Consider the following 47161-nt stretch of genomic DNA (forward strand, 5'->3'; position numbering starts at 1 on the left):
AAAGAAGGCCTCGCGGGCGCTCGAACCGGAGGAGATGAAGGATCTCCTCAACAAGCTCGATTCCGATGAGGTCGCCAAGAGGCAAGACCTACCGGACCTGGCCCGGTGGTACGCGGGGACCGGCGAACGAACCGGCGAGGCCCTCGCGGTTCACTGGCACCACCTCGACCTAGAAGCAGGGACCGCGGACTGGGCCGGCAACCTCATTCGAGGCAAAGGTACCGGCCTGATGATCAACGAGGGCAAGACGGACGTTTCGGGACGGGCGCTGCACCTGCCCTCCTGGCTGGTGTCGATGCTCCGCGAACGCAGGATCACGCTGGCTGAGAAGTTCGGCGTTGCGCCGGAGGAGCTATCCGGCCCGGTCTTCCCGAACACCAAGGGCGGGCTCCGGGACAAGCACAACACCCTGGCCCGTTGGCGCGAGTTCCGAGAGCGCGCCGGATACCCGTGGGTGACGTTCCGGACGTTCCGGCGCTCGGTGGCGACCGTGCTGGATGGCGCCGGGCTGACTGCACGCGAGATCGCCGACCAGCTGGGGCACTCGAAGGTCTCCACGACCCAGGACGTCTACATGGGGCGCAAGGTCAAGAGCCGCAAGGCCGCCGACGCGCTGAGCGAGGTTGAGTGGTTCGGCGAGTAAAGTGTGGGAAAGGTATGGAGATGATCAATCCGTGCCTTTCCCACAGCTGTTTTAGCAGGTGTTTTGTGGGGCAGGTGGGACTTGAACCCACGACCTGACGGATTATGAGTCCGCTGCTCTGACCTGCTGAGCTACTGCCCCCGTGGCGTTGGCAACACTGGCGATCGTAGCGAGACGCCGGGGCGTTGCGACCTTCGGGTGGACCCGCCGTGCGGCCTACCGGACGATTGGTCGGACTGGTCGAATCGCCTGCGCACGGGGTTGAGCCGACCGGACTAGCCAGCCGTTGCAGGACATGAGAAAGGGCGGCGCACCACTGGCGCGCCGCCCTGTTGATCTCAGCTCGTTCAGCCGATGAAGCTGAAGACGTCGAAGGCGCCGGTGAGCTGGCCGATGACCACCATCGCGGCCGCCAGCGCAGCGATGCCGGCGACGGTGATCACCGCCAGCATGATCAAGTAGACCAACGCCTTGATCGGCTTCGGCAGCTTGGTCACCGAAGCGAAATCGGGCAGCGAGAGCGAGTTCTTGCCGATCCCTGGTGCGGACATCCTGACTTCCCCCGTCCTGTAGTCAGTCCCCTTGGACGAACCACCACTGCTAGAGAGACGGCGTGCAACGGCGCTTCGTTGCACGCAAAAGCATCACGAGTTCGTTTCGGTCAGCAATCGAGCAGATCAACCAGAGTGGTCGGTCAGTGGTCCGCGGTTCGCGCGGCTTGCACAAATCATCAGCGCCAGTGCCGTTGATCGCGAGCCGAGCATGGACGTGATCGCGCGTTGAGCCGGGATTGTTATCCATCCCGATCCCGAGTCGCCCGGACAGGTGAACTGCACTCGCCGCAGCGTCGCGGCGCTCCTCCCCGGGGGCTGCGAAATTCGCGCCAGCGCACCGCTTTCCGCGTTCGCTGCTGATCACCCCGATTGCGGTACCGAAGTACCTCATCACCGATCTTAGCGAACGCCGGAGCGACACCCGCGCAGCGCCACGTGTTACTGCCATCACTCGGCCACCGCGCGGAGGATCAGCTCTCGACGCTCGCCGTCGCGAGCTCTGCCAAGTGGTCGCGCAAGATCTGCTTGAGCTTCTTGGGCGGATGTCGGTCCGGCCAGAGCGCACCTTGGAACGCCAGCCCGTCCAGCAACGCGTACGTGCTGCGCGCCGCGCGGTCGATCGAGCGCCCCTCGCCGAGACCGCCTGCGGCGCGCAGGAACCCCACCACCTGGCGAACCAGGCCCGCCAGCTGCGACTCCACCTCTTCCGCCACCGCGCGCAGTCCCGGATGGGTCTGCGCGCGCACCAGGAAGGCCAGGTAGACGCCCTGCTCCAGACGCCGGTCGGCGTCCAGCGGGATGAGCTCTTCCAGGAGCCGCCGGACGCCGTCGGGGTTTTCGACCTTCTCGAGGCGGGCCCGGACGCGGACCGCCACCCGGTCGGCGACCGCGCGCATGGCGAACTCCATCAGTTCGTCCTGCGTCGTGAAGAAGTAGCGCAGCGCGGTCGGGGACGTCTGCGCCTGCGTCGCCACGGTTCGCACCGACACCGCGTGGATCCCGTCGCGCAGGGCCACCTGCCACAGCGCTTCGGCGATCCGGAGGCGGCGGGCCTGGTGGTCGACGATCTTCGGCACTCATCTTTTATAGCACAGCTGTACTGGATACTATGCGGCACAGGTGTGCCGAATAAGGGGGTCGTCGATGCGAACGCTGTTGCGGATCGTCGGTGTCGTGCTGCTGCTGCAAGGCCTCGCTCCGCTCGCGCAGAGCGCATTCGGCCAAGATCCCGAAGAGAGCTTCTTCCTGGTCAACGCCGTTCCGGCGGCGCAGCCCTGGGCAGGGCTGGCGCTCGCTGCGCTGGGCGCCGGCGCGCTGGTCCTCGCCGAGCGGAAACGCGCACGCCGGAACGGCGCCCGATGACCACGACAGCGATCTACGCCCGCAGGACCTCGCGGAGCCGGGTTTCGAAGGATTCCGGATCCTCGGCGAATCCGATGTGGTCACCGGGGAAGAGCACCGGGTCGACGCCCAGCTCCGCGGCCAGCGCCTTCGAAGTGCGCTCGCACAACTGCCCGCTCGACTCCTCACCGATGCCGACCACGACTCGGGTCGACAACGCGCGCAGGGCCTCGAGGTCAGGCACCCAGTGCGAGGTGCCGCGCAGCATGTGCGCGTTCTGGTAGTGGTCGTCGGCGATCTGCTGCGCGTCGCGCTCGCCGCCGAAGATCTCCCCGACCGCTTCCGGCGGCATGTCGATGTTGGCCATGGCCAGGAACTTCCGCCAACCGCCGAGGTAGTCGCCGGACAGGTGCGTGGCGATGATGTCCTCGGTGCCCGCGCGCAGCTGCTCGCGGTCCGGCAGCAGTTCGCACAGCGGCGGCTCGTGGGCGATCGCGGTGCTGACCAGCTCGGGGCGCGCCTGCACCAGCGCCAGGGTGCTGACCGCTCCCCCGCTGGAACCGAGGACCACGGCCGGTCCCGCGTCGACGTGGGTGATGAGCCGGGCGAGGTCGTCGGCGCGCAGCTCGGGCGTCGAGTCCTGCTCCGGATCGTCCAGCGGGCTGCGGTTGATGCCGCGCGGATCGGTGGTGAGCACGGTGTGGTCGGCGGCGAGCCGGTCGGCGAGTCCCTCGAACGACCTGGCGTCCATCGGGGCTCCGACCAGCACCACGAGCGGCCCGCTTCCGCGCACCTCGAAGTGCAGTCGACCGTCGGGCACCGGGAGCAGGCCGGTGGTGGGTGCGTTCGTCATGGCAATCCTCCTCGCAAGCGATTCACCGGTATGACCGGCGCGGCGAGGGCAGAATCATCGCCGTGAGCGAAATTTCTTCCAGCACGGCGGATGATCTCGCCCTGGCCCGCGGCGGCGACGACGCCGCGTTCGACCGGCTCGTGGCGCCGCTGCGCCGGGACCTGCACGCGCACTGCTACCGCATGCTGGGCTCGGCCCACGATGCCGACGACGCGTTGCAGGACGCGATGGTGCGGGCGTGGCGCGGGCTGGCGCGGTTCGAGGGGCGCAGCTCGGTGCGCACCTGGTTGCACACCATCGCCACCCGGACCTGCCTGAACGTCATCGAGAACCGCGGCAAGCGGGCGCTTCCGGTCGATCTCGGACCGTCCAGCGACCGCGCCGTGGTCGACGACGCCCCGCTCACCGAGGTCGCCTGGCTGGGGCCGTACTCGGACGCCGGGCTCAGCAGCGGTCGAGCCGCCCCGGAAGCGCGCTACGAGCAGCGCGAGGCCGTCGAGCTCGCCTTCGTGGCCGCCCTGCAGCACCTGCCCGGCAACCAGCGGGCGGCATTGCTGCTGTTCGAGGTGCTGGACTTCTCCGCCGCCGAGATCGCCGAGACGATGGGCACCTCGACCGCGTCGGTGAACAGCGCGCTGCAGCGCGCGCGGCGGATCGTCGCCGAGAAGGTCCCGCCGCGCACCCAGCAGCAGACGCTGCGCCAGCTCGAGGACGGGCGGATGCAGGAGATCGTCGCCGAGTTCTCCGCGGCTCTGGAGAACGGCGACGCCGATTCCCTGCTCGCGCTGCTCACCGAGGACGTCACGTGGTCGATGCCGCCGCTGCCGCACTGGTACCACGGCATCGAGGCGGTGACGGACTTCGCCGTTCGGGTTCCGCTGACCTGCGGGTCGTGGCGGCACGTGCCGACCAGCGCGAACGGGCAGCCCGCGGTGGCCTGCTACCTCCGCCGCGACGGCGAGACCACGCACAGCCCCTGGGCGATCAACGTGCTCACGCTGGAGGACGGCCTGATCCGGGAGATCACGGCGTTCATCGGCGCCGAGCACTTCCGGCTCTTCGGGCTGCCCGGGGAGCTTCCGTGAGGACTACGCCCCGTGAGCACTTTGGGCTGCCATAGCAACCCAAAGTGCTCACGGGTCCTGGCGCAGGCACCCGGAACGAATTCGCCCGAGCTTCGCAAGGCTGGGCCGGTCCGGCGAACTCCGGCGCTGTCGTTCGGCGACGATCCGCGATCGCAACAGCGCTGCTGAACCCGTCCGGCCGCCGCCGCAACCCGGGTGCCGCAGTGCTGATCACCCGGCGCGATCTGCTGGTCGGCCGGGCATTTCGACTCAACCGTCAACATGGGGTCGAGCCGGAAACCTGACGCTGGGAGCTCCCGTGATCGCGTTCTCCGACGACGAGCACGAGCTGTACGCGCACGGACATCCCGGGATGTCCGCCCGCTTCCACCGCACCCACCGCTTCGCGCACCGCTCCCGGAACGACTCCCGCTGGCCGCACTTGCCCCGCCGCGGGCCGTCCCAGCCGCACGAGATCCTGCGAGAACGCGCAGCGGCGGCCTTCCACCGAGCCGGGAACGCGCGCCGCACCACCGAATTGCGGTTCGAATGTCCGGACGGCACCGACTTCTCCCTGCTCGTCGAGGTCGAGAGGATCCGCGACGCCCAGCAGGTCCCCAGCGTCCGGCTGATCCGTCCCGCACGCGGTGCCCGCCGAGGTGTCTCCGACATCGACCTGTTCGTCACCGGCGTCGTGCATCCCAGCTGGGAGGACTGCGGGCGGGGCCGGAAGTGCTGGCGCCGGCACCTGCGCCGCACCGACCGCTGCCCCGGTCACCTCCGGTGGCGGACGACGCGCGACGACGAGGAGGTCATCAACGCGACGACGTCCCGCTACGACGGCGCCGCCGTGATGCTCGGCATCGACACCTTCGCCGCGCGCATCACCAGCGGCGGGCTCGTCGTCGTCGACACCCGCCGCGACGACCACCCCGGCACCTTCCCGGTGATCTCCACGCCCCACGGCGCCGAGCAAGCCGCGCTGTACGACGCGGAAGTCGCAGCCTGGTGGGCTTTCCGCCGGATCAACCGCATGAAGTCCAAGGCCTGGGCGATCGCCCTCGAACACTGCACCCACGTCCGCGTCGTCCCGAACGCGTCGCGGTTCCTGGACCAGCTGTCGCTGCCCGGAATCACCGTGTCCCACGACGAAATCCTCCTGGTGCCAACCGAATTCGACCGCGAACGAATCATCGCCGCCGGCGCGGTGTGCGAATGGCCGGGACGAATCCGCGACGTCGTCGCGATGCCGAGCGATCCCGCGCGGAGCAACGGCGAATAGTAGCCAGACGTGAGCGGCTGCCGCAGTTTCAATTGAAACTGCGATCTCCCGCTACGTCGCACCACATTTTCAATTGAGCCTTTTCATCCTGGTCCACGGCCGCAGCCGCGACGCCCGGCCGACACCGGACGGAGATCACCGCATGCGCCGCAGGCGCATAACCCACCCAAGCAACCGGCACCGCCGCGGGTTCTCAGACGTCGCCTGACGAGGACAGCCCGTTTGCCGTGTATTGGCCATACATAAAAACGGGCTCCCGCAGCCAGGCGGCGTCTGAGGCTCCACCACCCGCACCGCCACGCACAACGAGGCTGGAAAAACCTCATTGAAACTGCACCATCCCGGACCACCTGAATGCACTGGTACCAGGCGCATTCACGGATTGATCGCAATGCCGGACCCGCGTCGAGTTGATGTTGTACCTTGGGGTCGATCTTCGGACTCAGCACGAGGGGACAGCCACGATGACGGATTCTCCAGGACCGCTGCAGCGGCTGGTCGGCTCCGAAGCCGGGGCGGACCACGTGCCCGCGGAGGTCAACACCGAGAAGGTCTCCATCGCCCGCATCTACGACTTCGCCCTGGGCGGCAAGGACAACTTCGCCGTCGACCGGGCCGCCGCCGCGGCGATGACCGAGGTCGTCCCGGAGGCCATGCTGCTGGCCAAGGCGAACCGGCACTTCCTGCGGCAGGCCGTGCGCTACCTGGTCGGCGAGGCCGGGATCCGGCAGATCGTCGACATCGGTTCCGGGCTGCCGACCGCGGGCAACGTGCACGAGATCGCGCAGGAGGTCGCGCCCGAGACGCGCGTCGTCTACGTCGACAACGACCCGATCGTGCTGGCCCACGGTCGCGCCCTGCTGGCCTCCAACGACCGGACCGCCTTCCTCAAGGCGGACCTGCGCGAACCGGAAGCCATCTTCGGGCACCCGGACACCGAGCGGCTGATCGACCAGTCGGAGCCGTTCGCCGTGCTGCTGGGTGGAATCCTGATGCACCTCGAGGACGAGGAGGATCCCGAGGGCGTGGCCGCGGGCATCCGCGATCGCCTGCCCTCCGGCGGTTTCCTGCTGGTGTCCAACACCTGCGACAACGGCGAGCCGCGCGCGATGGAGCTCTCGCAGGTGTTCGCCGACAGCGGCATGGGCACCCGGTGCTTCCGCACCTGGGACGAGCAGATCCGCTACTTCGACGGCCTCGAACTGGTCGACCCCGGCCTGGTGCCGCACAACGAGTGGCGCGTCGGCCCGGACATGCCCGAGCCGAACAGCCCAGCGCACGCCATGCACATCGGCGGCGTCGGCCGAAAGCCCTGATCACCTGAACTTCCCACCCCGCTCCGGTGCGGTGCCACGCAAATTCAATGGAAATCGGACGTCTGATTTCCATTGAATTTGCGGGAGTCACCCCACCGGGCGGCTGCGGCGCGCCGAAGTCCGGACTCCGCACGGCAGGGACGCACCCCTTGGCAGCGTGAACTGAATCACGTAGTCTCCAGCGACCAACGAACATGAAATTGGTTCGCATTCACCGAGGAGTGCAGCCCATGCCCGTAGCCAGGAGGCAGGTGCTCGCGGCCGCTGCCGCAGCACCACTGGTCGCATCGGCCCTCGGCGGCACCAGCGCCGCCGCCGGAACCGCCCGGGGATCCGGGGATTACCTGGTCGGCAGGGGCATCGCCGACGTCACCGGCCCGGCCGCCGAGAACGGCATGATGGGCTACTCGATGCCCCAGCAGCAGACCGCGGGCATCCACCTGCGCACCCTCGCGCGCGCGTTCGTCGTGGCCGACGGCGACCAGCGGATCGCGTTCGTCACCGCCGAGCTCGGCGCGCTGTTCCAGTCGGTGCACCAAGGAGTTCTGCGCAAGCTCCGCGAAAAGTACGGCGAGCTCTACACCGAGCAGAACGTGCTGCTCAACGCCACGCACACGCACGCCGCGTGCGGCGGCGACTCGCACTACGCCGCCTACGACCTGTCGATCCTCGGCTTCCAGGAGCAGACCTACAACGCCGTCGTCGACGGGATCGTCGAGGCGATCTCCCTGGCGCACGACGACCTCAAGCCCGGCACCGTGCACCTCGGTCGCGCCGTGCTGACCGATGCCAGCGTGAACCGGTCGCGCAGCGCGTTCGACCTGAACCCCCAGTCCGACAAGGACCACTTCCCGCTGGCCATCGACCCGGCGGTGACGGTGCTGCGCTTCGCGCAGGGCAGCCGGGACGTCGGTGCGATCACCTGGTTCGCCACCCACGGCACCTCGATGACCAACACGAACCAGCTGATCAGCTCGGACAACAAGGGCTACGCCGCGTTCGCCTGGGAGCAGCTCGACGACGAGTTCGTCGCCTGCTTCGCGCAGACGAACTCCGGCGACATGTCGCCGAACCTGAACCTCTCCCCTGGATCCGGGCCCACCGACGACGAGTTCGAGAACACCCGCATCATCGGCGACCGGCAGTTCCGCGCTGCGAGAAGCGCTTTCGACTCGGCGCAGGAGCAGATCACCGGTGCGGTCGACCACCGGATGTGCTTCGTCGACATGTCGAAGGTCGTCGTGGACGGTCGCTTCACCCCGGACGGCCGGCAGCACAAGACGACCACGGCGGCGATCGGCGTGTCCATGCTCGCCGGGAGCCGCGAGGACGGCCCGGGCCTGCCGCTCCCGGAAGGCGTCCGCAACCCGTTCCTGGACTGGCTCGGCGGCGCGGACGAACCGGTCCCGGACTGGCTGGCCGGCGAGCAGGCGCCCAAGCCGGTCGCGGTGCCGTTCGGCGCGATGAAGCCCTACCCGTGGTGCCCGGAAGTGCTGCCGCTGCAACTGATCCGCATCGGCCAGCTGCACCTGGTGGCCGGGCCCGCCGAGTTCACCATCGTGGCCGGTCTGCGGCTCCGCCGCGCGGTCGCCGAGGAGCTGGGCGTTCCGCTGGAGAACGTGCTGGTGCAGGGCTACTCCAACGCCTACAGCCAGTACGTGACCACGCCGGAGGAGTACGACGCGCAGCAGTACGAGGGCGCCTCGACCCTGTTCGGCCGGTACACGCTGCCCGCCTACCAGCAGGAATTCACCCGCCTGGCCGCCGCGATGCGCACCGGCGAATCCGTCCCGCTCGGTCCGACCCCGCGCGACCTGCGCGGCAAGCTGATCAACTTCCAGCCGGGCGTGGTCTTCGACGACAAGCCGCCGGGCCGCGAGTTCGGCGACGTGCTCACCGAACCGGCCACCCGCTACGGCCGCGGCGAGCAGGCCTCCGCGGTGTTCGCGACCGGTCACCCGAAGAACGACCTGCACCGGGGCGGCACCTTCGCCGAGGTCCAACGCCTGGTCGACGGCTCCTGGCAACCCGTGGCCGACGACCGCCACTGGTCGACGAAGTACCGCTGGGCCCGAACCGGACCGGCGACCTCGACGGCCACGATCACCTGGGACATCCCGCCCAGCGCCCCGACCGGCCGCTACCGCATCGTCCACCACGGCGACTGGAAGAACGGCTGGAACGGCGAGATCAAACCCTTCACCGGAACCACCCGGGCCTTCGTCGTCGGCTGACCGGAGCGCGCGCCCGCTACTGGCTGCTCGCCGCGACGCGCAGGCCGAGGGCGATCAGGACGGTTCCGGTGATCGCTTCGAGGCGCCGCCGCACCTTGGACTGGCGGAACCACGCTCCTGCCCGGGCGACGCTCGCCGCCAACACGAGGTACAGCGCGGTCTCCACGATCACCTGGACGAGCGCGAGGACGGCGGTAGTGCTCAGCAGCGGCCAGTCCGCCGGGACGAACTGCGGGTAGAAGGCGAACATGAAGATCAGCGCTTTCGGGTTCGCCAGCTGGACGAGCAGTCCCTCCCCCGCGGAGCGGAAGAAGGATCCGTTCCCGCGCTCCCCACCGGACACCGGTTCTTCGGCGTCGCCGCGATCCCGGAAGACCGCTGCCCACGAACGAATTCCGAGGTAGACGAGGAAAGCAGCACCGGCGAGGCGCATCACGAGGTACGCGGTCTCCGAAGCGGCCACCAGCGCCGTCAAACCGGCACCAGCGGCGATCGCCCAGATGTAGATACCGGCTTCCAGCCCGAGCACCGTGCCGATCGCGGGCCTGAAGCCGCCCAAGGCGGCCCGGCGGAAGATCAACGCCATGGCGGGCCCGGGAGACGCCGAGATGAGCAGAACGGCCAGCAGGAAAGCGGGCAGCGAACCGACCAAGTCCATGGCGCGGATTGTGGCACTTCCACCGACCTGGTCGTCAGAGCCAGTTGGTGCCGGTGCGCTCGATCTGCTGGTGGATCTCGGCCGACCAGTCCACCTGCCCCATCGTCGCGTAGTCGACGTGCAGGACGTTCTTGACGTCCCGGTCGCCGGTGAACAGGCCCTGCCTGCGGTCGGCTTCCAGGACCACGTCCATGCCGTCCGGGCCGGCGAAGAACGACACCCGCAGCTCCCGGATGCGGCGGTACCGCGGGGAGCCGCTGAACTCGATCTCCTGGTGGATCGGCAGCTGCTGGCGCGTTCCGCGGAACCGGCCGTGCTCGACGTCGGCGTGGTGCAGCCGGAACCCCAGCGCCTCCACCGCCTCCAGCAGCACGTGCTGCGCGGGCAGCGCGCCGACCCCGATCGGGTCGGTGTCGGTCGCGTCGAACGCGCCCTTGATCTCCAGCTGGGTGCGCACCGCGACGAGCATGCCCGGCATCGGGCCGTGCTTGTAGTGCGTGATGGGCGTTTCCAGCGGCACCGGCACCTCGAAGGGGATCTCGACGACCTGCCCGGGCTGGAGCACGACGCCGCGCTGGACGTCCACCCGTCCGAAGCCGATCATCGTCTCCCGCGTCCGCTTGTGGCGGTCGTGGTCGTGCCCCTGGTAGTGGTCGCCGTCCGGACCGTGGCTGGGGATCTCGTGCTTGACGCTCGCGACGAACTCGACGAAGACGCCGTCCAAGGGCTGCTGCAGCTCGCCGCCCCGCAGCCGAACGGTGCCGCGCACAGTCCCACCGGGTTGCACCCCGGGCGTGTGCAGCACGGTATCCACCTCAGCGCCACCAAACCCGACGGCGGCCAACAACTTCTTGAACATGCCGCCCAGTGTTCCGCCCAGATCGACCCCGCGCGGACGCAACGGGCGAATCCGTCCGATATGCCGACTATCGACCCGGGTGCCCGAACGCAGATGATCTATTGATTTTCGATCGATACCTATCGATAATCGATGCATGCACACGTTGATCATCACCGCGCTCCGGATCTGCATCGTCGCCGCGCTCCTGCGCAAGGCGGCGGAGATGCAGACCGAGATCGCCGGGGCGATCTGATGGCGATCGTCGTCGAGCTGGACGTCCAGCTGGCCGAGCGCGGGATGTCGGTGGGCGAGTTCGCCGAAGCGGTCGGTATCACCCCCGCCAACATCGCGGTCCTGAAGAACGGCCGGGCCAAAGCGGTCCGCTTCACCACCCTCGACGCGATCTGCCGGACCCTCGACTGCCAGCCGGGCGACGTCCTCCGCTGGGTCCCCGACGCGGAACCCGAAGGAGACTCATAGCGTCGCGGATGTCGAAAAACCCCGCTGCAGAGTGACTTTCACGCCCCGGGTCTCGATCTTCCTGCACCTCCAAGGGAAAAAAGCAAGCCCTTCCGCGGAAAAACCCGGCGCAGTGGTCCGCACGAGTGGCGGGGCATTCCCCATGGTGTGGCCGCGAAGGCGCGTCCTCCGGAACCGGTGCACGGTACGTCTTGCCGCTTGGCGGACCCCCAGGCCCGGAAGACCGGACAACTGCCGCCGACCGGCGAAGTACGGAACACGGATGGGAGTTCGAGCAATGCGCACTTCGCTTCGCCTTCTCGGTGTCACTGCTGCCTGCGCCGCAGCCCTGGCCATCGGCTCACCCGCCTTCGCCAGCGGTTACCACGGCGACGACGACGCGGCGTCCTTCGCCGCCGGCGGCAACGGCGTCGGCGGAAACGGAGGAATCGGCGTCAACGTCCTGAGTGGCATCAACGCCCTGTCCAGCGGCGACGGCGGCAACGCTGCCGCGGGCAACGGCGGCGCGGGCATCGGCGGTGACGCCTTCTCCTTGGCGGGCAACGACTGACGCGGGCACGAACGCCCTGCGCCCTGACCTGACGGGTGCGCCGACCAGCCCCGAGCTGGCCGGCGCACTCGCGCGAGTCCCATTTCGCGATTCGAAAGGGAGTCCGGAAACGAAAGAGCCCCAGATCGTTGATCTGGGGCTTTGCGCTCCTCCGACTGGACTCGAACCAGTAACCCTTCGGTTAACAGCCGAATGCTCTGCCAATTGAGCTACGGAGGAATGTTCTTTTGTTTCGTCAGCTCGTCTCGCTGACAGGAACTACTTTAGCGCATCCCCGCAGGGGGCTTCACAGGCACCCCCCTCTCATTGATCCAAGTGGCGTAATCGCAGGTCAGAGACGGTGGGCTACGACGAAGACGCGACGGAAGGGGAACCACGTCACTCCATCCGGTCGCTGCGGGTAGGCCTCGGTCAGCCGAGGCGCCAGCTGTGCGCGGAACTCCGTCCACTCGGCGTCGCCCAGAGCCGCCCGAACAGGTCGCAGCGCCGTTCCCGTCACCCATTCGAGGATAGGGTCCGGTCCGCGCAAGGCGTGGACGTACGTCGTCTCCCACGCATCCACTGCGACGTCGAGATCCGCGAGGGCGTCGGCGTACCCGACCGGGGCGAGCACCGAGTCCGTGCGCAGGACGTCCGCTCGGTCCCGCCAGCGCGGCTCGGCCATCAGTTCGCGGATCGCCACGTAGGACGGTGATTCGAAGTTCCCCGGGACCTGGAAGGCGAACCACGATCCGGAGGGCAGCTCGGTCAGCCAGCGCTGGAGCAGCTCGACGTGTTCGGGAACCCATTGCAGGACCGCGTTGCACAGCACGACGTCGGTGTCCGGCAACGGTTTCCAGTCGCGGACGTCTTCGACGCGCGCCGGAATCCCGTTGGCCCGCGCCGCTTCGACCATCTCCGGCGACGAATCCGCAGCCTCCACCACCGCGTCCGGCCAGCGGTCGGTGAGCAGGTGCGTCAGATTGCCCGCGCCGCAGCCGAGGTCCACCACGCGGCGCGCTCGGTCAGCTCCGACCCGGGCCATCAGGTCGTGGGCCGGGCGGTCGCGCTGTTCGCTGAAGGTCAGGTACTTCTGCGGGTCCCACATGCCGCGCCTCCTTAGCAGTACGCTCGTACTGTATTCCTGGAGGTGCTCCGCTGTCGAGCGTCAGTTCTGGTGCTTCGCCCGGTTCAGCTGCTCGACGACGGTGGCCGCGAACTCCGCGACCGCGGTCTCGTCCGCCGCGCGATCCGGCCGGACCTGCAGCACGATCCCGTCCTGACCGGGCACCTTGCGCTGCACGAACCACGCTCCCCCGCCGGGGAGATCGCGGTGGTGGCGGGAGCGGATCGACTGGTTCACGCGCTCGTGCACGACGTCCGGCAGGCGCCCGGACTCGGTCAGCTGCAGCCGACGACTCGGCTGGTCGCGCAGCAGCACCGCGCCCCCCGCGTCGCCGGATTCCTCCGCCTCGATCACGGTGAGCACGCCGTTGTTCCAGGTGGCCTTGCTCAGCAGGTGCCAGCCGATGCGGCGCCCCTCGGGCAGCCACAGGCCGAGGTGGGTCGCGACCAGCGCGCCGTCCGAAGTCCGCGACACCGCGAGGACGTGCTCGTCGGCGGCGAGCTCGCCGGTGAAGTCGGCGGGCAGCTCGGCCGTGCCGCTCAACCGCGCGACCAGCCGCCGCAGCCAGGTGATCACATCGTCCCCATCAGCTGTTCGAGCAGGGCCTTCCGGTAGCCCTCGAGCGCGATCATGTCGCCGAAGAGCGCGTTGTACTCCTCGGCGTCCTCCAGCGGGGACATCCGCTGGACCTTCGACTTGATGTCCGCGATCTGCCTGCTGACCAGGCGTTCCTGCAGCCGGACGACCAGCCCGGAGATGTAGCGCGGGCCTTCCTCGGTCCGCGACTCCAGCTTCTCCACCGCCAGCTCGGTGAGCAGGCCCCGCGTGACCTGGTTCTCGCACTGCTGCGACACCGCGTCCACCAGCGCAGCCCCGCTCAAACCGGAGGCCGAACCGCCCGCGGCCAGCACCGCTCGGTGCAGCTCGGCGTAGACGGGCTCGGTGAACGCTTCGTCCGGCAGCGCGTCGTACATCGGTCCGGCCAGCGCGGGTTCCTGCAGCGCCGCCTTCAGCAGCTCGCGCTCCGCCCAGCGCGGGTCGTGCAGCTGCGGCCGCTTGGGCAGGTCGACGTCCATGCCCAGCGACTGCTGCGCCTTGTCGCGCTGCGGTCGGCGCTTGGTGCGCGACGGGGTGCCCGAGCTCTGCCTGACCCGCCGGACCACCTGGTTCTCATCGTTCCAGCCCGCCCACCAGGCGAGCCTGGCCGCGTAACCGTCCCGGCTCGCCGGGTCCTTGATCTGCGCGACCAGCGGCACGGTCCGCTTCAGCGCAGCGACGCGGCCGTCGACAGAATCCAGGTCGTAGTCGGTCAGCAGGCTGCGGATCGCGAACTCGAACAGCGGGCGGCGCCGGGCCACCAGATCGCGCACCGCCGCGTCGCCCTTGGCCTCGCGCAGCTCGCACGGGTCCATGCCGTCCGGGGTGATCGCCACGTAGGTCTGCCCGGCGAACTGCTGCTCGCCCTCGAACGCCTTCATCGCCGCCTTCTGCCCGGCCTCATCACCGTCGAAGGTGAAGATGACCTCGCCGCGGAACGCGTCGTCGTCCATCATCAGCCGGCGCAGCACCGAGATGTGGTCGTCACCGAAAGCCGTGCCGCAGGAGGCCACCGCCGTCGGCACCCCGGCCAGGTGCATCGCCATCACGTCGGTGTAGCCCTCGACCACCACCGCCTGGCGGCGCTTGGCGATCTCCCGCTTGGCCAGGTCGATGCCGAACAGGACCTGGGACTTGTTGAAGATCGGGGTCGCCGAGGTGTTGACGTACTTCGCCTGGATCGGGTCGTCGTCGAAGAGGCGGCGCGCGCCGAACCCGACGACGTCACCGCCGAGGTCCTTCAGCGGCCACAGCAACCGCCGGTGGAACCGGTCGATCGGACCGCGGCGGCCTTCCTTGGACAGACCGCACTTGATCAGCTCGTCGAGCTCGAAGCCCTTCTGCAGCAGGATCTTCGTCAACTTGTCCCAGCCGGCGGGCGCGAAACCGCAGCCGAAGCGCTGCGCCGCTGCCTCGTCGAAACCGCGCTCCGACAAGTACTCGCGGGCCTTGAGCGCCTCCGGCGAACGCAGCTGCTCGGCGTAGAACTCGGCGGCGATGCGGTGCGCCTCGACCATCCGCGCCCTGGTGCCGCGGTCGCGCTTGGGCCCCGGAGCGCCGCCCTCGTACTGCAGCTGGACACCGACCTGGTCGGCCAGCCGCTCGACGGCTTCCACGAAGCCGAGGTGCTCGATCTTCATCACGAAGGCGATGACGTCGCCGCCCTCACCGCAACCGAAGCAGTGGAAGGTGCCGTGGCTCGGGCGCACGTTGAACGACGGGGTCTTCTCGTCGTGGAACGGGCACAGGCCCTTCTGCGCGCCGCCACCGGCGTTCCGCAGGGCGACGTACTCGCCTACGACGACGTCGATCCGGCTGCGATCGCGCACTTCGGCGATGTCGCTCTCCCGGATCCTGCCTACCACGTGGACCAGTCTAGGGGCATTGTGATCGCCGCGGTCCGGGTACCTCTGGTCGGGCCGCACCCGCGGTTCCACCGATTCGGCGCGTCCGCGGTGCCGCTTGCGGCAGAATCGCCGTCGTGGCCGTCAGCAGCACCGCGCTCGCCGCGGAATTCGACCAGCACCGCAGCCGGTTGATCGGTCTCGGCTACCGGCTCACCGGCCGGATCGCCGACGCCGAGGACGCCGTCCAGGACGCCTGGTTCCGGCTCGCCTCGACCGACCGCGCGGACATCCGCGACCTGAGCGCCTGGCTGACGACCGTGGTCAGCCGGCTGTGCCTGGACCGGATGCGTTCGGCGGCGGTGCAGCGCGAGCAGTACGTCGGCCCGTGGCTGCCGGAACCGCTGGTGACCTCGCTCGACGACGACCCCGGCGACATCGTGGCCGATCAGGACGACCTGCGGATGGCCGCGTTGCGCGTGCTGCACGAGCTGACGCCCGACCAGCGGCTGGCGTTCGTCCTGCACGACAGCTTCGACGTGCCGTTCGCCGAGATCGCCGACGTGCTCGGCTGCAGCGTCGTCGCGGCCCGGCAGCACGCCTCGCGAGCGCGTCGCGCGATGGCCGACGCCGACCCGCCGCCGCGGGTGCCGCTGCCCGAGCAGCAACGCGTACTGGAGGAGTTCCTCGCTGCCGTGGCGTCGAAGGACATCGACGCGGTGGCGCGAGCGCTGCACCCGGCGATCGCGGTCTACGGCGACAGCGGTGGCAAGGCCCGCACCGCCCGGCGGCCGGTCGTGGGCGTCGACAAGGTGGCCCGGTTCATCGTCGGACTCATGCAGAAGTACGACGACGGACTGGTCGCGAGCCTCCGCCCGGTCCTGGTCAACGGCGACCTCGGCGTCGTCCTGCCCGGCACCCCCGACATCGCGGGCCGCGTGTTCACCCTTTCGATCATCGACGGCCGGGCGGCGACCCTCTTCGACGTCGTCAACCCCGACAAGCTCACCCGGATCCCCTGGTGAACGGGCGGATCAAGCGGGGTCGGTGATCCGGGCGAGGAAGTAGAGGGCTCCGGTCTCCTGGTGGCGGACCAGGAAGAGGAAGGGGCGGTCCACCTCGACGCGGATCGGGTCCGGCTCCCGGATGATCGCCGACAGGCGCATCATCATCGCCGTCGCCGCCGCGCCTTCGAGGCCCTTCTCGTCCACGTCGAGGACGGCCTGGTGCACCACGGACGAGACCCGCAGCGACTCGTCGGTCAGCGGGGAGAAGTCCGCGGCCGGGGTGAACAGGTCGCGGACGCCGAGCGCGCCCAGCGGACGGGTCAGCTCGGCATCGCCGGTGACCTTGAACTTCGGCAGGAACAGCTCCAGGCGCTCCTGCTTCACCGCCCCCAGAAGCCGGGCCAGGCGCGCCGCGTCGAGCCCAGGCTCGGCCTGCTCCAGACCGTCGTCGGGGAGTAGCACGACGGCCTCGACCCCTCCGGCGGCGGGGAGGCCGACCACTTGCCAGCCCTCTGCCGCGGCATAGTCGAGACGCCGCGTGACGTGCATCGTCGGCACGTCACCGGCACCGCTCGGAGTGTGGAAGGTGCGCGCGGTGGTGGCCTTGTCGTCGAAGGCCTGGCTCCAGGAGACCTTCAGGTAGAGCGCGTTGACCAGCGCAGCGACCGTGTCCGGGAGGACCGAGCCGGTGGGCAGCAGCTCCGGGATCAGATCGCGGGTGGTTTCCGCGACGTCGGCGTTGATCAGCTGCCGGGACTTCTCCGGGTCGGTGCGGAACGGGGCGTTGCGCACCTCGCTGCCGGGCCAGTCCTTTAGCGCGCGCACGTAGGGCTCCTCGATGCGGAGGTCCTCGTGCGCCCACAGCGTGTTCGCCACCGCGAGCACCGGGGGTTCGGGGGCGGAGCCCGCGGTCAGCTCGGCCGCGCCGCCGAGCACGTCGAGCAGCGCGGACGGCTCCTCACGCAGGGCCGTGACCAGCTCTTGCCGGGTCTGGCCACCGGTCGCGGTGGCGGCCAGGCCGAGCGCGCTGGCCACCGAGTACGGCGACCAGCAGAACTGCTCGTCCGGGTTCGGGGCGAGCTGCCGGTGCAGGGACAAGCTGAAGTCGAGGTGTTCGCTCACGGCCGCTGGGCTCCGTTTCCGCGTCGGCTCACTCCGGTCTGATCCCGAGTCTGCCAGCCAACGGACCCCGCCGGCCGCGTCCGAACCGCAGTTTCAACTGAGGATTTTCCATCCTCGTCCTGCGCGGCGGTGCCAGTAGCGGAACCTCAGCCCCGCCTGGACTCCGGGTGCCCGACTTGATGCGTGCCAGATCCCGGGCCCGGCGGATCACAGTTTCAATTGAAACTGCACACCCGGGCATGTCGGGACCCCGGCGTGTCGGAACCTCCGGCCCCCGACACGCCGACACCTGTGGACAAGTCGCCCTGCCTGTGGAGAACTTCCGCAATTTCAATGGAAATTGGACGTCTGATTTCCATTGAATTTGCGGCGGTCACCCGCGCAGGACGGCGGGGGCGAGGGTCAGCGGAGGGATTCCTCGATGTCGGAGAGGCCCATCAGGCGGAGTTCCTGGGCGATGTAGTTGGCCGCTCGCTGGGCTTCGGGGTCCTGCCAGTTCAGGTCGGTGACCCAGTCGGCCAGGTTGTCGGCGTTGATGTACGGCTCGCCACCGACGACGAGCTTCTGGATGTAGTGCCGGTTGCGCATCGGGGTCTCCTCGCGACCCGGCTGCTTCGGGGGACCGGGCCGCTGGGCGGTTTCGGGGGTCGGTGCTACCCGGCGGTCGGGACCCGCCGTCGCGCACTCTGTGTAAGCATCGCGGAGAATCCCAGATCAACTCGCCCCTTTCGGATGAATGTCACACCGATTCAGACACGTTCCGTACATGCTTTCGATGCCAGCGCACCGCCTGCGCATCGGTCAGCGACGCCACCTGGTCCAGCACCACCCGGAGCCGCGCAGCATCGTCGCCGGCCCGCTCCCACACCGCGGACATCGCCGGGTCCAACGACCCCGGGGCGCGCTCGGCCAGCACGTGGACCAGCTCCGCCAGCATCACCCGCTGCCGCTCCTGCATCCGCAACCGCTGCGGATCGCTCATCACGTACCGCAGCGCGACCGCCTTGAGCACCGCCACCTCGGCCACCACCGGCTCGGGAACCACCAGGTCAGCCAGGTACCGGGTGAGCGGCCCGGGACCGAACCGGTCCACCGTGCCGGTCACCGCAGCCGCCACGAACCGCCCCACCAGCTCGCTGGTGAGCCGCTTGAGCGCCACCTGCGCGGTGAACGTGCCGTCGTAGTCCAGCACCGCCGCCACCACCGGCCACCGCACCAGTTCCTCCGCGGCGTGCTCCAGCAGCCCCGAGGTGGCGCCGGAACCATCGCCGCTGAAGTGCTTCGCAGCCATCCGGACGATCTCCGCGCGCTCGTCGCCGCTGGTCAGCGAGCGCAGCGAGATCCGCCCGGAGAGCACCCCGTCCTCGACGTCGTGCACCGAGTAGGCCACGTCGTCGGCCCAGTCCATCACCTGGGCCTCCAGGCATCGGCGCTGCGGCGGGGCGTCCTGCCGCAGCCACTCGAACACCGCCAGGTCGTCCTCGTACACCCCGAACTTGGCCTCGCCGGGCCGCTTCGGCCACGGGTACTTGGTGGCCGCGTCCAGGCACGCCCGGGTCAGGTTCAGCCCGCGGCCGACCTCACCGGATTCGGCCAACTTCGGTTCCAACCGGGTGAGGATCCGCAGCGTCTGCGCATTGCCCTCGAACCCGCCGCAGGGCCCGGCCAGGTCGTTGAGCGCGCGTTCGCCGTTGTGCCCGAAGGGCGGGTGGCCGATGTCGTGCGCGAGACCCGCCGTGTCCACGAGGTCCGGGTCGGCGCCCAACGCCGCAGCGATGCCCCGCCCGATCTGCGCGACCTCCAGCGAGTGCGTCAACCGGGTGCGCGGCACGTCGCCCTCCTCCGGGCCGACCACCTGCGTCTTCCCGGCCAGTCGGCGCAGCGCCGCCGAATGCAGCACGCGCGCGCGGTCTCGAGAGAACGGGGAACGGTCGTCGGAGCGCGCACCTTCGGGCACGGCTAGCTTCGGCGGCTCGGGGAGCAGCCGTTCCAGGTCGTGCGCGTGGTAGCCGGGCGTGGTCTCCATCGCGCTCAGACTACGGCCGGAATCCGACGAATCACCGGAGCCCGCTCGCGTTTCGCCGCAGCGACCACCGGACGTTTGATCCCGCGACGCTCGGCGGAAAACCGTTGGACGCGGTCACTCGTGCGTCCTAACCTCGCCGGGGTTCCAAGCCCGCACGTCCGGATGAGGTGCATTCGATGACGGTCCAGGCAACCGCGGCCAGCGTCAACAGGCCGTTCCCCGCGCACGTCATGACCTCATCGGACGTAAGGAAACCCAGCAGTGGATCTTCCACGTAACTTCACCATCCGCGAGAGCAGCCACCGCATCCACAACCCGTTCACCAGCGAGAAGCTCGCTGCCCTGGGGCAGGCGCTGCACTTGGCCCCCGGGACGCGCGCGCTCGACCTCGCCAGCGGGTCGGGCGAGATGCTGTGCACCTGGGCGCACGCCCACGGCATCACCGGAACCGGAGTGGACATCAGCACCGAGTTCACGACCGGGGCCCGGCTCCGGGCAGCCGAGCTCGGCGTTGCCGATCAGGTGGTCTTCATCCACGGCGATGCGGCCGGCTGGGTCGCGGACGAACCCGTCGACCTCTCCGCGTGCATCGGCGCCACCTGGATCGGCGGCGGAGTGGCCGGCACGATCGATCTGCTGCGCCGCAGCCTCCGCCCCGGTGGCCTCCTGCTGATCGGCGAACCGTACTGGCGCCGGGCTCCCCTGGACCAGCGCATCGCCGAGGCGTGCCACGCCAGCAGCGAGGACGACTTCCGGCTGCTGCCCGAGCTGATCGAGCAGTTCGGCGAACTGGGTTGCGACGTCGTCGAGATGGTGCTCGCCGATCAGGACAGCTGGGATCGCTACCAGGCCGCGCAGTGGCTCAACATCCGGCGCTGGCTCGACCGGAATCCCGATGACGAGTTGGCCGCCGAGTTGCGGGCCGAGCTCTCCGAGGAACCAGCCCGATACGCCAGGTACCAGCGCGAATACCTCGGTTGGGGGGTCTTCGCCCTCATGGACCGCTGACGGTTGGGGTCGGCAGCAACGGCTGCCGACCCCGCTGGGCGGCCCAGGGCGTCAGCCCAGGCCGTCGCCGTTGAGCTCGGCGGGGGCGTGCGTCAGGCGGTAGTACAGCAGACCGCCGGTCTCCCGGACGATGTACTTGAACTGGAACTCGCGGGTCTGCACGACCGGGCCGGAACGGGCCGGCGAGGACCACGACTCCAACCCGAAGTCGCTGGCCATCGTCCGCGCCCGCAGCGAGTGCCACGGGTCGCTCACGATCAGCGCGGTGTCCCAGCCGCGGTCCGCGGCCAGGTTCGCGACCGCCTTCATGCTGCCCAGGGTGTCCTCGCCGACGTCGACCTCGACGATGTGATCGGCGGGAATCCCGTTGCTGCTCAACCACTTCTTGCCCGCCTGGGCTTCGGTGTAGGCATCGCCGGTCTGCCGCCCGCCGACGGTGACGACGTAGTCGGTCACCCCGGCCCGGTACAGCTTCAGCGCCTGGTTGAGCCGCGCCTCCAGCACGTCGGAGGGCTTGCCGTGGTACTGCGCGGCGCCGAGCACGACCACGATGTCCACCGGACGCCGGTCGTCGGCGCGCGCCACCTGCCACACGCGGAACGCGGTGCCGCCGACGACGAGCAGGGCCACCAGCAGCGAACCCACCAGGACCCTGGTCAGAGTCCGACCCGAGCGGGACCGGTGGGCGGCTCGGTGGGGACTCACGCTGGCAAAACCTCGCAGAACCTCGGAACCGGTGTTCCGGGCCCGCCCGAAGGACGAGCCCGGAGCCCGCTCAGCATCTCCGCCCGGGGAACAACCCGAACGGGTGGGAACTCAGCAGCCGATGAGGCGGACCGCCAAGTACTCCTCGAGCTTGTCGATCGCCACCCGCTCCTGGGACATGGTGTCGCGCTCGCGAACCGTGACCGCGTGGTCGGACAGCGTGTCGAAGTCGACCGTCACGCAGAACGGGGTGCCGACCTCGTCCTGGCGGCGGTAGCGGCGGCCGATCGCACCGGCGTCGTCGAAGTCGACGTTCCAGTTGCAGCGCAGCTGCGCGGCGATGTCGCGGGCCTTCGGCGACAGGTCGGAGTTGCGGGACAGCGGCAGCACCGCGACCTTGACCGGCGCCAGGCGGCGGTCGAGCTTCAGCACCACGCGCTTGTCCACCCCGCCCTTGGCGTTGGGCGCCTCGTCCTCGTGGTAGGCGTCGATCAGGAACGCCATCATCGGACGGCCCACACCGGCGGCCGGCTCGATCACGTACGGCCGGAACCGGGAGTTGCTGGCCTGGTCGAAGTAGGACAGGTCCACGCCGGAGTGGTTGGAGTGCGTGGTCAGGTCGAAGTCGGTGCGGTTGGCGATGCCCTCGAGCTCACCCCACTCCTGGCCGCCGAAGCGGAACCGGTACTCGATGTCGACCGTGCGCTTGGAGTAGTGCGACAGCTTGTCCTTCGGGTGCTCGTACTCCCGCAGGTTGTCGCTGTTGATGCCCAGCCCGGTGTACCAGGCCATGCGCTGGTCGATCCAGTACTGGTGCCACTGCTCGTCCTCGCCCGGCTCGACGAAGAACTCCATCTCCATCTGCTCGAACTCGCGGGTCCGGAAGATGAAGTTGCCCGGGGTGATCTCGTTGCGGAACGACTTGCCGATCTGGCCGATGCCGAACGGCGGCTTCTTGCGCGCCGTGGTCATCACGTTCGCGAAGTTGACGAAGATGCCCTGCGCGGTCTCGGGGCGCAGGTAATGCATCCCCTCCTCGCTCTCGACCGGCCCCAGGAAGGTCTTGAGCATCATGTTGAACTCGCGCGGCTCGGTGTACTGGCCGCGGACCCCGCAGTTCGGGCACGGGACGTCGGAGAGGTCGTCCTCGGCGATCTCCTTGCCGCTGCGCTCGGCGTACTCCTCGGCGAGCTGGTCGGCGCGGAAGCGGCGGTGGCACGAGGTGCACTCCACCAGCGGGTCGTGGAACGCGGTGACGTGCCCGGAGGCCTCCCAGACCGGGCGCGGCAGGATCACCGAGGAGTCCAGGCCGACGACGTCGTCGCGGCCCTGCACCATGGACTTCCACCACTGGCGCTTGATGTTGTCCTTGAGCTCGACGCCCAGCGGACCGTAGTCCCAGGCCGACCGGGTACCGCCGTAGATCTCACCCGACGGGTAGACGAAACCACGGCGCTTGCAGAGATTGACGATCGTGTCGATCTGGTCGGCGGGCACGTTAACTCCGGAAATCTTTCGCTGGATGAGTCGAACCAGCTGGTCGGGCTGGAGATTCCCAGCGTACCGATCCGGTCGCGGAGGGGGTGCGCCCGGGCTGCGGTGTCGATGCGATCAGCAGGTCGGGTGCTACCCGTAGGATGGGTGCGTGGAGCGTCACTGCGCGATGGCACCGCAGCTCGACGGCCCCGCGCCCAGACGCCTCGGAGAGGAAGCGATGCCCGCGATCAGCCCGGATGCCGAGCCGGCCCAGCCGAGCGCGCGGCCCGGCCTGGACCGCGCCGAGGACCACGTGCACTCCCCCGACCGGGCCGCGCGCCCGGCGCCGCAGCGGGACCAGCAGGTCCTGGTGGAGGCCGGCGAGCTGCTGCGCGCCCTGGCCGCCCCGGTGCGGATCGCGATCGTCCTGCAGCTGCGGACCGCCGAGCGCTGCGTGCACGAGCTGGTCGACGCGCTCGACGTCGCCCAGCCGCTGATCAGCCAGCACCTGCGGGTGCTGAAGTCGGCCGGGGTCGTGCACGGCGAGCGGCACGGGCGGGAGGTCGTCTACCGGCTCGTCGACGAGCACTTGGCGCACATCGTGGTGGACGCCGTCGCGCACGCGGAGGAGATCTCCGGTGCCCGGTCGCGCGGACCGGCGGCGCGCTCCATCGAACCCGACGGCGGACAGGAGACGGAGACAGCGTGACCACCGGCGAGGGCCCCGCGGTCGGGGTACCGGGACTGCGGGCCACCAAGCAGCGAGCAGCGGTGTCGAAGCTGCTGGACCAGATCGACGACTTCCGGTCGGCGCAGGAGCTGCACGAGGAGCTGCGGCGGCAGGGCCAGGGCATCGGCCTGACCACGGTCTACCGAACCCTGCAGACCCTGGCGGACGCGGGCGAGGTCGACGTGCTGCGCAATCCGTCGGGCGAGGCGGTCTACCGGCGGTGCTCCAGCCATCACCACCACCACCTGGTGTGCCGCCACTGCGGGCGGACCGTCGAGGTCGCCGACCCGCCGGTGGAGAACTGGGCGGAGCGCATCGGCCAGGAGCACGGCTTCACCGAGGTCAGCCACACCGTGGAGATCATCGGGACCTGCCCGAACTGCGCCGGCTGACTCCCCAGCACCGCTTCGCGCTCCGTTTCCGCTGGTCATGCCCCGTGAGTCTTTCCTGTTGCCATGGCAACTCAAAGTGCTCACGGGTTCTGATCAGGCGGAACTCGGATCAGTACTCGTAGGTGTCCGGTGGGGCCGGGATGGTGCGGAGGGTGAGCACCTCCACCGTCGGGACGTAGTCGTTGGCCTCGGTCGCCGTGCCCGGGCGGAGGCGGGCCGCCACCTCGATCCAGGTGTCCGCCGGGAGGCCGACCGCCTGCGGTGCACCCGCGAGGTCGATCTTCACCGGTGACGCGTCTGCCGCGCAGCAGCTGATGCGCATGCGCGCGAGCTGCGCGGTGTCCGGTGTCGGGTGCACGACGAAGCCCTGGAGCCGGACCGTTCGGCCGTCGAGCGAGCCGCTGTCGTCCCAGATCACGCGGGTGACGAACTCCGACGCGCTGAGCAGCGGCTCAGGGTCCGGAGGCAGGGCCGGGAACCGCGGTTCCGCCGGGGCCTGCGGAGCGGCGGGCCGGTCGCGGGTGACCGAGTCCGAGCCCAGCGCCGGCGGGGCGACCAGGAAGATCGCGAACACCGGGAGCAGCAGCATCCACGGGCTGCGCGAGTTGTGCTCGTGGCCCCCGGCGCCGCTCGCGCGGATGTCGCGGACGATGGCGAACGCCGCGAGCCCGACCATGACCAGCCCGGACGCCACCAGCCACGGGAACAGCGACGGCTTGACGTAGCGCAGGTAGCTGCCACCGAGCGCGATCTTGAGCAGCGCACCGCCGAGCAGCAGCAACAGCAGGTTCTGGGTTTCCCGGCGCATCACGAACCTCCCAGCAGCACTGCCCCGACCCCGACGGCGCAGGCCATCGCCACCACGAACGTCACCGGGGCGAAGCGGGCCGCGAACCCACGTCCGAAGGCGCCCGACTGCAGCGCGATCAGCTTCAGGTCCACCACCGGTCCGACGACCAGGAACACCAGCTTCGGGATCAGCGGCAGCCCCGGCATCGACGCCACCACGAACGCGTCTGCCTCGCTGCACAGCGCCAGGACCACCGCGAGCACGGCCATGACCAGCACGCCGAGCAGGAGCTGGCCGCCCAGCGACTCCAGCCAGCCGGTGGGCACGAGGACGTTGAACACCGCGGACGTCAGGCCGCCCAGCACCAGGAACCCCCCGGCCTCGACCAGGTCGTGCCGCGCCGATTCGGCGAACACGACCCAGCGGTTGCCGCCGTGCTGCGGTTCGACCCGGCGCAGCGCGCGTTCGGCCAGCCACTCGGCTCGGCCCAGCCGGGCCCAGAGCCAGCCCGTCGCGCAGGCCGTCAGCAGCGAGCCGAGGAACCGGGCCAGCACCATCCGGGGTTCGCCGGGGAAGGCGACCGCGGTGGAGACCAGCACGATCGGGTTGATCGCCGGCGCGGCCAGCAGGAACGCCAGCGCGGCAGCGGGTGCGACGCCCTGCTGCATCAGGCGGCGCGCCACCGGCACCGACGCGCATTCGCACCCCGGCAAAGCCAGCCCCGCCGCACCGGCGACCGGGACCGCCGCTCCGGGCTTGGCCGGTAGCACGCGGCGCAGCGCGTCAGGCGGCACGAAAGCCGCGATGAGGCCGCTGACCAGCACGCCGAGCACCAGGAACGGCATGGCTTGCACGCAGACCGCGACGAACACCGTCGATCCGGTGCGCAGCGCTGGGACGTCCAGCAGTGCGATCAGCTGCGGTTGGAACACCGCGGCGAGCACCAGCAGGACGCAGAGCACCTCCAACGAGGTGAGGACGGGGCGCCGCGTGCGCGGCGGATCGGCGAGCTCGGTCACCCGCACATCGTGGCAGTTCGAACTGATAATCGTTCGCACCAGTGCGTGACGATCGTCCCGGCACCTCGCCCGCGAATGATCACCCCTGGTCAAGCAGGGATCAGAACCCACCGATCACGAGATCCGACACACCGGCGGATCCCCCGGTCGAGGGCGTCCAGACGCAAATTCAATGGAAATCGGATGTCCGATTTCCATTGAATTTGCGTCCCCGGGAGCGTCAGGACGCGGTGTCCTCGGATTCGAGGAGTTCGGCGCGCAGCTGGGACGCCGTGGCCACGACGAGCATCATCAAGGTGCCCAGCGGGGCCGGCGCCATTCCCTCGGCCGGGAACGCGTAGCGCAGCGTGACGTCCATGCCGCGTTCGGTGCGGACCACGCCCAGCGTGCCGAACAGGCCCTGCCCGGCGCGCTCCGCGACGGACTGGGCGAGCTCCTCGGACGCTGGCAGGTCCCACGCGACCACGCAGGTCAGGCTCAGCACGGTCAGCCCTTCGGCGAGCTGCATCGCCTGCACCGCGCACGGCACCTCCGAGTGCCGGAAGGTCAGCGCGCCGTCGTCGTCGACGTGCACGTCGTGGTAGGTCTCCAGCGCTTCCTTGGCCGCGGTCATCAACCGCGCCGTGGTTGCGGCCTCCTGGGTCATCAATTGCCCTCCTGGGCGGGTTCACCGGATGCCGCCCGATCAACAGCCCCGCCGAACCGCCGGTCGCGGCGGGCGTACTCCTCGCACGCCCGCCACAGGTGCCGTCGGTCCACGTCGGGGAACAGGGTGTCCTGGAAGACGAACTCGGCGTAAGCGGACTGCCAGAGCATGAAGTTCGACGTCCGCCGCTCCCCGGAGGGCCGGATGAACAGATCCACGTCCGGCATCTCCGGCTGGTACAGGTACTTCGCGAGGGTGCGCTCGTCGACCTTGTCCGGGTTGATCTTCCCGGCCGCCGCCAGCCGCGCGATCTCCCGCGCCGCGTCGCCGATCTCGGCCCGGCCGCCGTAGTTGACGCACATGGTCAGGTTCATGACCTCGTTGTTCTCCGTGCGCACCTCGGCGGACTGCAGCTGGTTGACCACGCTGCGCCACAGCTTCGGCTTGCGCCCGGCCCAGCGCACCCGCACGCCCATCTCGTCGAGCTCGTCGACGCGCCGCGCGATCACGTCGCGGTTGAAGCCCATCAGGAACCGCACCTCGTCCGGGCTGCGCTTCCAGTTCTCGGTGGAGAAGGCGTACAGCGACAGCCACTTGACGCCGAGCTCGATCGCACCGCGGGCCAGCTCCAGCACGACGGCCTCGCCGCGCTTGTGCCCCTCGATGCGGGGCAGGCCGCGCTCGTTGGCCCACCGGCCGTTGCCGTCCATCACGACCGCGACGTGGTTGGGCACGAACTCGGCGGGCAGCGCCGGCGGCTTCTCCCCCGAGGCGTGTGGATCCGGCGCCCGTACGGTCGGGTCGTCCTTGCCCCGCCCACGGCGTCGCAACATATCTGGCTTCTCCCCTTCGGACTGCGTGCGGCTCCATTGTCCCCGCCCGCGTCGATCAACAGTTCAGCGCCCGTCCTCGGCGGTGCCGACCAGCGCGGCTTCCGCCGCCCGCTCCCGGATCAGCTCCGGCACGGTCCGCTCGACCAGCGGCAGCGAGCGCAGCTGGCGCTCCATGTACCACTGCAGGTGGGCGGCGATGAGCCCGCTGGCCTCGCGGCGCACCGACTGCTCGGCCCGCTCCGCGCTCGCCCAGTCGCCGTGCAGCAGCGCCTCCATCAACGGCAGCGTGTGCGCGGACGGCCGGACCGAACCGGCCGGGCGGCACTGGGCGCACACCGCACCACCAGCCTGCACGTTGAACGCCACGTGCGGCCCGGACGCACCGCACCGCGCGCACTCGGACAGCGCCGGGGCCCACCCGGCGAACGACATCGCGCGCAGCAGGAACGCGTCGAGCACCTGCGAGGAGTCGCGGTCCCGGGCGGCCAGCGCCCGCAGCGCCCCGTTGGCCAGCAGGTATAGCCGCAGCACCGGTTCGCCCTCTTCGGCGGCCAGCCGGTCCACGGTCTCCAGCACCGCGCAGGCCGCGGTGTAGCGCTGGTAGTCGTCGACGATGTGCAGGCCGAAGGCGTCCAGAGTCTGGACCTGGGTGATCACGTCGAGCGTGCGGCCGGTGTAGAGCTGCACGTCGACGTGGCAGAACGGCTCGACGCGGGCGCCGAACCTCGACGTGGTCCGGCGCACCCCCTTGGCCACCGCGCGCACCTTCCCGTAGCGGCGGGTCAGCAGGGTTATGATCCGATCCGCCTCACCCAGCTTCTGCACCCGCAGCACGACCGCGGTATCCCGGTAGAGGCTCACCCCCACATCGTCGCACCTCTGTGCGGGCAACTCGCGAGCAAGGCGAAGAATGCGGGGATCCGGTTCGCCCGTCGGGACGTCCTACCGGCGAACCAGCTGAGCTTGAGAGGAACGGATGACCTACCCGTACGACCCGAACAACCCGTACTACCAGGCCCCTTCGCCGTACGGCACGGGTTATCCGCAGCTCCCCCGGAACAACGGCATGGCGATCGCATCGATGTGCGTCTCGCTGGCCGCGATCTTCACGTGCTACGGCGCGCTGCTCGTCGGGCCGATCGGCGCGATCCTCGGACACGTGTCGATGCGCGAGATCAACCGCAGCCCGCAGGCCTACACCAACCGCAGCATGGCGCTGACCGGCATCATCGTCGGCTGGTCGCTGTTCGCGGTGTGGGCGCTGTTGATCACGTTCGTCGTCCTCGCTGCCACCGGCGTGCTCGGTCCGGCCCTCCAGGGCGAGTTCGACAGCTAGACGTAGAGGCTTTCGAACGGCGGGAAGGGCAGGTTCCTGATCACCGCCCAGACGGCGATCAGGACCAGCGCTGCGTGCGGCGACCAGCGCCACTGCTCCCAGGTGGTCACCCTCCGACCACGCCAGCGTCCCAGCACCCAGGCGCCCCAGGTCCACAGGAAGAACGGGATGAACAGCATCGCCGCCGCGTTGTAGTGCAGCGCCGCCAGCACATCGCCGTGCAGCAGGCTGTAGATCATGCGCGTCACACCGCAGCCCGGGCAGTCCAGCCCGGTCAGGAACTTGACCGGGCACGGCGGCAGCGGAAAACCCGCGTCGGAAGTCGGGTCCGCGGCGAGCACCACGGCAGCTCCCGCGCATCCGACCAGCACCGTGGCCGCTGGGAGCGCCATGGCGCGCAGCCGACCTGCGCTCATAGCTGGGAGACCGTGAGCGTGCCGAGGGCCACGAAGATGATCACGAAGTAGGCGATGACGAGCAGGACGAGCAGGCCGTAGCCGCAAGCACCGAGGATGACGCCGATCTTGCCCCACTTCTTGGCGTCATCGGCTGCCATCTGCGCCTGGGCGTGCTGTCCCTGGTACCACAGCGAGTTGACCTGCAGCGCCTTGATCAACGAGGGAATCCCGAAGGGCCAGCAGATCAACAGGCTCGCGATGGCCCAGCCCAGGTTGTTGTTCAGCGGCACCGGCGCCACGCCGAACTGCGCCGAGTACGGGGGCGGAGCCGGCATCGGTGCGGGCAGGCTGACCGGATCCTGGGACGGCACCTGATTCTGTTCAGACGGCTCGCTCAAAATCTCTCTCCCCCCCGCGTTCAGCCATGCCGTTGCGGACGGCTTCGCCCTTGCGCAACGGCATGGCCGGGCTGAACGGATCAGTAGCTGGTGCTGCTCGCCGCAGCGGCAAGGATGACGAAGATCACGACGTAGAACAGGATGAGCAGGACCCAACCGCAGGCACCGGTGATGATGCCGATCTTGCCCCACTTCTTGGCCTCGGCCGCGGCCACCTGGGCCTGCTGGAACTGGCCCTGGGCCCACAGGTTCTGCACCGAGGTGGCCTTGATCAGCGACGGGATCGCGAACGGCCAGCAGAGGAAGATCGAGCCGATGCCCCACCCGATGTTGTTGTTCGGCGGAGCGGCGCCGTAGCCCTGCTGCCCGTAGGGCGAGGGCTGACCGTAGGGCTGCTGCGGCATCGGTCCCGAGGGCGGTCCGTATCCACCGGGCTGCTGACCGTACGGCTGCTGCGGGTTGGGACCCGAAGGCGGGCCGCCATAGGGATTCGTCACGTCATTTCCTTTGAAAGTCCTACAAGCCGCCTTGCGGCTGAGCGCAAAGATCGGCAGCAACGTACCTGAGACGCAGGAGCGCGCGTGGGCGTTCCTGCGATTTCACACCGGCGGTGTGATCAGAACCCCAGCTTGCGCAGCTGCCTCGGGTCGCGCTGCCAGTCCTTGGCCACCTTGACGTGCAGATCCAGGTAGATCTTGCTGCCCAGCAGCGCCTGGATGTGCTTGCGCGCCTGGGTGCCGACCGCGCGCAGGCGCTCCCCGCCGCGGCCGATGACGATCGACTTCTGGCTGGAGCGCTCGACGTAGACCACCGCGTGCACGTCGATCAGGTCGTCGCGGTCCTCGCGCGGGATCATCTCCTCGATGGTCACCGCCAGCGAGTGCGGCAGCTCGTCGCGCACGCCCTCCAGCGCGGCCTCGCGGATCAGCTCGGCGATGAGGGTGGTCTCCGGCTCGTCGGTCAGCTCGCCGTCCGGGTACAGCTGCGGCCCTTCCGGCATCTGCTTGACCAGCAGGTCGGAGAGCACGTCGACCTGGTAGGAGTCCTTGGCCGACACCGGCACCAGGTCCGCGAAGTCCATCAGCTCCTGCAGGTCCAGCAGCTGCTGGGCGACCTGGTCCTTGGACACCAGGTCGGTCTTGGTGACGATGCCCAGCACCGGGGTGCGGCGGGCCACCTTCTTCAGCTGCTCGATGATGAACTTGTCGCCCGGGCCGACCTTCTGGTCCGCAGGCACGCAGAACCCGATCACGTCGACCTCGGACCAGGTCTCGTAGACCAGGTCGTTGAGCCGCTTGCCGAGCAGGGTGCGCGGGCGGTGCAGGCCGGGGGTGTCGACGATGATCAGCTGCGCGTCCGGGCGGTGCACGATGCCCCGGATGGCGTGCCTGGTGGTCTGCGGCTTGCTGGAGGTGATCGCCACCTTGGAGCCGACCAGGCTGTTCGTCAGCGTCGACTTCCCGGCGTTGGGGCGGCCGACGAAGCAGGCGAATCCGGAGCGGTGCACATCAGAGCTGGTCACCGACCCATTGTGACCGCCCAGCCCAAACCCCCGCGCACCGGGCACCGTTCCCCATCCCACCACCTCCCCAAGCCCGCGAGTCCACGGATTCAATGGAAATCAGACGTCTGATTTCCATTGAATCCGCACCGATTCCCAACACACCCCGGCATGTCGGGCTCCGGCTCGCCGGGAGACCGCAGTTTCAATTGAAACTGTGATCCACCGTGGGTGGGATTTGCAGTTTCAATTGAAACTGCGGACGACCTGGCCGCGCGCGAGAGGGACGACTCACCCGGGCGGGGGTGGGATTTGGGTGTACGTGTCGGTGTGTCGGGGCCCGACACACCGGCGGGGGCGCAGTTTCAATTGAAACTGCGGCCCCGTCGGTCAGGTGCCGGGTCAGGCGGAGAGGACTCCGGCGACTTCGCCTCGGGCGTCGGCCCGGAGGATCGGGGCCGTGGCGGTGAGGTCGTGGACCGCTGCGACGGAGTCCGCGTCCACGGAATCGGCGTCGGTGACGACCGCAGCGGCCTCGAGGCCCTCCGCGCCGCTGGAGACTGCGGCGGCGACTGCCGCCTGCAGCGCCGTGAGGCGCAGGGACGGGAGGGCGACCGTGGTGGCCGCGTAGGTCCGGCCGTCGGTGTCGCGGACCGCCGCGCCCTCGGCGGCGCCGTTGCGGGCGCGGGACGACCTGGCGAGGGTGACGATCTTGGCGTCCTCCGGGTCGATCTGCTGCGGTGCTGCCGCTTCCACGTGCTCAGCCACGGGTGTTGCTTCCCTCCTGGTCAGCACCGCGCAGCGGTGCTTGGTCGGTGTTCGCCGGGCGGACCAGCAGCGCGTTGATGCGGATCCGTCCCCGGTGGTCCTTGCCGCCCTCGGCGCGCAGCTTCAGCCCGGCGATCTCGGCTTCCGCGCCCGGCAGCGGAACCCGGCCGAGGCGCTGCGCCAGCAGACCGCCGACCGTCTCCACGTCGGAGTCGTCGAGCTCCACGCCGAACAGCTCGCCGAGGTCCTCCACCGGCAGCCGCGAGCTGACCCGGACCGTGCCGTCCTCGAGCCTCTCGATCGGCCGGTGCTCCTCCAGGTCGGACTCGTCGGTGATCTCGCCGACGATCTCCTCGATGATGTCCTCGATGGTCAGCAGCCCGGCGGTGCCGCCGTACTCGTCGACGGCGATGGCCAGGTGGCTGCGGGACAGCTGCATCTCGCGCAGCAGCTCGTCCACCCGCTTGGTGTCGGGCACGAAGCTCGCCGGGCGCATCAGCTCGGACACCGGCGGACCGGCCTCGTCGCGCGCGGTCAGCACCGCGCCGGTGAGGTCCTTGACGGTCACCACGCCGACGATGTCGTCGACGCTCTCACCGATCACCGGAATCCGGGAGAACCCGGAGCGCAGGCACAGCGCCAGCCCCTGCCGGGCGGACTTGGTCTGCTCGATCCAGATGATCTCCGGACGCGGCACCATGACCTCGCGGGCCAGCGTGTCCCCGAGCTCGAAGACCGAGTGGATCATCTCCCGCTCGTCGGCGGCCACGACGCCGCGCTCCCCCGCCAGGTCCACCAGCTCGCGCAGCTCCACCTCGGTGGAGAACGGTCCCTCGCGGAACCCCTTGCCGGGGGTGATCATGTTGCCGATCAGGATCAGCAGCCGGGTCAGCGGGTTGAGCAGCCGGGCCAGCACCCGCACCGGCGCGGCCACCTTCAGCCCGATGCCGTAGGGGTGCTGCCGACCGAGCGTGCGCGGGCCGACGCCGACCAGCACGTACGAGGCCACCAGCATGACCAGACCGGCGATCACCACCGCCCAGGCCTCGGAGTTCGCCAGCCGCAGCGCGACCACCGTGACCAGCACGGTGGCGCCCAGCTCGCAGGCCAGCCTCAGCAGCAGGAGCAGGTTGACGTGCCGGGGCCGGTCGGCTAGCAGCAGCGCGAACTGCTTCGCACCGCTCCGGCCTTCGCGCACCAGCTCGTCAACGCGCGCGCGGGAGGCCACCGTGACGGCGGACTCCGAGGCCGCGAACACCCCGGCGGCCAGCACCAGCAGCACTGCCGTGATCAAGAACGCGGTGGAATCGGCCAATTCCAACGCCGACTCCCTCAGTTGGCAGGCGCCGGGCCGCCCTGAGGCGGCTCCGACTCGTCCAGACCGACCGCGCCCAGCACGCGGTCGTCGGCGCTGCGCTGCGCCTCCGCGCGCTCGGCCTCGGCGCGCGCCTCGCGGAACTCGGCGAGGATGCGGTTCTGCAGGCCGAACATCTCCCGCTCCTCCTCCGGCTCGGCGTGGTCGTAGCCGAGGAGGTGCAGCACGCCGTGCACGGTCAGCAGGTGCAGCTCGTCGAGCATGCTGTGCCCGGCCTTGCGGGCCTGGTCGCGGGCGAACGCCGGGCAGAGCACGATGTCGCCCAGCAGCGCCGGGCCCGCTCCGGCCGAGTCGGGCCGGCGGGCCGAGTCGTACTCGTCCATCGGGAACGACATCACGTCGGTGGGGCCGGGCAGGTCCATCCAGCGCTCGTGCAGGTCGGCCATCACGTCGAGCTCCACCAGCACGATGGACAGCTCGGCGAGCTGGCTGACGCTCATCTTGTCCAGTGCGAAGCGCGCGGCCGAGACGATGGTCGCCTCGGGCACTGCGACGCCGGATTCGTTGGCGATCTCGATGCTCATGCTCGTCCTCGTCGCTGCCCGTTGCGTCGACCGTGGCGGTCGTGCGGTTCTGCGTCTTCCAATGCGTGCCAGCGGTCGTACGCGTTGACGATGTCGGTCACCAGCCGGTGCCGCACCACGTCGTGGCTGTCCAGCAGGGCGAAGTGCACGTCGTCGACACCGCCCAGGATCTCCTGGACGACCTTCAGCCCGCTGCGCTGCCCGCCGGGCAGGTCGATCTGGGTGACGTCCCCGGTGACCACGATCTTGGAGCCGAAGCCCAGCCGGGTCAGGAACATCTTCATCTGCTCGGGCGTGGTGTTCTGCGCCTCGTCGAGGATGATGAACGCGTCGTTGAGGGTGCGGCCGCGCATGTAGGCCAGCGGGGCGATCTCGATGGTCCCGGCCTGCGTCAGCCGCGGCACCGACTCCGGGTCGACCATGTCGTGCAGCGCGTCGTACAGCGGCCGCAGGTACGGGTCGATCTTCTCGTAGAGGGTGCCCGGCAGGAAGCCGAGCCGTTCACCGGCCTCGACCGCGGGACGGGTCAGGATGATCCGGTTGACCTGCTTGGCCTGCAGCGCCTGCACGGCCTTGGCCATCGCCAGGTACGTCTTGCCGGTACCGGCCGGGCCGATGCCGAACACCACGGTGTGGTGGTCGATGGCGTCGACGTAGCGCTTCTGGTTCAGCGTCTTGGGGCGGATGGTCCGGCCGCGCCGCGACACGATGTCCAGGCTCAGCACGTCGGCGGGCGACTCGTTGTGGTCCGCCGAGAGCATCCCGACGCTGCGCCGGACGACGTCCGGGGTCAGCGGTCCGCCCTTGCCGATCAACGCGATGAGCTCGGCGAACACCCGCTCCGCGAACGCCACCTCGGCGGGGTCGCCGGACAGCGTCACCTCGTTGCCCCGAACGTGGACATCGGCGGTGAGCAGGTCTTCGACGACCCGCAGGTTCTGGTCGCGGGATCCGACCAGCGTCAGGACGACGTCGTCGGGAACGGTCACCTTGGACTGCGCCGTCGCGGTCTGGGCTGTTGCCGTCTGGGGTGGTTCTCCGGACTGGGCGGCAGCGCCACCCGCTGCAATACCGGCCACGTGTGTTCGGGCCTGCCTTCTGCGCTCTCCGCGCGGGTCGTTCGGTCAGTTCTGCCTGGCACCGATGGTAGTCCACGCGACAATCGAATTGCCGCAGTCACCGCCCGCGAACGACGTGGATCACGCGAGGCGGAAGTGGCGGCGCGGCTCCCGGCCGCACCACCACCGGGGCGAGCCGCTCAGCCCTTGAGCGGACCGCCGGTCAGGCCGCCGAGGGGCTCGCCGCCGAGCAGGTGCAGGTGGACGTGGAAGATCGTCTGGCCGGCGTCGGCGTTGGTGTTGAACAGCAGCCGGTAGCCGGATTCCTCGATGCCCTCCTGCGCGGCGATCTCGCGGGCCGTGGTGATCAGCTCGGCGAGCAGCTCCGGGTCCGCGGCGGCCAGTTCGGCGGCGTTGCGGTAGCGCTTCTTCGGCACCACCAGCACGTGCGTGGGCGCCTGCGGGTTGATGTCGCGGATGGCGATGACCCGCTCGTTCTCCCGCACGACGTCAGCGGGGATCTCGCGCTCGATGATCCGCAGGAACAGGGAATCCATGTCGCTCATGCCGGAAGACTAAGGGGTGCCGGCCCCGCCGCGGGTGGCGGTCGATGCCCGCACGCTGCGCCGCAATCGGGTCTGGGGGGATTCCCGTTTGCGGCGCAGCTCTCGCCGGACCGAGGGGGGAGGTGTCCGGCGAGTGCTGGGCTCCGATGCCCCGTGCGGCACCGGTCGCGGCTGAGCCGCGATATCCACTTCCGCCACCGAGCGTAGCGTCCCATCAACCGTTCGCGCTACGCGCGTCGCTGAACTTTTTGATCTTCTTCGCGCACAGTCACACCCCGAGCGCCGCGGCGCCACCAGCCGGGCGCACTGGTCGATCCCGCCGAACACGAAAGGGCGCTAGAGCTCCGTGTCGCCGAAGTGCTCCAGCAGGGTGCGCAGCAGGCCGGAGAGCTGTTCGTACTGCTCTTCGCCCAGCTCCGGCAGCAGGCGCGCCTCGTTGGCCAGGTGCAGGCCGAAGATCTCGTCGACGATCCGGTTCCCCTCGTCGGTCAACCGGATCCGCACGGAGCGCCGGTCGACGTCGTCGCGAACCCGCTCGACCCACCCCTTGGACTCCAGGCGGTCGATGCGGTTCGTGATCGCGCCGGAGGTCACCATCATCGCCTTGAGCAGCGCTCCCGCGGTCAGCTCGTAGGGCTCGCCCGACCGCCGGAGCGTCGTGAGCACGTCGAACTCCCACGTCTCGATGCCGTGCGCGGAGTTGAACTTCTTGAGCTCGCGTTCGAGCACCCGGTTGAGCCGCTGCACGCGTCCGACGATGCCGACCGGCCACAGGTCGGCGTCCAGATCGGGGCGCTCCCGCCGCCAGCGCCGCTGGATCTCGTCCACCGCGTCGGCCATTCGTCCTCCAGGTAGCTCGGCAGTCAACGCTGTCGACGTTGTCTCAACATTGAGATTATCGACCGGGAGGAGCCGCGACGACCCCAGGTGCGCGAAATGACCGCCGGTACCTCTAGCTCCAGCGGTCGGTGCGGACGCCTAGGGCGCCGAGCGCGACGGCCGCGGCGGTGGACGCTCGGAGGACCGTCGGGCCGAGGCGCACCACGTGGGCCCCGGCGTCGGTGAGGGTTGCGAGTTCTTCGCCGGTGATGCCGCCTTCCGGACCCACCACCAGGATCAGCTCACCGGAATCGGGGAGATCGGCGGAGGCCAGCGACTCGGTCGCCGATTCGTGCAGCACCAGGGTCGCGTCGGCACCGCTGACCAGCGCAGCGAGCTGCTTGGTGCTCACCGGCTCGTCCACCTGCGGCGTCCACGCCCGCCGCGCCTGCTTCGCGGCCTGCTCAGCGGTGCTCCGCCAGCGCGCCAGCGCCTTCGCCCCGCGCGGGCCGTCGTCCCACTTCGCCACGCAGCGCGAAGCGCGCCACGGCACGACCGCGTCGACCCCGGCCTCGGTCGCCAGCTCCACCGCGAGCTCGCCGCGATCGCCCTTCACCAGGGCTTGCGCGAGCCGCACGCGCAGCGCGGGCTGCGGTTCCCGCCAGGTTTCGGCGACCGCGAGCTCCAGGGAGTCCTTGGCGGCGGCCACCACCTCGCAGCGGGCCATGCCGCCCGCGCGATCGGAGAGCAGCAGGTGCTCGCCCACCCGGAGCCGGCGCACGGTGGCCGCGTGCTTGCCCTCCGGCCCGTCCAACGTCGTCGGCCCGACAGCGGGCAGCTGCTCGACGGTGAACACCGGCAGCGAGGATTCCGACACGTCCTGCCCCTCAGTCCTGGACCCCGGGAACGGCATTCCGGGACCTCCCGGAATGCCGCCCGGAGTTCGAGTGGTGCTCTCAGCGGTGCCCGAAGGAGCGGAACCGGGAGAACAGCCCGTGCCGGCTGCCGTTGCCGTTCGCGGTGACGGTCGGCTCCGGCTGCTCCTCGCCGCGCAGCGAGGCGAGCTGGCGCAGCAGGTCGGCCTGCGCGTCGTCGAGCTTGGTCGGCACCACGACGTCCAGGTGGACGTACAGGTCGCCGTGCCCGCTGACCTTGCCGTTGGAGCGCAGCTTCGGCAGGCCGCGACCGCTGAGCACGTGCTCGGCGCCGGGCTGCGTGCCGGGCTCGACGGTGAGCTCCTCCTGCCCGCCGTCGAGGGTCTCCAGCGTCAGCACCGTGCCCAGCGCGGCCGCGGTCATCGGCAGCTCGACCGTGCAGTGCAGGTCCGCGCCGTCGCGGGTGAACCGCTCGTGCGGCAGCTCCTCGACCTCGACGAACAGGTCGCCCGCCGGTCCGCCGCCGGGCCCGACCTCGCCTTCGCCGGCCAGCCGGACCCGCATCCCGTCGCCGACACCGGCCGGGATCTTGACCGTGATGGTGCGCCGCGCGCGGACCCGTCCGTCGCCGTTGCACTGCTGGCACGGGTCGGTGATGACCTCGCCGAAGCCGCGGCAGACCGGGCACGGGCGGGAGGTCATGACCTGCCCGAGGAACGAGCGCTGCACCGACTGCACCTCGCCGCGACCACCGCAGGTGTCGCAGGTCGAGGGCGCGCTGCCGGCCTTCGAACCGCCGCCGTCGCAGGAGTCGCAGAGCACCGCCGTGTCGACGGTGATGTCCCGGTTGACGCCGCTGGCGCACTCCTCCAGCGTGAGCTCCAGCCGCAGCAGCGCGTCCGAGCCCGGCTGCACCCGGCTGCGCGGACCGCGTCCGCCACCACCGCCGGCACCGCCGCCGAAGAAGGCGTCCATGATGTCGCCCAGCCCGCCGAAACCGGCGAACGGATCGCCCATCCCGCCGCCGGCGCCGCCGCCGTTGCCCAGCGGATCACCGCCGAGGTCGACGACCTGCCGCTTCTGCGGGTCGGACAACACCTCGTATGCGGTGGTCACCTCGCGGAACCGCTCCTGGGCGGTCTCGTCGGGGTTGACGTCCGGGTGCAGTTCCCGCGCGAGTTTGCGGTACGCCCGCTTGATCTGCTCGGGCGTAGCGTCCTTGGACACGCCGAGAGTCCCGTAGTAGTCCGTGGCCACCTTCTCCGTACTTCCTCTGCTCGATCAACGAGTGCAACGCCGGTCCTGCTGGTGAAACGTCACCGACCGACCAGGATCTCACCCACGTACCGGGCGACCGCGCGCACCGCCGCCATCGTCCCCGGATAGTCCATCCGGGTGGGCCCGACGACGCCGAGTCCCCCCAGCACCATGCCATCCGAACCGTAACCGGTCGAAATCACCGAGGTCGTCTGCATCTCCTTGGCCTCGTTCTCCATCCCGATGCTCACCCGGACGGTGCCGGAGTCGCGGGAGGCGGCGAGCAGCTTGAGCACCACCACCTGCTCCTCCAGCGCCTCCATGACCTGGCGCAACGAGTTGGGGAAGTCGGCCACGTTGTTGGTGAGGTTCGGGGTGCCGCCGAGCACCATCCGCTCCTCCGGGTGTTCCACCAGCGAGTCGATGAGCACGCTGCACACCCGGATCAGCGCATCGCGCAGCTCCGACGGCGCCTGGTCGGGCAGCTCGGCGACCGCCGCCGAGGCGTCGGCCAGCCGCTTCTCCGCCATCGCCGAGTTGAGCACGTTGCGCAGCCGCGCCACGTCCTCGTCGGTGATGACGTCGCCCAGGTCGACCACCCGCTGGTCGACGCGCCCGGTGTTGGTGATCAGCACCAGCATCAGGCGGGCCGGGGTGATGGTGACCACCTCGACGTGCCGGACGGTGGAGCGGGTCAGCGTCGGGTACTGCACCACGGCGACCTGCCGGGTCAGCTGCGCCAGCAACCGCACGCTGCGCCGCATCACGTCGTCGAGGTCCAGCGCGCCTTCCAGGAAGGTGTGGATCGCGCGGCGCTCGGCACCGGTCAGCGGCTTGATCTCGTGCAGGCGGTCGACGAACAGCCGGTAGCCCTTGTCGGTCGGCACCCGCCCAGCGCTGGTGTGCGGCTGGACGATGAAGCCCTCCTCCTCCAGCACCGCCATGTCGTTGCGAACGGTGGCGCTGGACACGCCGAGGTCGTGGCGTTCGACGAGCGCCTTGGAACCGACCGGCTCCTTGCTCGACACGTAATCCGCGACGATCGCCCGCAGGACCTCGAACCGCCGTTCGTCCGCGTTCACCCGCGCCACCTCCTCTTCGCCAGCAGCACCTGCCCAGCCTGATGCGCCCGGACCGGGCCCGGGTACCACCATCGAGTTTACGGTGTTGTTCGCCCAGGACCGAGAGCCGCAGGTAGGCACCGGTAGCCTGCCGGTGGCCGACCGGTCCCGGTCCTCGTCCGCCGCTGGCGAGCGCAGCACGTCGATCCGGGTCGCGGACCCACCGCGGCAGCCGCCGGATCCGCCGTTCGCCAGGAGGTACCAGCACGTGATCTTCAAGGACGTCCGCGAGGGCCGGCCGTATCCGGAGCTCCGGATGTCCCTGCGGGAGTGGGCCGAGGTGCCGCCGCGCCCGGTGCGGATGGAGGAGCTGGTCACCACGACCAAGGTCCTGCACCTGGACCGGCTGCTGAGCCCGGACTCGACGTTCTTCGGCGACCTGTTCCCGCACGTGGTCCGCTGGCGCGGCGAGCTGTTCCTCGAGGACGGCCTCCACCGAGCCCTCCGCTCGGCCCTCCACCAGCGAACGGTCCTGCACGCCCGAGTCCTCGACCTCGACACCCCGCCCCGCAATTTCAATGGAAATCAGACCTCCGATTTCCATTGAAATTGCGGAAGTTGTCCACACGCAGGACGACCTGCCCACATCCATCGGCGTGTCGGGATCTGACACGCCGACGGGACGCAAATTCCATTGAAATTGGACGTGCGATTTCAATGGAATTTTGATCCTGGTCGGTGACCACCTGCAGCACCGGCGCGCGCGACGAGGGGTTGGGATCGCACTCAGGCGATGAGGCGTTGGACCACTCCGTCGGCGAGGAGGCGGCCTCGGCCGGTCAGGACGCAGCGGCCCGCGGTGAGGGCTTCCCGGTCGAGGAGGCCGTCGGTCACCGCCTGCTTCGCCGCGAGGACTCCGGATTCGTCCAGGGCCTCGATCGAAAGGCCTTCCGCCACGCGGAGTTCCAGCATGACCCTCTCGATGCGCTGGTCCTCGGCGCTCAGCCGCTCGCGGCCCGCCGCCGGCGAGTTGCCCTCCGCCAGGTGGGACGCGTAGCGGGCCGGGTGCTTGACGTTCCACCAGCGGACTCCGCCGACGTGGCTGTGCGCGCCGGGACCGGCGCCCCACCAGTCCCCGCCCTGCCAGTAGCCGAGGTTGTGGCGGCAGGCCGCCTCCTCGTCGCTGGCCCAGTTCGACACCTCGTACCAGGTCAGGCCCACCTCGGCGAGGGTCCGGTCGATCAGCTCGTAGCGGTCGGCGAGCACGTCGTCGTCGGGCATCGGCAGTTCGCCGCGGCGGACCTTGCGGGCCATCGCCGTGCCGTCCTCCACGATCAGCGCGTAGGCCGAGACGTGGTCCACGCCGGTGCTCAGCACCGCTTCCAGCGAGCGGCGCAGGTCGTCGTCGGTCTCCCCCGGCGTGCCGTAGATCAGGTCCAAGTTGACGTGCTCGAACCCGGCCGCGCGCGCCTCTCGGGCCGCCGCCACCGCGCGGCCCGGGGTGTGCCGCCGCTCCAGGACCCGCAGCACGTGCTCGGCGGCCGACTGCATGCCCAGCGACACCCGCGTGTACCCGGCGTCGCGGATCGCGGCGAAGAACTCCGGCGAGGTCGACTCGGGGTTGGACTCGGTGGTGACCTCCGCCTCATCCGCCAGGCCGAACGTGGCGCGGATCGCGTCCACGACCTCGCCCAGGCGCTGCGCTCCGAGCAGCGACGGCGTGCCGCCTCCGACGAACACCGTCTGCGCCTGCGGCACCGGCGCACCGCCCTGCGCGAGCACCCGCGAACCCAGCTCCAGCTCGGCCTTCAGACCGTCCAGCCAGCTGCCGAAGCCGGCGGAAGAGCCCAGCTCATCGGCGGTGTAGGTGTTGAAGTCGCAGTACCCGCAGCGGGTGGCGCAGAACGGCACGTGGACGTACACCCCGAAGGGCCGCGAACCGAGTCCGGTCAGGGCCTCGGGCGGCAGGGTTCCATCGGCCGGCGCGGGTTCGCCGGTGGGCAGCTGAGCAGGCACAGCACCACTGTCTCACCATTCGGATGCCCCTGGACCGGCTGGTGGGCGCGTGGCACGCTCCTTCACATGGGCGCAACCTTGCCGACGCTTTTGCTGGTCGCCCGCCGCTACGTGGACCTGCGGCGGGTCTCCAGCTGTTTGTGCCGCGCTACGGGTTGATCCCGCGCTGCTGCATTGTCCAGTCGGCGCCGGGGGCGCCGAGCAGTGCGATCCGTCACCGACGGGGTTCCACGCGGCGTCACCGCGCCTGAATCCCGGAGGTCGGACATGGTCCCCCCGACGGAAGCCGCCCCTCGCCCAGCCCGGAAGCGCAAGACGCGCGGCGAAGGCCAGTGGGCGCTCGGCTACCGCGAGCCGCTCAACGCCAACGAGCGGTCCAAGAAGGACGACAACCCGCTCAACGTCCGGCAGCGCATCGAGACGATCTACGCCCACGGCGGCTTCGACTCGATCGACCCGGCCGACCTGCGGGGTCGTTTCCGCTGGTGGGGTCTCTACACCCAGCGCGCACCGGGCATCCCGGGCGCGCGCACCGGCACGATCGAGCCCGAGGAGCTCGACGACCGCTACTTCATGCTGCGGGTGCGCATCGACGGCGGTGCGCTGACCACCGAGCAGCTGCGCACCATCGGTGAGATCTCGCAGACCTACGCCCGCGACACCGCCGACATCACCGACCGGCAGAACGTCCAGCTGCACTGGGTGCGGGTGGAGGACGTGCCGACGATCTGGCAGAAGCTGGAGTCCGTCGGGCTGTCCACCACCGAGGCGTGCGGCGACTGCCCGCGCGTGGTGCTGGGTTCGCCGGTGGCCGGGATCGCCGCCGACGAGATCATCGACGCCACCCCGGCGATCGAGGAGATCACCGAGAAGTTCATCGGCGACCGGTCGCTGTCGAACCTGCCGCGCAAGTTCAAGTCGGCGATCAGCGGTTCGCCGCGTTGGGACACGGTTCCGGAGATCAACGACATCTCGCTGGTCGGCGTGGAGCACCCGGAGCACGGCCCCGGTTTCGACCTGTGGGTCGGCGGCGGCCTGTCGACCAACCCGAAGCTGGCCGTGCGCCTCGGTGCCTGGGTGCCGCTGGGCGAGGTCGCCGAGGTGTGGCACGCGGTGGTGCAGATCTTCCGCGACTACGGCTACCGGCGGCTGCGTCACCGCGCCCGGTTGAAGTTCCTGCTCAACGACTGGGGCCCGGAGAAGTTCCGCCAGGTGCTGGAGGACGAGTACCTGGGCCGCAAGCTGACCGACGGTCCCGCACCGGAGACGCCGACCGGCGCGCGCGACCACATCGGCGTGCACCCGCAGGTCGACGGGAACTTCTACGTCGGGGTGAAGTCCGAGGCCGGGCGGGTCAGCGGCTCGACGCTGATGGAGGTGGCCAAGGCCGCCGAGCGCGCCGGCTCGCGGCGAGTTCGCACCACCGTGGAGCAGAACCTGCTCGTGCTGGACGTGGCGCAGTCCGAAGTGGACGGACTGGTGTCGGACCTGGCCGAGCTGGGCCTGCAGGCCGACCCGTCGCCGTGGCGGCGCAGCGTGATCGCCTGCACCGGCATCGAGTTCTGCAAGCTGGCCATCGTCGAGACCAAGCAGCGGGCGATCGCCCTGGTCCACGACTTGGAGAAGCGGCTGGCCGACATCCAGGGCGACATCGCCGACCCGGTGACGATCAACCTCAACGGCTGCCCGAACGCCTGCGCCCGCACCCAGGTCGCCGACATCGGCTTGAAGGGCCAGATGGTGCCCGACGGCGACGGCAACCCGGTGGAGGGCTTCCAGGTGCACCTGGGCGGTGGGCTCGGCATCGACGCCGGGTTCGGCCGCAAGATCCGCGGTCACAAGGTCACCTCCGCCGAGCTCGGCGACTACGTGGAGCGCCTGGTCCGCCACTACCTGGAGCAGCGCGGCGAGGGCGAGCGGTTCGCGCAGTGGGTCGCCCGCGCCGACGAGGACGACCTCAAATGAGCCGAGCGGCACCGTTCTACTGCCCGTACTGCGGCGAAGAGGACCTGGCGCCCGAAGCCGAACCGGCCGGGGCGTGGAAGTGCTTGTCGTGCCTGCGGGTCTTCGCGGTGCGGCTCGTCGGGTTGGCCTTGGGAGAGGAACAGCGATGACCACCACGAACATCAGCACCCGGCGCAGCGACGAGGAGCTGCGGGCGCTGGTCGAGGAAGCCGCCCCGCGACTGGCCGAGGCCAGCGCGGAGGAAGCGCTGCGCTGGGCCGCGGAGAACTTCGGCGACGGGCTGATCGTCGCGTCGAACATGCAGGACGCGGTGCTGGTCGACCTGGCGGCCAAGGCGAAACCGGGCGTGGACGTCCTGTTCCTGGAGACGGGCTACCACTTCGCCGAGACCATCGGCACCCGCGACGCGGTGGCGCAGGTCTACGACGTCACCATCGTCGACGCCCTCCCGGCGCAGACGGTCGCCGAGCAGGACGCCGCTGAGGGCCCGCGGCTCTACGAGCGGGACCCGAACCGCTGCTGCTTCCTGCGCAAGGTGGTGCCGCTGCGCAACACCCTGGCCCGCTACGAGGCGTGGGTGACGGGCGTGCGGCGGGTGGAGGCCCCGACGCGCGCGAACACCCCGATCGTCACCTGGGACGAGCGCAACGGGCTGGTCAAGATCAACCCGCTGGCGGCGTGGTCGGACGAGGAGATGCAGCAGTACATCGACGAGCACGGCGTGCTGGTGAACCCGCTGGTCGCGGCCGGATACCCGTCGATCGGCTGCCAACCGTGCACCGCCAAACCCGCCCCGGGCGCGGACCCGCGCAGCGGCCGGTGGGCGGGCAGCGCCAAAACCGAGTGCGGACTGCACGGCTGAGACCCCTGGGAGAGGACATGACTGCAATCGACCTGCCGGCCGAGCCGCTGACCGACGCACCGCCGCAGGTGGACAACCTCGACGCGCTGGAGTCCGAGGCGATCCACATCTTCCGCGAGGTCGCCGGGGAGTTCGACCGGCCGGTGATCCTGTTCTCCGGCGGCAAGGACTCCACGGTGCTGGTGCACCTGGCGCTCAAGGCGTTCCGGCCCGCACCGGTGCCGTTCCCGCTGCTGCACGTCGACACCGGGCACAACTTCCCGGAGGTGCTGGCGTTCCGCGACGAGATCGCGGCCCGGCACGACCTGCGGCTGGTGGTGGCGTCGGTGCAGGACTACATCGACGACGGTCGTCTGGAGGAGCGCGCGGACGGCACCCGCAACCCGCTGCAGACCACGCCGCTGCTGGACGCCATCGGCGACAACCGGTTCGACGCGGTGTTCGGCGGCGGCCGCCGCGACGAGGAGCGGGCCCGCGCCAAGGAGCGGATCTTCAGCCTGCGCAACGCCTTCGGCCAGTGGGACCCGCGCCGCCAGCGCCCCGAGCTGTGGAACCTCTACAACGGACGGCACCGTCCGGGCGAGCACGTGCGGGTGTTCCCGCTGTCGAACTGGACCGAGCTGGACATCTGGCGCTACATCCAGCGGGAGAAGATCGAGCTGCCGGACATCTACTACGCGCACCGCCGCGAGGTCTACCAGCGCGACGGCATGTGGCTGACCTCCGGCCCGTGGGGCGGTCCGCGCGACGGCGAAGTGCCGTCGCTGAAGACGGTCCGCTACCGCACGGTCGGCGACGGATCCTGCACCGGCGCAGTGGAATCCGAGGCGTACACAGTGGACGACGTCATCGCCGAGGTCGCGGCCAGCCGCCTGACCGAGCGCGGCGCCACCCGCGCCGACGACCGCATCTCCGAAGCAGCGATGGAAGACCGCAAGCGCGAGGGCTACTTCTGATGTCGTGAGCGTTTCGGGGCGCTGCGGCACCCCGAAACGCTCACGACCCCACTCCCCGAGCCGAACCACCAGGAATGGGTTCCCGAATGACCGAGACGACCACCCGCACCGCGCCGGACAGCGGCACCGAGGTGACCTTGCCGGTGCAGACCGACTTGCTGCGGTTGGCCACCGCCGGATCCGTTGACGACGGCAAGAGCACCCTGGTCGGACGGCTGCTGCACGACACCAAGTCGGTGCTGGCCGACCAGCTGGACGCCGTGCACCGCGCCAGCGCCGACCGCGGCCTGGCGACGCCGGACCTGTCGCTGCTGGTCGACGGCCTGCGCGCGGAGCGCGAGCAGGGCATCACCATCGACGTCGCCTACCGCTACTTCGCCACCCCGAAGCGCACCTTCGTGCTGGCCGACACCCCCGGCCACGTGCAGTACACCCGCAACACCGTCACCGGTGCCTCGACGGCGCAGCTGGCGGTGCTGCTGGTGGACGCGCGCAAGGGCGTCATCGAGCAGACCCGGCGGCACGCGGCGGTGCTGGCGCTGCTGGGCGTACCGCAGCTGGTGCTGGCGGTCAACAAGATCGACATGGTCGACTTCGACGAAGCGGTGTTCACCCGCATCGCCGCCGAGTTCGCCGAGCACGCCCGCGCGCTGGGCTACCGCGACGAGTCCGTGGTGACCATCCCGGTGTCCGCGCTGCTCGGCGACAACGTGGTGGAGCGCTCGGCGAACACGCCCTGGTACGACGGCCCGTCGCTGCTGGAGCACTTGGAGAGCGTGCCGGTGGCGCCGGACCCGCACGACGCGCCGTTCCGCCTGCCGGTGCAGTACGTGATCCGCCCGCGCACCGCCGAGCACCCGGACTACCGGGGTTACGCGGGCCAGGTGGCGGCCGGGATCGTCGCCGAGGGCGACGAGGTCGTGGTGCTCCCGGCCGGGGTGCGCACCCGCGTGTCCAAGGTGGACACACCGAACGGCGCGAAGCCCAGTGCCGCGGCGGGTCACTCGGTCACGCTGCTTCTCGCTGATGACGTCGACATCTCGCGCGGTGACCTGATCGCCGCCGCCGACTCCGCCCCGGAGTTGACCGACGAGCTCGACGCCACGGTGTGCTGGCTGGCCGAGAAGCCGCTGAAGGCGGGTGCGAAGGTGCTGGTGAAGCACGGTACTCGCACGGTGCAGGCCATCGTCACCGAGCTGTCGGCCCGCTTCGACGAGCAGCAGCTGTCCAGTGTGGATGGTCCGGATGCGTTGCAGCTCAACGAGATCGGCCGGGTGCAGCTGCGCACCGCGGAGCGGCTGCCGGTGGACGCCTACGCGGCCAGCCGCCGCACCGGCTCGTTCCTGGTGATCGACCCCGCCGACGGAACCACGCTGGCTGCGGGCCTGATCGGGGTGCCGCTGGCGCCGTTCGCGGCGGAATGACCATGGCGGCACCTCTGGTGGCAGTCGCCCACGGCAGCCGGGACCCGCGTTCGGCCGCGACCATCCACGCCCTGCTGGACGTGGTGCGCGAGCTGCGCCCGGACCTCGACGTGCGGGCGGCGTTCCTGGACCTGTCGGCACCGCGCCTGGGCGACGTGCTCAGCGCGGTGCACGGCGACGGCCACGACACAGCGGTGGTGGTCCCGCTCCTGCTCGGCCGCGCCTTCCACGCCCGCGTGGACGTCCCGGCGGCGGTGGCCGAGACGCAGCGCCGCCACCCGCTCCTCCAGGTGCAGGTGACCGACGTCCTCGGCCCCGACCCGCGCCTGGAGGCAGCGGCCTGGCGCCGCCTCCTCGAAGCCGGAGCCGACCCCGACGACCCGAACCTCGGCGTCCTGGTGGCCGGCGCAGGATCCTCCCACGCCCCGGCGAACCAGCTGGTCGCAGACGTCGCCGAGCGCTGGCAGGCCAAAACCGCCTGGGCAGGAGCGGCAGCCACCTTCGCCTCGGCAGCCGAACCAGCAGTCCCAGCAGCGATCGAGCGCCTGCGCGCCCGAGGAGCCCGCCGAATCGCAGTCGCCTCCTGGTTCCTGGCCCCAGGCCGCCTCCCAGACCGAATCACCGACCTGACCCACGACCACGCGCAGAACCCCCTGATCGCAACCCCGATGGCGAACGCGCACGAAGTAGCAGACCTGATCCTCACCCGCTACACCGAAACCCTCGCCACCACGCAGACCCCGCATCGGCTACCAGCGGTCCTTTGACCCCACGGACCCAGCCCAAGCCATCACCCAGGCACCAGACGAACGAGTACCACGACCGTTCGACCAGCGGCGAACGAACACCACGACCATTCGACCAGCGGCGAACGAACACCACGACC

At 69.9% G+C, this 47161-nt stretch carries 53 protein-coding genes and 2 tRNA genes; 21 read left to right on the plus strand and 34 right to left on the minus strand.

Going from position 1 to position 47161, the window contains the following annotated elements:
- The coding region (locus OU415_RS26795; protein WP_270952030.1) for a site-specific integrase at positions 1-643 on the plus strand (643 nt) is incomplete at its 5' end.
- A gap of 66 nt (positions 644-709) precedes the next feature.
- On the opposite strand, the gene OU415_RS26800 is transcribed toward OU415_RS26795, so the two are convergent.
- From OU415_RS26800 to OU415_RS26810, 3 genes are all read right to left on the minus strand, one after another.
- Positions 710-784, minus strand: a tRNA-Ile gene (locus tag OU415_RS26800).
- A gap of 206 nt (positions 785-990) precedes the next feature.
- The gene (locus OU415_RS26805; RefSeq protein ID WP_270952031.1) at positions 991-1194 is read right to left on the minus strand and encodes a hypothetical protein; all 204 of its coding nucleotides are present in this window, start codon (positions 1192-1194) and stop codon (positions 991-993) included.
- A 473-nt stretch (positions 1195-1667) separates the two neighbouring features.
- Positions 1668-2273: a TetR/AcrR family transcriptional regulator gene (locus OU415_RS26810; RefSeq protein ID WP_270952032.1), complete on the minus strand. Its 606-nt coding sequence runs from the start codon at positions 2271-2273 to the stop codon at positions 1668-1670.
- A gap of 67 nt (positions 2274-2340) precedes the next feature.
- Here OU415_RS26810 and OU415_RS26815 point away from each other — a divergent pair, with 67 nt between their 5' ends.
- Entirely contained in the window at positions 2341-2559 is a 219-nt protein-coding gene (locus OU415_RS26815) for a hypothetical protein (RefSeq protein ID WP_270952033.1), read from the plus strand.
- A 13-nt stretch (positions 2560-2572) separates the two neighbouring features.
- On the opposite strand, the gene OU415_RS26820 is transcribed toward OU415_RS26815, so the two are convergent.
- Positions 2573-3391 (minus strand): alpha/beta fold hydrolase, encoded by an 819-nt coding sequence (locus tag OU415_RS26820; protein ID WP_270952034.1) that lies wholly within the window; start codon positions 3389-3391, stop codon positions 2573-2575.
- 62 nt (positions 3392-3453) lie between these two features.
- Here OU415_RS26820 and OU415_RS26825 point away from each other — a divergent pair, with 62 nt between their 5' ends.
- From OU415_RS26825 to OU415_RS26840, 4 genes are all read left to right on the plus strand, one after another.
- Positions 3454-4476, plus strand: a complete 1023-nt coding sequence (locus tag OU415_RS26825) for a sigma-70 family RNA polymerase sigma factor (protein WP_270952035.1) — start codon at positions 3454-3456, stop codon at positions 4474-4476.
- Positions 4477-4774: 298 nt separating this feature from the next.
- Positions 4775-5737, plus strand: a complete 963-nt coding sequence (locus tag OU415_RS26830) for a hypothetical protein (protein ID WP_270952036.1) — start codon at positions 4775-4777, stop codon at positions 5735-5737.
- A gap of 464 nt (positions 5738-6201) precedes the next feature.
- Positions 6202-7053, plus strand: a complete 852-nt coding sequence (locus OU415_RS26835) for an SAM-dependent methyltransferase (RefSeq protein ID WP_270952037.1) — start codon at positions 6202-6204, stop codon at positions 7051-7053.
- Between the two features lie 230 nt (positions 7054-7283).
- A complete protein-coding gene (locus OU415_RS26840) occupies positions 7284-9287 on the plus strand; it encodes a neutral/alkaline ceramidase (protein ID WP_270952038.1) in 2004 nt (667 codons plus the stop codon).
- Between the two features lie 16 nt (positions 9288-9303).
- Here OU415_RS26840 and OU415_RS26845 read toward each other — a convergent pair whose 3' ends face one another.
- Positions 9304-9945, minus strand: coding sequence for a LysE family translocator (locus OU415_RS26845; protein ID WP_270952039.1), 642 nt, complete (start codon positions 9943-9945; stop codon positions 9304-9306).
- Between the two features lie 34 nt (positions 9946-9979).
- The gene (locus OU415_RS26850; RefSeq protein ID WP_270952040.1) at positions 9980-10804 is read right to left on the minus strand and encodes a sporulation protein; all 825 of its coding nucleotides are present in this window, start codon (positions 10802-10804) and stop codon (positions 9980-9982) included.
- A gap of 234 nt (positions 10805-11038) precedes the next feature.
- On the opposite strand from OU415_RS26850, the gene OU415_RS26855 reads away from it, so the two are divergent.
- Both OU415_RS26855 and OU415_RS26860 read left to right on the plus strand, forming a co-directional pair.
- The gene (locus OU415_RS26855; protein WP_270952041.1) at positions 11039-11266 is read left to right on the plus strand and encodes a helix-turn-helix domain-containing protein; all 228 of its coding nucleotides are present in this window, start codon (positions 11039-11041) and stop codon (positions 11264-11266) included.
- A gap of 277 nt (positions 11267-11543) precedes the next feature.
- Entirely contained in the window at positions 11544-11816 is a 273-nt protein-coding gene (locus OU415_RS26860; protein WP_270952043.1) for a hypothetical protein, read from the plus strand.
- 146 nt (positions 11817-11962) lie between these two features.
- On the opposite strand, the gene OU415_RS26865 is transcribed toward OU415_RS26860, so the two are convergent.
- The 4 genes from OU415_RS26865 to dnaG all read right to left on the minus strand — a co-directional run bounded on the left by OU415_RS26865 (position 11963) and on the right by dnaG (position 15383).
- Positions 11963-12035: transfer RNA gene (locus OU415_RS26865), tRNA-Asn, on the minus strand.
- A 112-nt stretch (positions 12036-12147) separates the two neighbouring features.
- Positions 12148-12903 (minus strand): trans-aconitate 2-methyltransferase, encoded by a 756-nt coding sequence (locus tag OU415_RS26870; protein ID WP_270952044.1) that lies wholly within the window; start codon positions 12901-12903, stop codon positions 12148-12150.
- Positions 12904-12963: 60 nt separating this feature from the next.
- Positions 12964-13497: a hypothetical protein gene (locus OU415_RS26875; RefSeq protein WP_270952046.1), complete on the minus strand. Its 534-nt coding sequence runs from the start codon at positions 13495-13497 to the stop codon at positions 12964-12966.
- Entirely contained in the window at positions 13494-15383 is a 1890-nt protein-coding gene (gene dnaG, locus OU415_RS26880) for a DNA primase (RefSeq protein WP_270952048.1), read from the minus strand. Before dnaG ends, OU415_RS26875 begins: the two co-directional genes overlap by 4 nt.
- Positions 15384-15499: 116 nt before the next feature.
- On the opposite strand from dnaG, the gene OU415_RS26885 reads away from it, so the two are divergent.
- Entirely contained in the window at positions 15500-16387 is an 888-nt protein-coding gene (locus tag OU415_RS26885; RefSeq protein ID WP_270952049.1) for a sigma-70 family RNA polymerase sigma factor, read from the plus strand.
- 9 nt (positions 16388-16396) lie between these two features.
- Here OU415_RS26885 and OU415_RS26890 read toward each other — a convergent pair whose 3' ends face one another.
- The 3 genes from OU415_RS26890 to OU415_RS26900 all read right to left on the minus strand — a co-directional run bounded on the left by OU415_RS26890 (position 16397) and on the right by OU415_RS26900 (position 19517).
- The gene (locus tag OU415_RS26890) at positions 16397-17491 is read right to left on the minus strand and encodes a serpin family protein (protein ID WP_270952050.1); all 1095 of its coding nucleotides are present in this window, start codon (positions 17489-17491) and stop codon (positions 16397-16399) included.
- A gap of 402 nt (positions 17492-17893) precedes the next feature.
- Positions 17894-18079, minus strand: coding sequence for a hypothetical protein (locus tag OU415_RS26895; protein ID WP_270952051.1), 186 nt, complete (start codon positions 18077-18079; stop codon positions 17894-17896).
- A gap of 151 nt (positions 18080-18230) precedes the next feature.
- Positions 18231-19517 carry a deoxyguanosinetriphosphate triphosphohydrolase gene (locus tag OU415_RS26900; protein ID WP_270952052.1) on the minus strand — a complete coding sequence of 429 codons (1287 nt, stop codon included), beginning with the start codon at positions 19515-19517 and terminating at the stop codon, positions 18231-18233.
- 261 nt (positions 19518-19778) lie between these two features.
- On the opposite strand from OU415_RS26900, the gene OU415_RS26905 reads away from it, so the two are divergent.
- Positions 19779-20525: an SAM-dependent methyltransferase gene (locus OU415_RS26905; protein ID WP_270952053.1), complete on the plus strand. Its 747-nt coding sequence runs from the start codon at positions 19779-19781 to the stop codon at positions 20523-20525.
- A gap of 51 nt (positions 20526-20576) precedes the next feature.
- On the opposite strand, the gene OU415_RS26910 is transcribed toward OU415_RS26905, so the two are convergent.
- Both OU415_RS26910 and OU415_RS26915 read right to left on the minus strand, forming a co-directional pair.
- Positions 20577-21230, minus strand: a complete 654-nt coding sequence (locus OU415_RS26910; RefSeq protein ID WP_270952054.1) for a YdcF family protein — start codon at positions 21228-21230, stop codon at positions 20577-20579.
- Positions 21231-21341: 111 nt separating this feature from the next.
- Positions 21342-22727 (minus strand): glycine--tRNA ligase, encoded by a 1386-nt coding sequence (locus OU415_RS26915; protein WP_270952055.1) that lies wholly within the window; start codon positions 22725-22727, stop codon positions 21342-21344.
- A gap of 217 nt (positions 22728-22944) precedes the next feature.
- On the opposite strand from OU415_RS26915, the gene OU415_RS26920 reads away from it, so the two are divergent.
- Both OU415_RS26920 and OU415_RS26925 read left to right on the plus strand, forming a co-directional pair.
- Positions 22945-23415, plus strand: coding sequence for an ArsR/SmtB family transcription factor (locus OU415_RS26920; protein WP_270952090.1), 471 nt, complete (start codon positions 22945-22947; stop codon positions 23413-23415).
- Positions 23412-23828 carry a Fur family transcriptional regulator gene (locus OU415_RS26925; RefSeq protein ID WP_270952056.1) on the plus strand — a complete coding sequence of 139 codons (417 nt, stop codon included), beginning with the start codon at positions 23412-23414 and terminating at the stop codon, positions 23826-23828. Before OU415_RS26920 ends, OU415_RS26925 begins: the two co-directional genes overlap by 4 nt.
- Before the next feature lie 109 nt (positions 23829-23937).
- On the opposite strand, the gene OU415_RS26930 is transcribed toward OU415_RS26925, so the two are convergent.
- From OU415_RS26930 to recO, 5 genes are all read right to left on the minus strand, one after another.
- Positions 23938-24636 (minus strand): TIGR03943 family putative permease subunit, encoded by a 699-nt coding sequence (locus OU415_RS26930; protein WP_270952057.1) that lies wholly within the window; start codon positions 24634-24636, stop codon positions 23938-23940.
- A complete protein-coding gene (locus OU415_RS26935) occupies positions 24636-25637 on the minus strand; it encodes a permease (protein WP_270952058.1) in 1002 nt (333 codons plus the stop codon). Before OU415_RS26935 ends, OU415_RS26930 begins: the two co-directional genes overlap by 1 nt.
- A 220-nt stretch (positions 25638-25857) precedes the next feature.
- On the minus strand, positions 25858-26283 hold the full coding sequence (locus tag OU415_RS26940; protein ID WP_270952059.1) for a hypothetical protein: 426 nt from the start codon (positions 26281-26283) through the stop codon (positions 25858-25860).
- A complete protein-coding gene (locus OU415_RS26945) occupies positions 26283-27116 on the minus strand; it encodes an isoprenyl transferase (protein ID WP_270952060.1) in 834 nt (277 codons plus the stop codon). The genes OU415_RS26940 and OU415_RS26945 overlap by 1 nt, the downstream gene beginning before the upstream one ends.
- A gap of 63 nt (positions 27117-27179) precedes the next feature.
- Positions 27180-27977: a DNA repair protein RecO gene (gene recO / locus OU415_RS26950; RefSeq protein WP_270952061.1), complete on the minus strand. Its 798-nt coding sequence runs from the start codon at positions 27975-27977 to the stop codon at positions 27180-27182.
- Positions 27978-28092: 115 nt separating this feature from the next.
- Between recO and OU415_RS26955 the strand changes: the two genes are divergently transcribed.
- Positions 28093-28452, plus strand: coding sequence for a DUF4190 domain-containing protein (locus OU415_RS26955; protein ID WP_270952062.1), 360 nt, complete (start codon positions 28093-28095; stop codon positions 28450-28452).
- Here the strand turns inward: OU415_RS26955 and OU415_RS26960 are convergent.
- From OU415_RS26960 to hrcA, 13 genes are all read right to left on the minus strand, one after another.
- Positions 28449-28868, minus strand: coding sequence for a DUF2752 domain-containing protein (locus tag OU415_RS26960; protein ID WP_270952064.1), 420 nt, complete (start codon positions 28866-28868; stop codon positions 28449-28451). The two genes, OU415_RS26955 and OU415_RS26960, sit on opposite strands and share 4 nt — an antisense overlap.
- A complete protein-coding gene (locus OU415_RS26965; protein WP_270952065.1) occupies positions 28865-29185 on the minus strand; it encodes a CD225/dispanin family protein in 321 nt (106 codons plus the stop codon). The genes OU415_RS26960 and OU415_RS26965 overlap by 4 nt, the downstream gene beginning before the upstream one ends.
- Positions 29186-29328: 143 nt before the next feature.
- Complete coding sequence (locus OU415_RS26970; protein WP_270952066.1) at positions 29329-29745, minus strand: CD225/dispanin family protein; 417 nt, start codon at positions 29743-29745, stop codon at positions 29329-29331.
- 119 nt (positions 29746-29864) lie between these two features.
- Entirely contained in the window at positions 29865-30770 is a 906-nt protein-coding gene (gene era / locus OU415_RS26975; RefSeq protein WP_270952068.1) for a GTPase Era, read from the minus strand.
- A 381-nt stretch (positions 30771-31151) separates the two neighbouring features.
- Positions 31152-31517 carry a cytidine deaminase gene (locus OU415_RS26980; RefSeq protein WP_270952070.1) on the minus strand — a complete coding sequence of 122 codons (366 nt, stop codon included), beginning with the start codon at positions 31515-31517 and terminating at the stop codon, positions 31152-31154.
- The gene (locus tag OU415_RS26985) at positions 31510-32832 is read right to left on the minus strand and encodes a hemolysin family protein (protein WP_270952091.1); all 1323 of its coding nucleotides are present in this window, start codon (positions 32830-32832) and stop codon (positions 31510-31512) included. Before OU415_RS26985 ends, OU415_RS26980 begins: the two co-directional genes overlap by 8 nt.
- A gap of 17 nt (positions 32833-32849) precedes the next feature.
- Positions 32850-33416: an rRNA maturation RNase YbeY gene (gene ybeY, locus OU415_RS26990; protein WP_270952071.1), complete on the minus strand. Its 567-nt coding sequence runs from the start codon at positions 33414-33416 to the stop codon at positions 32850-32852.
- A complete protein-coding gene (locus OU415_RS26995) occupies positions 33413-34495 on the minus strand; it encodes a PhoH family protein (RefSeq protein WP_408641921.1) in 1083 nt (360 codons plus the stop codon). Before OU415_RS26995 ends, ybeY begins: the two co-directional genes overlap by 4 nt.
- Before the next feature lie 179 nt (positions 34496-34674).
- Positions 34675-35040, minus strand: coding sequence for a histidine triad nucleotide-binding protein (locus OU415_RS27000; RefSeq protein WP_270952072.1), 366 nt, complete (start codon positions 35038-35040; stop codon positions 34675-34677).
- Between the two features lie 336 nt (positions 35041-35376).
- Positions 35377-35880: a MarR family winged helix-turn-helix transcriptional regulator gene (locus tag OU415_RS27005; protein ID WP_270952073.1), complete on the minus strand. Its 504-nt coding sequence runs from the start codon at positions 35878-35880 to the stop codon at positions 35377-35379.
- A gap of 112 nt (positions 35881-35992) precedes the next feature.
- Positions 35993-36736 carry a 16S rRNA (uracil(1498)-N(3))-methyltransferase gene (locus tag OU415_RS27010; RefSeq protein WP_270952074.1) on the minus strand — a complete coding sequence of 248 codons (744 nt, stop codon included), beginning with the start codon at positions 36734-36736 and terminating at the stop codon, positions 35993-35995.
- A gap of 79 nt (positions 36737-36815) precedes the next feature.
- The gene (gene dnaJ, locus OU415_RS27015; protein WP_270952075.1) at positions 36816-37991 is read right to left on the minus strand and encodes a molecular chaperone DnaJ; all 1176 of its coding nucleotides are present in this window, start codon (positions 37989-37991) and stop codon (positions 36816-36818) included.
- A gap of 59 nt (positions 37992-38050) precedes the next feature.
- On the minus strand, positions 38051-39073 hold the full coding sequence (gene hrcA / locus OU415_RS27020; RefSeq protein WP_270952076.1) for a heat-inducible transcriptional repressor HrcA: 1023 nt from the start codon (positions 39071-39073) through the stop codon (positions 38051-38053).
- Positions 39074-39155: 82 nt separating this feature from the next.
- Here hrcA and OU415_RS27025 point away from each other — a divergent pair, with 82 nt between their 5' ends.
- The gene (locus OU415_RS27025; protein ID WP_270952078.1) at positions 39156-39659 is read left to right on the plus strand and encodes a hypothetical protein; all 504 of its coding nucleotides are present in this window, start codon (positions 39156-39158) and stop codon (positions 39657-39659) included.
- A gap of 179 nt (positions 39660-39838) precedes the next feature.
- Here the strand turns inward: OU415_RS27025 and hemW are convergent, their stop codons facing one another.
- Positions 39839-41068, minus strand: coding sequence for a radical SAM family heme chaperone HemW (hemW, locus tag OU415_RS27030; protein WP_270952080.1), 1230 nt, complete (start codon positions 41066-41068; stop codon positions 39839-39841).
- Positions 41069-41134: 66 nt separating this feature from the next.
- On the opposite strand from hemW, the gene OU415_RS38390 reads away from it, so the two are divergent.
- From OU415_RS38390 to OU415_RS27060, 7 genes are all read left to right on the plus strand, one after another.
- On the plus strand, positions 41135-41227 hold the full coding sequence (locus OU415_RS38390; protein ID WP_351052295.1) for a putative leader peptide: 93 nt from the start codon (positions 41135-41137) through the stop codon (positions 41225-41227).
- Between the two features lie 108 nt (positions 41228-41335).
- The gene (locus OU415_RS27035) at positions 41336-43033 is read left to right on the plus strand and encodes a nitrite/sulfite reductase (RefSeq protein WP_270952082.1); all 1698 of its coding nucleotides are present in this window, start codon (positions 41336-41338) and stop codon (positions 43031-43033) included.
- Positions 43030-43182: a hypothetical protein gene (locus OU415_RS27040; RefSeq protein WP_270952083.1), complete on the plus strand. Its 153-nt coding sequence runs from the start codon at positions 43030-43032 to the stop codon at positions 43180-43182. Before OU415_RS27035 ends, OU415_RS27040 begins: the two co-directional genes overlap by 4 nt.
- Positions 43179-43895: a phosphoadenylyl-sulfate reductase gene (locus OU415_RS27045; protein ID WP_270952084.1), complete on the plus strand. Its 717-nt coding sequence runs from the start codon at positions 43179-43181 to the stop codon at positions 43893-43895. The genes OU415_RS27040 and OU415_RS27045 overlap by 4 nt, the downstream gene beginning before the upstream one ends.
- 17 nt (positions 43896-43912) lie before the next feature.
- Positions 43913-44851 carry a sulfate adenylyltransferase subunit CysD gene (gene cysD / locus OU415_RS27050; protein ID WP_270952085.1) on the plus strand — a complete coding sequence of 313 codons (939 nt, stop codon included), beginning with the start codon at positions 43913-43915 and terminating at the stop codon, positions 44849-44851.
- Positions 44852-44937: 86 nt separating this feature from the next.
- Positions 44938-46275: a sulfate adenylyltransferase subunit 1 gene (locus OU415_RS27055; protein WP_270952087.1), complete on the plus strand. Its 1338-nt coding sequence runs from the start codon at positions 44938-44940 to the stop codon at positions 46273-46275.
- 2 nt (positions 46276-46277) lie between these two features.
- A complete protein-coding gene (locus tag OU415_RS27060) occupies positions 46278-47042 on the plus strand; it encodes a sirohydrochlorin chelatase (protein ID WP_270952088.1) in 765 nt (254 codons plus the stop codon).
- Positions 47043-47161 lie beyond the last annotated feature (119 nt).

Origin of the sequence: Saccharopolyspora oryzae (assembly GCF_027853915.1) — a bacterium.
In the GTDB taxonomy this organism is placed as follows: domain Bacteria; phylum Actinomycetota; class Actinomycetes; order Mycobacteriales; family Pseudonocardiaceae; genus Saccharopolyspora; species Saccharopolyspora oryzae.

Excerpts from the sequence above, each read along its gene's own strand:
- OU415_RS26805 (WP_270952031.1), bottom strand. The coding sequence starts at position 1,194 with ATGTCCGCACCAGGGATCGGCAAGAACTCGCTCTCGCTGCCCGATTTC.
- OU415_RS26815 (WP_270952033.1), top strand. The coding sequence starts at position 2,341 with ATGCGAACGCTGTTGCGGATCGTCGGTGTCGTGCTGCTGCTGCAAGGC.
- OU415_RS26820 (WP_270952034.1), bottom strand. The coding sequence starts at position 3,391 with ATGACGAACGCACCCACCACCGGCCTGCTCCCGGTGCCCGACGGTCGA.
- OU415_RS26835 (WP_270952037.1), top strand. The coding sequence starts at position 6,202 with ATGACGGATTCTCCAGGACCGCTGCAGCGGCTGGTCGGCTCCGAAGCC.
- OU415_RS26840 (WP_270952038.1), top strand. The coding sequence starts at position 7,284 with ATGCCCGTAGCCAGGAGGCAGGTGCTCGCGGCCGCTGCCGCAGCACCA.
- OU415_RS26845 (WP_270952039.1), bottom strand. The coding sequence starts at position 9,945 with ATGGACTTGGTCGGTTCGCTGCCCGCTTTCCTGCTGGCCGTTCTGCTC.
- OU415_RS26850 (WP_270952040.1), bottom strand. The coding sequence starts at position 10,804 with ATGTTCAAGAAGTTGTTGGCCGCCGTCGGGTTTGGTGGCGCTGAGGTG.
- OU415_RS26855 (WP_270952041.1), top strand. The coding sequence starts at position 11,039 with ATGGCGATCGTCGTCGAGCTGGACGTCCAGCTGGCCGAGCGCGGGATG.
- OU415_RS26860 (WP_270952043.1), top strand. The coding sequence starts at position 11,544 with ATGCGCACTTCGCTTCGCCTTCTCGGTGTCACTGCTGCCTGCGCCGCA.
- OU415_RS26870 (WP_270952044.1), bottom strand. The coding sequence starts at position 12,903 with ATGTGGGACCCGCAGAAGTACCTGACCTTCAGCGAACAGCGCGACCGC.
- OU415_RS26895 (WP_270952051.1), bottom strand. The coding sequence starts at position 18,079 with ATGCGCAACCGGCACTACATCCAGAAGCTCGTCGTCGGTGGCGAGCCG.
- OU415_RS26900 (WP_270952052.1), bottom strand. The coding sequence starts at position 19,517 with ATGGAGACCACGCCCGGCTACCACGCGCACGACCTGGAACGGCTGCTC.
- OU415_RS26920 (WP_270952090.1), top strand. The coding sequence starts at position 22,945 with ATGCCCGCGATCAGCCCGGATGCCGAGCCGGCCCAGCCGAGCGCGCGG.
- OU415_RS26930 (WP_270952057.1), bottom strand. The coding sequence starts at position 24,636 with ATGCGCCGGGAAACCCAGAACCTGCTGTTGCTGCTGCTCGGCGGTGCG.
- OU415_RS26940 (WP_270952059.1), bottom strand. The coding sequence starts at position 26,283 with ATGACCCAGGAGGCCGCAACCACGGCGCGGTTGATGACCGCGGCCAAG.
- OU415_RS26945 (WP_270952060.1), bottom strand. The coding sequence starts at position 27,116 with ATGTTGCGACGCCGTGGGCGGGGCAAGGACGACCCGACCGTACGGGCG.
- OU415_RS26955 (WP_270952062.1), top strand. The coding sequence starts at position 28,093 with ATGACCTACCCGTACGACCCGAACAACCCGTACTACCAGGCCCCTTCG.
- OU415_RS26960 (WP_270952064.1), bottom strand. The coding sequence starts at position 28,868 with ATGAGCGCAGGTCGGCTGCGCGCCATGGCGCTCCCAGCGGCCACGGTG.
- OU415_RS26965 (WP_270952065.1), bottom strand. The coding sequence starts at position 29,185 with ATGCCGGCTCCGCCCCCGTACTCGGCGCAGTTCGGCGTGGCGCCGGTG.
- ybeY (WP_270952071.1), bottom strand. The coding sequence starts at position 33,416 with ATGAGCATCGAGATCGCCAACGAATCCGGCGTCGCAGTGCCCGAGGCG.
- OU415_RS27000 (WP_270952072.1), bottom strand. The coding sequence starts at position 35,040 with ATGAGCGACATGGATTCCCTGTTCCTGCGGATCATCGAGCGCGAGATC.
- OU415_RS27005 (WP_270952073.1), bottom strand. The coding sequence starts at position 35,880 with ATGGCCGACGCGGTGGACGAGATCCAGCGGCGCTGGCGGCGGGAGCGC.
- OU415_RS38390 (WP_351052295.1), top strand. The coding sequence starts at position 41,135 with ATGGGCGCAACCTTGCCGACGCTTTTGCTGGTCGCCCGCCGCTACGTG.
- OU415_RS27035 (WP_270952082.1), top strand. The coding sequence starts at position 41,336 with ATGGTCCCCCCGACGGAAGCCGCCCCTCGCCCAGCCCGGAAGCGCAAG.
- OU415_RS27040 (WP_270952083.1), top strand. The coding sequence starts at position 43,030 with ATGAGCCGAGCGGCACCGTTCTACTGCCCGTACTGCGGCGAAGAGGAC.
- OU415_RS27045 (WP_270952084.1), top strand. The coding sequence starts at position 43,179 with ATGACCACCACGAACATCAGCACCCGGCGCAGCGACGAGGAGCTGCGG.
- cysD (WP_270952085.1), top strand. The coding sequence starts at position 43,913 with ATGACTGCAATCGACCTGCCGGCCGAGCCGCTGACCGACGCACCGCCG.
- OU415_RS27055 (WP_270952087.1), top strand. The coding sequence starts at position 44,938 with ATGACCGAGACGACCACCCGCACCGCGCCGGACAGCGGCACCGAGGTG.
- OU415_RS27060 (WP_270952088.1), top strand. The coding sequence starts at position 46,278 with ATGGCGGCACCTCTGGTGGCAGTCGCCCACGGCAGCCGGGACCCGCGT.